The organism is Achromobacter sp. GQ309 (genome assembly GCF_059759315.1).
Map to the genome: position 1 here is coordinate 54666 of NZ_JCAXDP010000011.1, position 55523 is coordinate 110188.

General features: G+C 65.3%; 54 protein-coding genes and 1 pseudogene (2 of these 55 cut by a window edge). 16 read left to right on the forward strand and 39 right to left on the reverse strand.

Annotation, left to right across the window (positions count from 1 at the left end):
- The 5 genes from AC6CIE_RS26445 to AC6CIE_RS26465 form a co-directional block, all read left to right on the forward strand.
- Positions 1-706: the 3' portion of a BMP family protein gene (locus AC6CIE_RS26445; RefSeq protein ID WP_175125838.1), read on the forward strand. The gene continues 326 nt to the left of window position 1, outside the view; the window shows 706 of its 1032 coding nt (coding positions 327-1032); the start codon falls outside the window, past its left edge; the stop codon is at positions 704-706.
- On the forward strand, positions 703-2232 hold the full coding sequence (locus tag AC6CIE_RS26450) for an ABC transporter ATP-binding protein (protein WP_175185493.1): 1530 nt from the start codon (positions 703-705) through the stop codon (positions 2230-2232). The genes AC6CIE_RS26445 and AC6CIE_RS26450 overlap by 4 nt, the downstream gene beginning before the upstream one ends.
- A 45-nt stretch (positions 2233-2277) precedes the next feature.
- Positions 2278-3351 (forward strand): ABC transporter permease, encoded by a 1074-nt coding sequence (locus tag AC6CIE_RS26455; protein ID WP_063953565.1) that lies wholly within the window; start codon positions 2278-2280, stop codon positions 3349-3351.
- Between the two features lie 10 nt (positions 3352-3361).
- Complete coding sequence (locus AC6CIE_RS26460) at positions 3362-4312, forward strand: ABC transporter permease (RefSeq protein WP_056565907.1); 951 nt, start codon at positions 3362-3364, stop codon at positions 4310-4312.
- A 61-nt stretch (positions 4313-4373) separates the two neighbouring features.
- Positions 4374-5654 (forward strand): amidohydrolase family protein, encoded by a 1281-nt coding sequence (locus AC6CIE_RS26465; RefSeq protein WP_481146055.1) that lies wholly within the window; start codon positions 4374-4376, stop codon positions 5652-5654.
- On the opposite strand, the gene AC6CIE_RS26470 is transcribed toward AC6CIE_RS26465, so the two are convergent.
- From AC6CIE_RS26470 to AC6CIE_RS26510, 9 genes are read right to left on the reverse strand one after another with little or no spacing between them, the layout of a single operon-like run.
- A complete protein-coding gene (locus AC6CIE_RS26470) occupies positions 5629-6015 on the reverse strand; it encodes a RidA family protein (RefSeq protein WP_175136975.1) in 387 nt (128 codons plus the stop codon). The genes AC6CIE_RS26465 and AC6CIE_RS26470 overlap by 26 nt on opposite strands.
- Positions 6012-7175, reverse strand: coding sequence for an NAD(P)/FAD-dependent oxidoreductase (locus AC6CIE_RS26475; protein ID WP_498094725.1), 1164 nt, complete (start codon positions 7173-7175; stop codon positions 6012-6014). The genes AC6CIE_RS26470 and AC6CIE_RS26475 overlap by 4 nt, the downstream gene beginning before the upstream one ends.
- A gap of 12 nt (positions 7176-7187) precedes the next feature.
- The gene (locus AC6CIE_RS26480) at positions 7188-8630 is read right to left on the reverse strand and encodes an FAD/NAD(P)-dependent oxidoreductase (protein WP_239216337.1); all 1443 of its coding nucleotides are present in this window, start codon (positions 8628-8630) and stop codon (positions 7188-7190) included.
- Complete coding sequence (locus AC6CIE_RS26485) at positions 8627-8935, reverse strand: (2Fe-2S)-binding protein (RefSeq protein WP_239216339.1); 309 nt, start codon at positions 8933-8935, stop codon at positions 8627-8629. Before AC6CIE_RS26485 ends, AC6CIE_RS26480 begins: the two co-directional genes overlap by 4 nt.
- On the reverse strand, positions 8919-10076 hold the full coding sequence (locus AC6CIE_RS26490; protein ID WP_498094727.1) for an NAD(P)/FAD-dependent oxidoreductase: 1158 nt from the start codon (positions 10074-10076) through the stop codon (positions 8919-8921). The genes AC6CIE_RS26485 and AC6CIE_RS26490 overlap by 17 nt, the downstream gene beginning before the upstream one ends.
- Positions 10076-10876 (reverse strand): ABC transporter permease, encoded by an 801-nt coding sequence (locus AC6CIE_RS26495; RefSeq protein ID WP_105236818.1) that lies wholly within the window; start codon positions 10874-10876, stop codon positions 10076-10078. Before AC6CIE_RS26495 ends, AC6CIE_RS26490 begins: the two co-directional genes overlap by 1 nt.
- A 1-nt stretch (position 10877) precedes the next feature.
- A complete protein-coding gene (locus AC6CIE_RS26500) occupies positions 10878-11744 on the reverse strand; it encodes an ABC transporter permease (protein ID WP_218342447.1) in 867 nt (288 codons plus the stop codon).
- Entirely contained in the window at positions 11741-12808 is a 1068-nt protein-coding gene (locus AC6CIE_RS26505) for an ABC transporter ATP-binding protein (RefSeq protein WP_191578371.1), read from the reverse strand. Before AC6CIE_RS26505 ends, AC6CIE_RS26500 begins: the two co-directional genes overlap by 4 nt.
- 47 nt (positions 12809-12855) lie before the next feature.
- Positions 12856-13887 (reverse strand): ABC transporter substrate-binding protein, encoded by a 1032-nt coding sequence (locus AC6CIE_RS26510; RefSeq protein ID WP_056565933.1) that lies wholly within the window; start codon positions 13885-13887, stop codon positions 12856-12858.
- Positions 13888-14072: 185 nt separating this feature from the next.
- Here AC6CIE_RS26510 and AC6CIE_RS26515 point away from each other — a divergent pair, with 185 nt between their 5' ends.
- Complete coding sequence (locus tag AC6CIE_RS26515; protein WP_218342449.1) at positions 14073-14876, forward strand: GntR family transcriptional regulator; 804 nt, start codon at positions 14073-14075, stop codon at positions 14874-14876.
- A 13-nt stretch (positions 14877-14889) separates the two neighbouring features.
- Here AC6CIE_RS26515 and AC6CIE_RS26520 read toward each other — a convergent pair whose 3' ends face one another.
- Genes AC6CIE_RS26520 through AC6CIE_RS26530 form a run of 3 tightly spaced genes read right to left on the reverse strand, consistent with a single transcriptional unit; the run spans position 14890 to position 19668 of the window.
- The gene (locus AC6CIE_RS26520) at positions 14890-16614 is read right to left on the reverse strand and encodes a hydantoinase B/oxoprolinase family protein (protein ID WP_218342450.1); all 1725 of its coding nucleotides are present in this window, start codon (positions 16612-16614) and stop codon (positions 14890-14892) included.
- Complete coding sequence (locus AC6CIE_RS26525; protein WP_218342451.1) at positions 16601-18664, reverse strand: hydantoinase/oxoprolinase family protein; 2064 nt, start codon at positions 18662-18664, stop codon at positions 16601-16603. Before AC6CIE_RS26525 ends, AC6CIE_RS26520 begins: the two co-directional genes overlap by 14 nt.
- Positions 18665-18687: 23 nt before the next feature.
- The gene (locus tag AC6CIE_RS26530) at positions 18688-19668 is read right to left on the reverse strand and encodes a Bug family tripartite tricarboxylate transporter substrate binding protein (protein WP_367351181.1); all 981 of its coding nucleotides are present in this window, start codon (positions 19666-19668) and stop codon (positions 18688-18690) included.
- Positions 19669-19770: 102 nt separating this feature from the next.
- Here AC6CIE_RS26530 and AC6CIE_RS26535 point away from each other — a divergent pair, with 102 nt between their 5' ends.
- Positions 19771-20724, forward strand: a complete 954-nt coding sequence (locus tag AC6CIE_RS26535; protein WP_255810720.1) for a LysR family transcriptional regulator — start codon at positions 19771-19773, stop codon at positions 20722-20724.
- 494 nt (positions 20725-21218) lie between these two features.
- Here AC6CIE_RS26535 and AC6CIE_RS26540 read toward each other — a convergent pair whose 3' ends face one another.
- The 8 genes from AC6CIE_RS26540 to AC6CIE_RS26575 form a co-directional block, all read right to left on the reverse strand.
- Positions 21219-22154 (reverse strand): 2-hydroxyacid dehydrogenase, encoded by a 936-nt coding sequence (locus AC6CIE_RS26540; RefSeq protein WP_498094731.1) that lies wholly within the window; start codon positions 22152-22154, stop codon positions 21219-21221.
- A gap of 173 nt (positions 22155-22327) precedes the next feature.
- Positions 22328-23398, reverse strand: coding sequence for an ABC transporter substrate-binding protein (locus AC6CIE_RS26545; RefSeq protein WP_498094733.1), 1071 nt, complete (start codon positions 23396-23398; stop codon positions 22328-22330).
- The gene (locus AC6CIE_RS26550; protein ID WP_498094735.1) at positions 23395-24567 is read right to left on the reverse strand and encodes an NAD(P)/FAD-dependent oxidoreductase; all 1173 of its coding nucleotides are present in this window, start codon (positions 24565-24567) and stop codon (positions 23395-23397) included. The genes AC6CIE_RS26545 and AC6CIE_RS26550 overlap by 4 nt, the downstream gene beginning before the upstream one ends.
- A complete protein-coding gene (locus AC6CIE_RS26555) occupies positions 24564-25949 on the reverse strand; it encodes an FAD/NAD(P)-dependent oxidoreductase (RefSeq protein ID WP_498094737.1) in 1386 nt (461 codons plus the stop codon). Before AC6CIE_RS26555 ends, AC6CIE_RS26550 begins: the two co-directional genes overlap by 4 nt.
- Positions 25946-26314 (reverse strand): (2Fe-2S)-binding protein, encoded by a 369-nt coding sequence (locus tag AC6CIE_RS26560; RefSeq protein ID WP_175124852.1) that lies wholly within the window; start codon positions 26312-26314, stop codon positions 25946-25948. Before AC6CIE_RS26560 ends, AC6CIE_RS26555 begins: the two co-directional genes overlap by 4 nt.
- A gap of 37 nt (positions 26315-26351) precedes the next feature.
- Complete coding sequence (locus tag AC6CIE_RS26565; protein WP_062839314.1) at positions 26352-27146, reverse strand: ABC transporter permease; 795 nt, start codon at positions 27144-27146, stop codon at positions 26352-26354.
- 19 nt (positions 27147-27165) lie between these two features.
- A complete protein-coding gene (locus tag AC6CIE_RS26570) occupies positions 27166-28056 on the reverse strand; it encodes an ABC transporter permease (RefSeq protein ID WP_498094739.1) in 891 nt (296 codons plus the stop codon).
- Position 28057: 1 nt separating this feature from the next.
- Positions 28058-29128 carry an ABC transporter ATP-binding protein gene (locus AC6CIE_RS26575; protein WP_498094741.1) on the reverse strand — a complete coding sequence of 357 codons (1071 nt, stop codon included), beginning with the start codon at positions 29126-29128 and terminating at the stop codon, positions 28058-28060.
- A 210-nt stretch (positions 29129-29338) separates the two neighbouring features.
- On the opposite strand from AC6CIE_RS26575, the gene AC6CIE_RS26580 reads away from it, so the two are divergent.
- Positions 29339-30181, forward strand: coding sequence for an IclR family transcriptional regulator (locus AC6CIE_RS26580; protein WP_175136963.1), 843 nt, complete (start codon positions 29339-29341; stop codon positions 30179-30181).
- An 80-nt stretch (positions 30182-30261) separates the two neighbouring features.
- Here AC6CIE_RS26580 and AC6CIE_RS26585 read toward each other — a convergent pair whose 3' ends face one another.
- The gene (locus AC6CIE_RS26585) at positions 30262-31425 is read right to left on the reverse strand and encodes an alpha-hydroxy acid oxidase (RefSeq protein ID WP_105236807.1); all 1164 of its coding nucleotides are present in this window, start codon (positions 31423-31425) and stop codon (positions 30262-30264) included.
- A 208-nt stretch (positions 31426-31633) separates the two neighbouring features.
- The gene (locus AC6CIE_RS26590) at positions 31634-32530 is read right to left on the reverse strand and encodes a phytanoyl-CoA dioxygenase family protein (RefSeq protein WP_175124848.1); all 897 of its coding nucleotides are present in this window, start codon (positions 32528-32530) and stop codon (positions 31634-31636) included.
- Between the two features lie 164 nt (positions 32531-32694).
- Here AC6CIE_RS26590 and AC6CIE_RS26595 point away from each other — a divergent pair, with 164 nt between their 5' ends.
- A complete protein-coding gene (locus AC6CIE_RS26595; RefSeq protein WP_056565981.1) occupies positions 32695-32991 on the forward strand; it encodes an acylphosphatase in 297 nt (98 codons plus the stop codon).
- 72 nt (positions 32992-33063) lie between these two features.
- On the opposite strand, the gene AC6CIE_RS26600 is transcribed toward AC6CIE_RS26595, so the two are convergent.
- The 6 genes from AC6CIE_RS26600 to AC6CIE_RS26625 form a co-directional block, all read right to left on the reverse strand.
- Positions 33064-33972 carry an EamA family transporter gene (locus AC6CIE_RS26600; protein WP_498094744.1) on the reverse strand — a complete coding sequence of 303 codons (909 nt, stop codon included), beginning with the start codon at positions 33970-33972 and terminating at the stop codon, positions 33064-33066.
- 40 nt (positions 33973-34012) lie between these two features.
- Positions 34013-35071, reverse strand: coding sequence for a threonine aldolase family protein (locus AC6CIE_RS26605; protein ID WP_218342460.1), 1059 nt, complete (start codon positions 35069-35071; stop codon positions 34013-34015).
- A 5-nt stretch (positions 35072-35076) separates the two neighbouring features.
- A complete protein-coding gene (locus AC6CIE_RS26610; RefSeq protein WP_056565987.1) occupies positions 35077-35811 on the reverse strand; it encodes an amino acid ABC transporter ATP-binding protein in 735 nt (244 codons plus the stop codon).
- A 64-nt stretch (positions 35812-35875) separates the two neighbouring features.
- The gene (locus tag AC6CIE_RS26615; protein WP_056565990.1) at positions 35876-36565 is read right to left on the reverse strand and encodes an amino acid ABC transporter permease; all 690 of its coding nucleotides are present in this window, start codon (positions 36563-36565) and stop codon (positions 35876-35878) included.
- A 1-nt stretch (position 36566) separates the two neighbouring features.
- Positions 36567-37331, reverse strand: a complete 765-nt coding sequence (locus AC6CIE_RS26620; RefSeq protein ID WP_498094746.1) for an amino acid ABC transporter permease — start codon at positions 37329-37331, stop codon at positions 36567-36569.
- Positions 37332-37418: 87 nt separating this feature from the next.
- Complete coding sequence (locus AC6CIE_RS26625) at positions 37419-38330, reverse strand: amino acid ABC transporter substrate-binding protein (protein ID WP_175124844.1); 912 nt, start codon at positions 38328-38330, stop codon at positions 37419-37421.
- Between the two features lie 171 nt (positions 38331-38501).
- Between AC6CIE_RS26625 and AC6CIE_RS26630 the strand changes: the two genes are divergently transcribed.
- Complete coding sequence (locus AC6CIE_RS26630) at positions 38502-39434, forward strand: LysR substrate-binding domain-containing protein (RefSeq protein WP_175136960.1); 933 nt, start codon at positions 38502-38504, stop codon at positions 39432-39434.
- A gap of 109 nt (positions 39435-39543) precedes the next feature.
- Here AC6CIE_RS26630 and AC6CIE_RS26635 read toward each other — a convergent pair whose 3' ends face one another.
- From AC6CIE_RS26635 to AC6CIE_RS26665, 7 genes are all read right to left on the reverse strand, one after another.
- Complete coding sequence (locus AC6CIE_RS26635; protein ID WP_498094748.1) at positions 39544-41502, reverse strand: WG repeat-containing protein; 1959 nt, start codon at positions 41500-41502, stop codon at positions 39544-39546.
- 198 nt (positions 41503-41700) lie between these two features.
- Complete coding sequence (locus AC6CIE_RS26640) at positions 41701-42090, reverse strand: hypothetical protein (RefSeq protein ID WP_498094750.1); 390 nt, start codon at positions 42088-42090, stop codon at positions 41701-41703.
- Positions 42091-42295: 205 nt separating this feature from the next.
- Positions 42296-42715 carry a putative quinol monooxygenase gene (locus AC6CIE_RS26645; protein WP_343737551.1) on the reverse strand — a complete coding sequence of 140 codons (420 nt, stop codon included), beginning with the start codon at positions 42713-42715 and terminating at the stop codon, positions 42296-42298.
- Between the two features lie 30 nt (positions 42716-42745).
- Positions 42746-43333 carry a VOC family protein gene (locus AC6CIE_RS26650; RefSeq protein ID WP_498094752.1) on the reverse strand — a complete coding sequence of 196 codons (588 nt, stop codon included), beginning with the start codon at positions 43331-43333 and terminating at the stop codon, positions 42746-42748.
- A 14-nt stretch (positions 43334-43347) separates the two neighbouring features.
- A complete protein-coding gene (locus tag AC6CIE_RS26655) occupies positions 43348-43803 on the reverse strand; it encodes a nuclear transport factor 2-like protein (RefSeq protein ID WP_498094754.1) in 456 nt (151 codons plus the stop codon).
- A gap of 32 nt (positions 43804-43835) precedes the next feature.
- Positions 43836-44585 (reverse strand): SDR family NAD(P)-dependent oxidoreductase, encoded by a 750-nt coding sequence (locus tag AC6CIE_RS26660; protein ID WP_498094756.1) that lies wholly within the window; start codon positions 44583-44585, stop codon positions 43836-43838.
- A 458-nt stretch (positions 44586-45043) separates the two neighbouring features.
- Positions 45044-45922 (reverse strand): DUF6216 family protein, encoded by an 879-nt coding sequence (locus tag AC6CIE_RS26665; protein WP_498094758.1) that lies wholly within the window; start codon positions 45920-45922, stop codon positions 45044-45046.
- Positions 45923-46010: 88 nt separating this feature from the next.
- On the opposite strand from AC6CIE_RS26665, the pseudogene AC6CIE_RS26670 reads away from it, so the two are divergent.
- Positions 46011-46106: pseudogene (locus AC6CIE_RS26670) on the forward strand (AbrB/MazE/SpoVT family DNA-binding domain-containing protein); the annotation flags it as partial.
- Positions 46107-46333: 227 nt separating this feature from the next.
- Here AC6CIE_RS26670 and gyrB read toward each other — a convergent pair.
- From gyrB to AC6CIE_RS26690, 4 genes are all read right to left on the reverse strand, one after another.
- The gene (gene gyrB / locus AC6CIE_RS26675) at positions 46334-48781 is read right to left on the reverse strand and encodes a DNA topoisomerase (ATP-hydrolyzing) subunit B (protein WP_218342471.1); all 2448 of its coding nucleotides are present in this window, start codon (positions 48779-48781) and stop codon (positions 46334-46336) included.
- A 96-nt stretch (positions 48782-48877) separates the two neighbouring features.
- Positions 48878-49987 carry a DNA polymerase III subunit beta gene (gene dnaN, locus AC6CIE_RS26680; RefSeq protein ID WP_498094760.1) on the reverse strand — a complete coding sequence of 370 codons (1110 nt, stop codon included), beginning with the start codon at positions 49985-49987 and terminating at the stop codon, positions 48878-48880.
- Positions 49988-49989: 2 nt separating this feature from the next.
- Entirely contained in the window at positions 49990-51450 is a 1461-nt protein-coding gene (dnaA, locus tag AC6CIE_RS26685; protein ID WP_175136956.1) for a chromosomal replication initiator protein DnaA, read from the reverse strand.
- A gap of 44 nt (positions 51451-51494) precedes the next feature.
- Positions 51495-51887 (reverse strand): hypothetical protein, encoded by a 393-nt coding sequence (locus AC6CIE_RS26690; RefSeq protein WP_498094762.1) that lies wholly within the window; start codon positions 51885-51887, stop codon positions 51495-51497.
- Between AC6CIE_RS26690 and rpmH the strand changes: the two genes are divergently transcribed.
- The 5 genes from rpmH to AC6CIE_RS26715 form a co-directional block, all read left to right on the forward strand.
- Entirely contained in the window at positions 51886-52020 is a 135-nt protein-coding gene (rpmH, locus tag AC6CIE_RS26695; RefSeq protein WP_006228069.1) for a 50S ribosomal protein L34, read from the forward strand. The two genes, AC6CIE_RS26690 and rpmH, sit on opposite strands and share 2 nt — an antisense overlap.
- A 107-nt stretch (positions 52021-52127) precedes the next feature.
- On the forward strand, positions 52128-52499 hold the full coding sequence (locus AC6CIE_RS26700) for a ribonuclease P protein component (protein WP_175124833.1): 372 nt from the start codon (positions 52128-52130) through the stop codon (positions 52497-52499).
- Positions 52496-52768 carry a membrane protein insertion efficiency factor YidD gene (gene yidD, locus AC6CIE_RS26705; protein WP_175124832.1) on the forward strand — a complete coding sequence of 91 codons (273 nt, stop codon included), beginning with the start codon at positions 52496-52498 and terminating at the stop codon, positions 52766-52768. The genes AC6CIE_RS26700 and yidD overlap by 4 nt, the downstream gene beginning before the upstream one ends.
- A gap of 48 nt (positions 52769-52816) precedes the next feature.
- Positions 52817-54493, forward strand: coding sequence for a membrane protein insertase YidC (gene yidC / locus AC6CIE_RS26710; RefSeq protein WP_495602505.1), 1677 nt, complete (start codon positions 52817-52819; stop codon positions 54491-54493).
- A 283-nt stretch (positions 54494-54776) separates the two neighbouring features.
- Positions 54777-55523: the 5' portion of a catalase gene (locus tag AC6CIE_RS26715; protein ID WP_175124830.1), read on the forward strand. 699 nt of this gene lie beyond the right edge of the window; 747 of the gene's 1446 nt are visible here — the first part of the coding sequence; it begins with the start codon at positions 54777-54779; its stop codon lies beyond the right edge, outside the window.

The window sequence follows — 55523 nt, forward strand, 5'->3', positions numbered from 1 at the left end:
AGCCGCGGCCCGCAAGGTCGCCAAGGACTATCCCCAGACCGCCTTCCTGATGGGTTCGTCGGGCAAGCCGCAGCAGCCCAACTTCTCGGTGTTCGACAACTACATCCAGGAACCGGCCTACCTGACCGGCATGATCGCCGGCGGCATGAGCAAGACCGGCAAGATCGGCCTGGTGGGCGGCTACCCCATCCCCGAAGTGAACCGCCTGATGAACGCGTTCATGGAAGGCGTCAAGGAAGTGAACCCGAAGGCCGAATTCACGGTGACCTTCATCGGCTCGTGGTTCGATCCCCCGAAGGCCAAGGAAGCCGCCTTCGCGATGATCGACAAGGGCGCGGACGTGCTGTACGCCGAGCGCTTTGGCGTGTCGGACGCCGCCAAGGAACGCGGCAAGCTGGCCATCGGCAACGTGATCGACACGCAGCCGCAGTACCCCGAGACGGTGGTGGCCTCGGCGCTGTGGAGCATGATCCCGACCATCGAAGAAGCCCTCAAGCAGGTGAAGGCCGGTGCGTTCAAGGCCGATGACTTCGGCCAGTATTCGCTGATGAAGCATAAGGGCTCGTCGCTCGCGCCGCTGGGCACCTTCGAGCAGAAGATCCCCGCCGACCTGATCGCCAAGGTCCAGGCCAAGGAAAAAGCCATCCTGGACGGCAGCTTCACCGTGAAGGTCAACGACAAAGAACCCAAGTCCTCGGCACGATGAACCAAGCGCCTCTCGCCCTGCAACTGACGGGGATCACCAAACGCTTCGGCAGCCTCACGGCCAACGACGATGTCTCGCTGACGCTCCGCCAGGGCGAAGTGTTGGCCTTGCTGGGCGAGAACGGCGCCGGCAAATCGACCCTGGTGTCGATCCTGTTCGGCCACTATGTGGCCGACGCCGGCAGTATCGAAGTCTTCGGCAAACCCTTGCCCGCCGGCCGGCCCGACGCCGCGCTGGCGGCCGGCGTCGGCATGGTGCATCAGCACTTCACGCTGGCCGACAACCTCACCGTGCTGGACAACATCATGGTGGGCACCGAATCGCTCTGGAAGCTGGCCTCGGGCCGCGGCCAGGCCCGCAAGCGCCTCGTGGAACTCGGCCAGCGCTTCGGCCTGGGCGTGGACCCGGACGCGCGCGTGGGCACGCTGTCGGTCGGTGAAAAGCAGCGCGTCGAGATCCTGAAGGCGCTGTACCGCGGCGCTCGCGTGCTGATCCTGGACGAACCCACCGCGGTCCTCACGCCGCAGGAAGTGCAGGACCTGTTCGCCACGCTGCGCGGCTTCGTCGACGAAGGCCTGGCGGTCATCTTCATTTCGCACAAGCTGGACGAAGTGATGGCCGTGTCGCGCCGCGTGGCGGTGCTGCGGCAAGGCAAGCTGGTCGCGGAACGCGACACCGCGGGCACCAACCCCGCGGAGCTGGCCGAACTGATGGTGGGCCGCAAGGTGGTCATGCCGCGCGCCGAGGCCGCGACTGCCGCCGAGCAGGCTGCGCCCGTGGTCACCTTGTCCCAGGTCACCGTGCGCGACAGCCGCGACGGCGCGCCGCGCCTGGACAGCCTGGACCTCGTGGTCCACACGCATGAAATCGTGGCCATCGCCGGTGTGGCCGGCAACGGCCAGCAGGCGCTGGTGTCGGTGCTGACCGGCCTGCGCCAGCCCTCGGACGGCACGATCCGGCTGGGTCCGGAACACGCCGCCGCGCCCACGACACCCGCCGGCTGGACGGCCGCGCGCGTGGGCCGCATTCCGGAAGACCGCCACGGCGAAGGCATGATCGGCGACAGCCCCTTGTGGGAAAACGCCATCGTCGAAGATCTGAAGGACAAGCGCTTTGCGCGTCACGGCCTGATCCGCGCCCGCGCCGGCAAGGCCTACGCGGCCTCGCTGGCCAAGCAGTTCGACGTGCGCGCCGCCTCGCTGGACGTGCGCACGCGCAGCCTGTCGGGCGGCAACATGCAGAAGCTGATCCTGGGCCGCACGCTGGCGCGCGAGCCGCGCTTCATCGTGGCCGACCAGCCGACGTGGGGCCTGGACATCGGCGCCGTGGCCTACGTGCGCGAGCAGCTGCTGGCCGCCCGCGCGCGCGGCGCCGGCGTGCTGCTGGTGTCCGAAGACCTGGAAGAGATCTTCGCGCTGGCCGACCGCATCGCCGTGCTGTGCGGCGGCAAGCTGGTCGCGATCAAGCCGGTGGCCGAGTGGACGCCCGCCACCGTCGGCCTGGCCATGACGGGAACCCGGGCATGACGGTCTGCATCGTCACGCCTGGCTTTCTTCACTATTGAGCATCACATGAAACTGATCCTGGAACGCCGCCCCGAGCCCAGCCGCCTTGCGCTGGCGCTGGCGCCGATTGCGGCCATCCTCTTCACGCTGGCGGTCTGCACGCTGCTGGTGGCCTGGGCCGGCGCCCCCGTCGGCCGCACCTACGCGCTGCTGTTCGAAGGCGCATTCGGCACGCGCTTCGCGCTGTCCGAAACCCTGACGCGCGCCACGCCGCTGATGCTGACCGGCCTGGCCTGTGCCGTGGCGTTCCGCGCGCGCTTCTACAACATCGGCGCCGAAGGGCAGCTCTATCTGGGCGCGCTGGCGGCGGTGGCCGTGGGCGGCCTGCATGACGGCACGGGCTTTGACCTGCCGGTGCCGGTGCTGTTCGGCGGCATGATGCTTGCGGCCGCGCTGGCCGGCGCCTTGCTGCTGCTGATTCCGGCCATCATGAAAACCCGCCTTGGTGTCGACGAGGTCGTGACCACGCTGCTCGGCAACTTCATCGTGCTGCTGTTCGTGTCAATGATGCTGGACGGCCCGATGAAGGACCCGATGGCGATGGGCTGGCCGCAGTCGGTGGCGCTGAATGGCGACCTGGAACTGGGCAAGCTCATTGAGCGCACGCGCGCGCACACGGGCCTCTTGTGGGCCGCAGGCCTGGCGCTGGGGCTGTGGCTGCTGAACCGCTACACCGTCTTCGGTTTCCAGATGCGGGCGGTGGGCGCCAACGCCCATGCGTCGCGCTTTCTGGGCCTGCCGGTGAACCGCGTGATGCTCGGCACCGCCATGCTGTCCGGCGCGCTGGCGGGTCTGGCCGGCGCTATCGAAGTGGCGGGCCGCACCAGCTACGTCACGCTGGACATGTCGCCGGGCTACGGCTACACGGGTGTCGTCGTCGCCATGCTGGCCGGCCTGCATCCGCTGGGCGTGATCCTGGCAAGCATCTTCGTGGCCGGCATGCTGGTGGGCGCCGACAGCATGAGCCGCGCCATCGCCGTGCCCAACTACATCGCCGACGTCATCGTCGCCACCTCGTTGCTCGCCATGCTGGTCGCGACGCTATTCGCGCAGTACCGCCTGCGCCGCAACAAGGCTTGAGGAGCACGCCATGGAATGGATGGATCTGATGAGTTCCTCGGCCTTCTGGGTGGCCGTGCTGCGCCTGGCCACGCCGCTGATACTGGGCACGCTGGGCGTGCTGCTGTGCGAGCGCGCCGGGGTGCTGAACCTGGGCATCGAAGGCATCATGGTGGCCGGCGCCTTCACGGGCTGGCTGGTCGTCTACCTGGGCGCGCCGCTGTACGTGGGCGTGCTGGCCGCCGCGCTGGCGGGTGCCGTGTTCGGCCTGCTGCACGCGGTGCTGACAGTGCCGCTCGGCCTGTCGCAGCACGTGTCGGGCCTGGGCGTGACGCTGCTTGCGACCAGCGTGAGTTACTTCGCCTACCGGGTCACGTTCCCCAGCGTGTCCACGCCGCCGACCATCACGCCGTTTGCCGAGATGAAGTTCCTGGACGGGATTCCGCTGATCGGCCCCGTGCTGGCCGGGCAGACGCCGATGACGCTGATCGCGCTGGCCGCGGTGCCGATTCTTGCGTGGGTGCTGAATCGCACGCCGGTAGGCCTGGCCGTGCGCATGGTGGGCGAGAACCCCGCCGCCGCCGAAGGCCAGGGTCTGTCCGTGACGCGCCTGCGTATCGGCGCTATCGTGGCCGGATCGGCGCTGATGGGCGTGGCCGGCAGCTTCCTGACGCTGGCCGCGTTCAACGCGTTCTTCTTCAACATGGTCAACGGCCGCGGCTGGGTCTGCGTGGCGCTGGTGGTGTTTGCGTCGTGGCGGCCGGGCAAGGCGCTGCTGGGCGCGCTGATCTTCGCCTTTTTCGATGCGCTGCAGTTGCGTCTGCAGCAGGGCGGCGCGGCGCTGCCGGGCCTGCCCGAACTGCCGTATCAGGTGTACCTGATGCTGCCCTATATCCTGTCCATCCTGGCCCTGGTGTTCATGGCGCGCCGCGCCGCCTACCCGCAGGCCTTGATGAAGCCCTACCGCAAGGGCGAACGGTGATCGCCCCCGAGGCGCTGCGCGACAGGGATGCAGCAACTGAATGTTTTCGCAAGGAATTCGCATGCTCGATCTGATCATCAAGAACTGCACGCTGCCCGACGGCCGCACGAACATCGACATCGGCGTGGCCGACGGCCGCATCACCGCGCTGGAACCGGCGCTGAAGGCCGAAGCCGCGCAGACCGTGGACGCCGCCGGCCAGCTGGTGACGTCGCCCTTTGTCGACGCGCACTTCCACATGGATTCCACGCTGTCCTTCGGCCTGCCGCGCGTGAACCAGTCGGGCACGCTGCTTGAAGGCATCGCGCTGTGGGGCGAGCTCAAACCCCTGCTGACGCAGGAAGCGCTGGTGGAACGCGCACTGGCCTATTGCGACTGGGCCGTGGCGCGCGGGCTGCTGGCGATCCGCTCGCACGTTGATGTCTGTGATCCGCGTCTGCTGGCGACCGAAGCGCTGTTGCACGTGCGCGAGAAGGTCAAACCCTACCTTGACCTGCAGCTCGTTGCCTTCCCGCAGGACGGCGTACTGCGCGCGCCCGGCGCGCTGGACAACCTGAAGCGCGCGCTGGACATGGGCGTGGACGTGGTGGGCGGCATTCCGCACTTCGAACGCACCATGCAGGACGGCGCCGAATCCGTGCGCATCCTGTGTGAACTGGCGGCCGAACGCGGCCTGCGCGTGGACATGCACTGCGACGAAAGCGATGACCCGCTGTCACGCCACATCGAGACGCTGGCGTACCACACGCAGCGCCTGGGCCTGCACGGCCGCGTGACGGGTTCGCACCTGACGTCCATGCACTCGATGGACAACTACTACGTGTCCAAGCTGATCCCGCTGATCCGCGAGGCAGGCGTCTCCGCGATTGCCAATCCGCTCATCAACATCACGCTGCAGGGCCGCCACGACACGTACCCCAAGCGCCGCGGCATGACGCGCGTGCCGGAACTGATGGCGGCGGGCGTGCCGGTCGCCTTCGGCCACGACTGCGTGATGGACCCGTGGTACAGCCTGGGTTCCGGCGACATGCTGGAAGTTGCGCACATGGGCCTGCACGTCGGCCAGATGACGGGCCAGGACGCCATGCGCGCCTGTTTCGAAGCGGTCACCACCACGCCTGCCAGGATTCTTGGCCTGGACGAGACGGGCCTGGAAGTCGGCAAGCGCGCCGACCTGGTGCTGCTGCAGGCGCGCGACGCCGTGGAGGCCTTGCGCCTGCGCGCCACGCGCCTGATGGTGCTGCGCGCCGGCAAGGTGGTGGCGACCACGCCGCCGGCCACCGCCACGCTGAACCTGCCGGGCCGTCCCGGCGAAGTCAGCTTTCAGACGTCGGCCCGCTGACGTACGCCGGCCGCGCAGCGGCCGTCACGATGATCTCCACCAGCAGATCAGGCGAGGCCAGCTTGGCCTCGCACGTGGCGCGGGTGGGCATTGCCTTCGGCAGCGCCCATTCCGCCCACACCGCATTCATGCCGGCAAAGTCGCGCTCGATGTCCTTGAGCCAGATCTGCACCGTCAACAGGCGCGACTTGTCCGTGCCCGCCTGCTTCAGATAGCCGTCGATCTTGGCCAGCACGTCGCGGGTCTGCGCGGCGATGCCGCCTTCCGCATTCGAGGTCACGCCCGCCACATACACGGTGTCGCCGTGAATCACGATGCGGGACAGGCGCTCGTTCGTTTCCTTGCGCACGATATCGTTCATTGGTGTTGCTCCTTGGTGGATGAACCGGATGCCGGGCCGGCATCCGAGAAACGTTCGATCCGGAATGGGGCGATCGGCAGGTCCGTCGCGCCGGTCGTGATCAGGTCGGCCATGATGCGGCCGACGATGGGCCCGAGCTCAAAGCCGTGCGCTGAAAACCCGAACGCGTGAAAGGCCGTCTCGTGCCGGCTGCTGCGGCCGATCACGGGAATCTCGTCGGGCATGGCCGCTTCGATTCCCGCCCAGCCCCGGTTCACGATCGCATCGCGCATGTGCGGAAACAGGTCGACCACCGTGCGCGCGCCTTCGGCCAGCGAGCGGAAATCCAGCTCGGTCCATTCGGCATCACGGTCCACCCACGCGCGCCGGCCGCCTCCAATCAGCACCGTGCCGTTGGTGCGCTGCTTGAACGACAGCGCGCGGCCTGTGCCCAGCACCACGGGATCCAGAAAGTGGTCCATGCGCAGCGTGACGAGCATCATGGGACTGATGGGCAATAGCGGCACCGGCTCGCCCCATTGCGCGGCGATCCGGTCGGCCCACGCGCCCGCACAGTTCAGCACCTGCGGCGCGGTGTACACGCCGGCGTCCGTCTCCACACGCCATTGGCCGTCGTGCCGCGCCACGCTGTGCACGCGCACGCCTTCGAGAAACTGCGCGCCAAGACTAGCGGCCTTCATGCGAAAGGCAAGGGTGGTGCGGTAGGGATCGGCCGCCGCGTCCTCGCGCGCGATCAGGCCGCCTTGCACCGTCGGCGCAATCGCAGGAATCAGGTCCAGCAGGTCCTCGCGCGTTATCCACTGTTCGTGGGTGTAGCCGTGGTCCGTCATGGTCTTGAGCCGCGCGCGCAGCGTCTCGGCATCCGCCTCGTTCTCGGCCACACGCACCTGCCCGTGCTGCTCGAAGCCGCAGTCGTCGTCCACCAGCTCGCCGATGCGATACCAAAGCTCGCGCGAGGCCAGCGCCAGCGGCACCTCGGCCAGATGGCGCGACAGCGTGCGCACACCGCCCGCGTTGACGCCGGAGGCATGGCGCCCCACATAGTTCTTCTCGATGACCAGCGCGCGCACGCCGGCGCGCGCCAGATGCAGCGCGGCCGAGCTGCCGTGCAGCCCGCCGCCGATGATGATGACTTCAGCCGCCCGCGTTTGAACGGTCATGGCGTCCACCCGTCATTTCTTCAGGCGGACGACGGCCTGACGCGAATCGTCGGTCTGCGGCAAGGAGGCCAGTTCGCCCAGCGTGAGCGGCTTGGTCGGGAAACGCAGCCGGTAGTAGCCCACTTCCTCGGTCGGCACGCCGCGTTCCTCGGCAATGATCTCGGCCACCGTCAGGCCGCAAAAGCGGCCCTGGCACGGCCCCATGCCACAGCGCAGGAAGGCCTTCATCTGGTTCGGCCCGCTGCAGCCGAGCTTGACGGTCTCGCGCACCTGCGCGGCGGTGACTTCCTCGCAGCGGCACACGATGGTGTCGCCGGTGGGGCGCCGGAACGCTTCAGGGGCCTTGTAGAGCGTGTCGAAGAACTCGCGGCCCCGCACGGCCCGCGCCAGCGCCTCGCGCGGCACGGCGGCCTCGCTGTCGCGCTTGCGCGCGTCGATGCGGCCCAGCAGATGCGCGGCCTGCAACGCGGCCAGCCGGCCACGGTGCTCGGCCGCCACCGCGCCCGCGATGCCCGCGCCGTCGCCAGCCATGCCGATGCCGTCCACCGCCGTTGTGCCCCACTCGTCGACCTCCGGCTCCCAACAGTCCAGCGCGTCGTTCCAGCGATGCGCCACGCCCACGGCGCGCGACAGGTTCACGTTGGGCACCACGCCCTGATGCAGCATCAGTTGATCGGCGGGCAGCGTCTTGGTGACGCCGCCGGCCGTGTAGCGCACGCTTTGCAGCTTGCCGTCGCCCAGCGCTTCCAGCGCGGTCACGCCCTTGACGATGGGCACGGCGGCCTTGACCGCGCGCAGCAGCTTCAGCCCCTTGCCCAGGTACGGCGAGCGCAGAAATCCCCAGACTTTGGGCAGCGCCTGGCCCAGGCGGCCGGGCGGCGTGGTTTCCAGCAGCGCGTCCACCTTCACGCCTGCATTCAGGTATTGCCAGGCCACCAGGTACAGCAGCGGTCCGCAACCGGCCAGCACAGTGCGATCGGACGGCACCACCCCAGAAGACTTCAAGAGGATCTGCGCGGCGCCCGCCGTGATGACGCCCGGCAGCGTCCAGCCCGGAATCGGAAACGGCCGCTCCTGCGCGCCGGTGGCCAGCAGCAGGCGGCGCGCGTGCACGATGCGCGCTTCGCCCGCGACCGAATACGCCACCTCGAAGCCTTCCGCTGATTCGGGCGCGGTGCGCTGGGCCACGGCCCACACCGTCGCGCCCGGCACGTAGCGCGCGCCGGACTGCTGAAACGGCGGCACCAGCGTGGCGCCGTGCCAGTAGTCTTCGCCCAGGATGCCGCGATCGGTGACCGGCGTGGTGGTGATGGCGCGGTAGATCTGGCCGCCCGGCGCGGGCTGCTCGTCCAGCAGCACGGTGTTCACGCCCAGGTTCGCGGCCAGCGTTGCGGCGGCGAGACCTGCCGGGCCTGCGCCCACCACCAGCAAATCGCATTGCGTCGTGTCGATCATGCCTGCACCTTGCGCGCACCCAACTGGCGCTCGATCTTCATTCCATCCCGCACGGGCGTCATGCAGCCCTGCTGGTTCGCTTGCCCATCGATGGTGACCAGGCAGTCGTAGCAGACGCCCATCATGCAGTACGGCCCGCGCGGCACCTCGTTGACCGCCGTATCGCGACAGGCCTGCACGCCACCCGCAAACAAGGCGGCAGCGACGCTGTCGCCCTGACGGCAAAGCATCTCGGCCCCATTCACCGTTACCCGCACCGGCGCGCCCTGCGCCTGCCGCTGCGCCTCGTCAAGCCGCTTGAACATGAAACCTCCGGGTCGAGAAGGGCGCCATGTCGTCGGCCAGGCTACCGGCGGCGATCATGGGCGCCAGATTGAGCGCGTGTGCGGCGGCAAGCGTCACGCCGCTGTGACAGGTGGCGACGAACGCCCCCGGACACGTTTCGGATTGCTGATAAATGGGAAAGCCGTCCTTGGACATGACGCGCAGCGCCGCCCAGCTGCGCACCACGCGCACGTCGCGCAGCGCGGGCAGTGTGCGGACCGCGCGGTCGGCCAGCGTGCCGAGGATCGGCAGGCCCACCAGGTTGTCCACATAGCCGGCCTCTTCCTGCGAGTCGCCGATCAGCCAGGTGCCTTCGTCGGTCTGGCGCAGCGTGGACAAGGGGGTTTCCAGCATGCGGCGCGTGCGCTCCAGCACGACGATCTGGCCGCGTTGCGGGCGCACCGGCACGTCCAGTCCCACCTGTTCGCCCAGCTGCTTGTTGGACAGCCCCGAGGCCAGCACCACCTTGTGCGCGCGCACCGTGCCGCTGGGCGTGGCGATATCAAACACGCCGTCACGCAGCCGGATGCTCTGCGCCGGACGCTGCGGAAGGTAATCCACAAACCGCTGTGCAAAACTCATGTGCAGCGCGCGCAGGAGCTTGAGCGGATTCGCAATGCCGTCCACCGGCGTCCACGTCGCGCCGCGCACTTCCGGGCCGATGCCCGGCACCAGATCCGCGACTTCGGCGCGATCCAGCATCTTCCAGTCGTACTGCGCCATGCCCGGCTGCGCGAGCAGCGTGGTCATGAAGCGCGTGCGCGCCTCGACCTCTTCATCGCTTAGCAGCGCGTGCAGGCCGCCACGCTGCTCCAGGTGCACGTCGACCCCGGTCTCTTCCTGCAGCAGGGCAGCAAGTTGCGGCCAACCCTTGGCCGAGGTCATGGTCCACACGCCGTAGCGCGGCAGCCCCATCCCCTTGCTCTGCACCCACACCAGCCCGAAGTTCCCGCGCGAGGCCCGGTAGGCCACGTCACCCTCGTCCAGCACGGCCACGTGGTCCAGCTCGCGCCGCAGCCCGTAGGCCACGGCCGACCCGACCAACCCGCCCCCGATCACCACCGCATCGTAGATGCCGCGGTGCACGGGCGCGCGCGGCGCCAGTTCTTTCTCGTCCGTCATCAGCGTCCCTTTCCTACAAACAGCTTCTCCAGGCCGACGGCGCGGTCCAGGATGAATATGGCAATGATGGTCACGTAGATCAGCACCGCCGACACGGCTGTCACCAGCGGGTCGATGGTGTCTTCGATATGCAGGAAGATGCGCACCGGCAAGGTTGTCGTGGACGGCGAGGCGATGAAGATCGACATCGTCAGCTCATCGAAGCTGGTGATGAACGCGATCACCCAGCCGCTCACCACGCCCGGCAACAGCAGCGGCAGCACCACGCGGCGGAAGGCCGTCCAGTTGGACGCGCCCAGCGATTGCGCCGCCCGCTCCAGCGCCGGGTCGATGCCCGCCGCAGACGCCAGCACCAGCCGCAGCGCGTACGGCATGACCAGGATCACGTGCGCCACCACCAGGCCGAAATACGTGCCGGCCAGGTCCACGGTCGTGAAGAACTTCAGGAACGCCAGGCCCAGCACGACGTGCGGAATCATCAGCGGCGACAGAAAGAACGCCACCAGCGCCTCGCGACCGGGAAAGCGATTGCGCGCGATGGCCAGCGCGCTGGGCACGGCCAGTGCAATGGCAAGCGTGGCCGACAGCGTGCCCAGGCCCAGGCTGAACCAGAACGCATCGACAAAGCGCGGGTTGTCCAGGATGGCGCGGAACCAGCGCAGCGACAGCCCGCCGGACGGCAGCGAGATGAAGCCCTCGGACGTGAACGCCACCGCGCACACCATGACGATGGGCGCCAGGATGAAAAGGATGAACAGCGTGTGGAAGACGAGGCCGATGGGGCCGTTGCGAAATTGCATGTCAGCCTCCGGCCTGGTTGAACACCGCGCCGTAGCGGCGCTCGATGATGCGGTTGGCGGACAGCAGCACCACCACAGTCGCCACCAGCAGCACCACGGCCAGTGCGGCGCCCAGCGGCCAATTCAGCGTGTTCAGGAATTCGTCGTACGCGGCGGTGGCCACGTTCTTCAAGCGGCGTCCGCCGATGATCGCGGGCGTGGCAAAGGAGCTGGCTGCCATCGCGAACACCATGATCGCGCCGGACAGAATGCCGGGCATCACCTGCGGCACGATCACGCGCCGGATCACGGTGAATTGGCTGGCGCCCAATGACAGCGCGGCGGCCTCGGTGGCCGGGTTGATCCGCTGCAGCGATGCCCACACCGCGATCACCATGAACGGCACCAGTACGTGCGTCAGCGCAATGCCCACGCCCAGATTGCTGTACATGAGGTCGATGGGCGTTGAGATCAGCCCGATGCCCATCAACGCCTTGTTGATCAGACCCGTCGAGCCGAACAGCAGCGCCCAACCCAGCGTGCGGACCACCACCGAAATCAGCAGCGGCCCCAGCACCACCATCAGGAACAGGCCCTTCCACGGATTGGCCATGCGCGAGAGCACGTAGGCTTCGGCCGTGCCCAGCACCAGGCACGCGACCGTCACGGCCGCGGCAACGCCGAACGTGCGCGCGTAGATCTCGTAGTAGTAGCCGTCCGAGAAGATCTCGATGTAGTTCTTCCAGGTAAAGGTGGCCTGCATGCCGCCATAAAACTGGAAGTCGAAGAAGCTGATCAGGAACACCAGCGCCATCGGCACCACGAGGAACGTGGCGTACACCACCAGCGCCGGCGCGCTGAGCACCCAGGGATTGGTGCGCGCGGTCATGACGCTTTACCTTGCGGCGCAGCGGCCGGATCGACGGTGCACATGTCCTGCGCGCGCCAGCGCAGATGCACGGGCTCGCCTTCGGCCGGCACCGGCACCCCGTCGTTCTGACGGATCACCATGACTTCGCCAACCGACGTTTCCACCTGGCACAGCCAGTGATTGCCCTGGAACACGCGCGTCTTCATGCGGCCGGGCAACGCACAGGCCGCGGGTTCGGAAAACAGGATCTTTTCGGGGCGCACGATCACGGCGCCTTGCGGCACGGGCGCGCCTTCCAGGCCGATGTGCGCCTCGCCGATGCGGGCGCGCATCTCGCCTTCGTACTGCTCGGCCTGCGGGGTGAAGACGTTGGCCTTGCCCAGAAAGCCGCCGACGAAATGGCTGGCGGGGCCTTCGTACGCGGCGAACGGTTCGGCCACCTGTTCGACGCGGCCCTGGTTCATCACAACGATGCGGTCCGACAGCGCCAGCGCCTCGGACTGGTCGTGCGTGACGAGGATGGTGGTGGTGCCGACGGTGCGCTGGATGCTGCGCAGTTCAAGCTGCATTTCTTCGCGCAGCTTGGCGTCCAGGTTGGAGAGCGGTTCGTCCAGCAGCAGCACGCTGGGACGGATGACCAGCGCGCGTGCCAGCGCGACGCGCTGCTGCTGGCCGCCCGACATCTGCGCCGGATGCCGGTCGGCCAGATGCGACAGGCCCACGAGCTTGAGCGCATCCGCCACGCGAGCCAGCCGCTCGTCCTTCTTGACCCGTTGCATCTCCAGGCCGAACGACACGTTCTCGGCCGCGGTCATGTGCGGAAAGAGCGCGTAGTTCTGGAACACCATGCCCAGCCCGCGCTTGTTGGCCGGGACCTTGCTGACGTCCTTGCCGTTCAGCACGATGCTGCCGCCGGACGGCTCGACAAAGCCCGCGATCATCTGCAGCGTGGTGGTCTTGCCGCAGCCGGAAGGCCCCAGCAACGAGATGAACTCGCCTTGCTTCACGGACAGGCTCAGGTTTTCAACGGCAGTGGTGTCGCCGTAGCGTTTGCTCAGGCGGTCCAGCACGAGATAGGTCATGAAAGCTCCCGGTGGGCGGCGCCAGCGCCGCCCTTAAGCACACGCAGTCAGCGCTCGATTTCCCGCGTCCAGCGCTTGTTCCAGTCGTCCCGGTTCTGGTTGACGGTGTCCCAGTCGATCACGATGAGGTCGGCGGCGCGCTTGCCGATGGGCAGGGGCACGCGAGGATCGTCAGCCACCTTGGCTTTCTTGTTGACCGGGCCGTAGCCGTAAGCCGAGGCGAGCTTCTCCTGAACCTCAGGCGACACCAGGTATTCCACGAACGCCTGCGCCTTCGGATTGGCGTTGGACTTGGCGATCGGACACACGGACGAGAGCAGTGCGTAAGCGCCTTCCTGCGGGTAGACGAAGCCGACGGGGAAGCCGGTGTCGGCAAACGCCTTGACGCGGCCGCTGCCCCAGACCGCGATGGTGGCCTGGCCGCTGGAGAAGAGTTCGGTCATCTTGCCGGGCGAGGGCTCATAGACCAGCACGTTGGGACCGACTTCGTTCTTGAACGTGGTGAAACCTGGGTCGATCTTCTTTTCGCCGCCGCCGCCTTCGCGCGCATATTCCACCAGCGTGTGCAGGCCGTAGGTGTTGTTGAGCGGCGGGATGACGAGTTGCTTCTTGTACTTGGGATCCTTCAGGTCCTTCCACGACGTGGGCGGCGCCCATTTCTTCTCGTCGAAGACCTTCTTGTTGTACATGATGCCGGTGGCCACGATGCCGATGGCAACCGCCTTATCGTCCTTGTAGCGCGCCGTGGTGTAGATGTCGTCGGCGGGCAGGTTCTTGATGGGTTCGCAAAAGCCCAGCGCAATGGCCTGGTACATGGGACCGTCGTCGATGATGGCGACGTCGATCTGCTGGTTGCTCTTTTGCGCCTGCAGGCGCGCAACGGTGTTGGTGGAGTTGCCGGCAACGTAATCCAGCTCGACACCGTGCTGTTTGGCGAAGGGCGGAAAGATGTCCTTGCGCATGATGTCTTCGAACGAGCCGCCGTAGCCGGCGACCACCAGTTTCTGCTGCGCCTGTGCGTTTGCGCCCAGCCCGGCTGCTACCGCCGCGGCCGCGAGCACTGCAAGTACCTTGCTCATGAGAACCCCCGAATTTTGGAAGAGAACTGCAAGAACCGACTGATTTGTTGCCCGGCGACTTCATGTCCGCCGTACAATTTGTCCGTACATGAATGTCCGGACAAATAATGGATCCGGCAAGACTGCCTTGTCAATCGGTTATTGTCCGGACAAACCCTATAAAACCAATCAAGGAGGCTTCCCTCATGACCCGATCTTCCGAGCGCGCTGCCAGTTCCGGCGGGGAGCGGGAAGCGCGCGGCCGGCCTGGCGCGGCGCTCCCGGCCGACGTGGCGGGCGGACCGCGCTACAAGAGCATTTATCAATCGCTGTCGCAGGACATCAGCTCGGGGCGCTACCCCGTGATGACGCTGCTGCCGACGGAACACGAGCTGTGCGAACAGTTCGGCGCCAGCCGTCACACGATCCGCGAAGCCATCCGCATGCTGACCGTTGCCGGCGTGGTGTCGCGCCGTCCGGGCGTCGGCACGCGCGTGGAAACGGCGCGCGCCACCACGCGCTTCACGCAGCGCATCTCGCAGTTCCCCGACCTGCTGCAGTACGCCCGCAACGCGGCGCTGCTGGTGCAGGACGTGCGCACCGTCAAGCTCACCAAGCGCCTGGCTGAAACGCTGGGCTGCGAGCCCGGCCAGCAGTGGCTGCACATCAACTCCATCAAGACACTGGACGATCCCGACGTCGCCGCCGCCTGCACGCTCATTTACGCGGACCCGGCGCATTCCGACGTGCGAGTGGACGTGAAGTCGCGGATCTCGCTGCTGCGCCTGATCGAGGACCACTTTGGCGACCGCATCACCGAGGTCAACCAGGAGTTCTCCGCCACGCCCATCGGCGCGGCGATCGCAAAGCAACTCCAGGTCGACACGGGCACACCGGGCTTCGTCATCACGCGCCGCTACTACGGCGATGGCGGCGTGCTGCTGCTTGCCACCATCACCACGTTTCCGCACGACAAGATGAAGTACTCGATGACGCTCAACGTCAGTTGATGCGCAGCGCGGCTCACGCGGACAAGCCATAGTCCGCGCGCGCCGCGTCGGCGCTGATCTTGCCGTCCGCCAGATCCTGCGCCACGCGCGCCCGCGGCCGCGCCGAGGCCGCGCCGTAGCCACCGCCGCCAGGCGTTTCGATGCGCACGCTCTCACCGGCTTCGAGCGCAATGTTCGCGGTCTTGGAGAACAGCTCCTCTTGTTGCGGCGTGCCGAAATTGCGGATCAGCCGCGCGCGTCGTCCGTCACGTCCGCCGTCCACGCCCGCCGCCACGCCGACGGTGTGGCTGTCCGAGCGGGCCGAGAACACGATGCCCGGTCCCACGGCGCGGATCTGCTTGGCGATGGCCATGCCGCCGCGCGTGCGGCCCGCACCGCCCGAGTCCTGGATCATCGCGTACTCGTCCATCAGCAGCGGATACTCGTTCTCCAGCGCTTCGACGGGTAGATTCGACGTGTTGGTCATGTGCACGTGCACCGCGTCCATGCCGTCCGCATCGAAGCGCGCGCCCGCGCCGCCGCCCAGCGTTTCCAGATACACGAAATGGCCCGCGCGCTCGCGCCAGCGGCCCGAGAACACGATGGCGGGGCAGCAGTCGTTACTGGACGCCATGGTTTTTTCGGGCGGCAGCAGGCCGCGGAACGCGCCGAAGATGGCGCCGGCCACCTTCTGTGCGGTGATGGACCGCGCACCCACCGCGGCCGGGTGTTCGGGATTGGTAATGGTGCCCACCGGCGCCGACAACGTGATGGGGTCGAACAACCCCGCATTGGGTGCGAGGTCCGGATCCAGCAGCGCTTTGACCGCGTAGTACACGCAGGCGCGCAACGCGTTGAAGGGCAGGTTCATGGCGCCGCGCGCCTGTTTGCCCGACCCTTCGAAGTCGAAGTGCAGGTTGTCCGCGCTGACGGTCAGCGTCACCTGAATGGGGACCGGGTCGCCCCCCATGCCGTCGTCGTCCAGATCGCTGCGGAACGTATAGCTGCCGGCGCGCAATTCCGCGATGCGGTTCAAGAGGCGTTTGCGCGTGTAGGCGATCACGTCGTCCACCGACCGCAGCACCGCCTCCAGTCCCATCTGGCGGATCAGGCCCTGCACGGCGGCCGCGCCTCGGCGGTTGGTGGCCATCTGCACGCGCAGGTCGAGCACGCGCTCTTCCGGGTCGCGAGTGTTGGCGCAGATGAGGCGCAGCAGGTCTTCGTCGGTCTCGCCCGCGCGGGCGATGCGGCAGGCGGGGATGCGGATGCCTTCCTCGAAGATCGATTTCAGGCCACCGGCGATCGAACCGGGCACCGCACCGCCCACGTCGGAATGGTGCGCGATGTTGGCCGCGAAGAAGCGCAGCACGCCGTCCCAGAACACCGGCGTGATGATGTTGATGTCGGGCAGGTGGCTGCCGTCCGCCAGGTACGGGTCATTGCAGATATACACGTCGCCGTCGCGGATCTGGTCAGCCGGGAACGTGCGCAGAATGGCGCGCATGGCGCCGTCCAGCGAGCCCAGGTGCAGCGGAATCTGCGTGCCCTGCGCGACCAGCCGTCCGGCAGCGTCGAACAGCGCCACCGAGCAATCCTTACGCTCTTTGATGTTGGTCGAGAACGATGCGCGCACCAGCGTGTTGTTCATGTCCTCGGTGATGGACAGCAGGCGGTTGCAGAAGACCTCCATGCCGATGGGATCCGCCAGCGTGGGCGTGGCGTCCGCGGCGCGGGATTGAACGGAATCAGGCTTGGTCATGCGAGCCTCCTTGCAGGCGGATGATCAGGTTGCCGTACTCATCGACGCTGGCCTCGTGGCCCACGCCCACCACCGTGGTCGAGCTCATTTCTTCGAGCAGCGCGGGTCCCGTGAAGCGCGCGCCGGTCGGCACGCGGTCACGGTCATAGACGGGCGTTTCACGCCAGCCATGCGCCGGGCCGAAGTACGCCTTGCGCTGGCCCCGCGCCGCGTCCTGCAACGTGCCGCCCACGTGTCTTGGCGCAAGGGGCGCCTTCACCACCTGTCCCACGGCCTGCATGCGGCAGTTGATGATCTGCACCTTGCGGTCGTCGACGGTGTAGCCGTATTCCCGCTCATGCGCCTCGGCGAAGCGGCGCGCGAATTCCGCGTAGCCGCCCGCACCGGTGTCGTCCAGGCTGACCTGCACTTCAAAGTTCTGGCCCTCGTAACGCGCGTCGATGGCGCTGTGGCACACGCGCAGCGACGGATCGACGCGTTCGGATGCCAGCCAGTCCTGGGCCTGCGTGCGCAGACCGTCGAAGATCGTGGAGATCGCGGGCCAGCTGTCCGCATCGGCCAGCGAGATCTCGCTTTGCACGAAGTCGAAAGAGATATCCGTGAGCAGGATGCCGCGGGCGCACATCGTGCCCGGCTCCTGCGGCACGATGACGACGGGGATGCCGCATTCCTCGGCCACTTCCACCGCATGCAGCGGACCGGCGCCGCCGTACGCATACAACGCGAAGCGCGAGAGGTCGTAGCCGCGTTCGGTGGACACCGCACGGATCGCACGGCTCATGTTGGCCGCCGCAATGCGCAGGATGCCTTCGGCGGCCGCCTCCATGTCCAGCCCCAGCGGTTCGGCGACGCGGCTGCGGATGACCTCGCGCGCGGCGTCTGCGTACACCGGCATGCGGCCGTTGAGCAGGGCCACGGGATTGAGCCGTTGCAGCGCGATTTCTGCGTCCGTGATGGTCGGCTCCTGGCCGCCGCGGCCGTAGCCCACGGGACCGGGCACCGCGCCCGCGCTATGCGGCCCGACCTTCAGCGCGCCAGCGTCGTCCAGCCAGGCGATGCTGCCGCCACCCGCGCCGATGACGTGGATGTCGACCATGGGTGTCTTGACCGGATACCCGGCAACGTGGCGGTGCGACGTGAACAGCGGACGGCCCTCGCATACCAGCGAGACGTCCGTGCTGGTGCCGCCCACGTCGAACGTCACCAGGTTCAGGCTGCCGATGGCGCGTCCCACGGCGGCTGCGCCGACGACGCCCGCCGCCGGACCCGACAGGCAGGTGCGTACCGGATATTGGCGCACGGTGGCGATCGACATCAGGCCGCCGTTGGAATGGATGGTGTGCGGCTCATGGCCGATATCCAGTTCCCGCACGCGGTTCAGGAAGCGTTCCAGATAGCGCGCCATCTTGGGCCCGACCGCGGCGTTGAGCACGGTGGTGGACAGGCGCTCGTATTCGCGGAACTCGGGCAGCACGTCAGACGACTGGCTGATGTAGGCGTCGGGCATCTCCTCCGCGACAATCTGCGCCGCGCGGCGCTCATGCGCGGGGTTGCGGTAGGCGTGCAGGAAGCAGATCGTGACGGCCTCGATGCCGGCCTTGGCAAAACGGCGCGCGGCATCGCGCACTTGCGCTTCGTCCAGCGCCGTCAACACGTCGCCTGCTGCGTTCACCCGCTCGTCGACTTCGGCGCGGAACTCACGCGGCACCGCCACGGGCGGTTTGCCGACGCTGTAGTCGTACAGGTGCGGACGCGTCTGGCGGCCGATCTCCAGCACATCGCGAAAGCCGCGCGTGGTGATGAGCCCGACGCGCGCGCCCTTGCGTTCGATGATGAGGTTGGTGGCCACCGTGGTGCCGTGGCCCACGTGCGAGACCTGCGATGGCGCGACACCGTGATCCGCGAGCATCTGGCCGATGCCCGTGGCGATGGCCTCGGAGGGATCGTGCGGCGTGGAAGGCACTTTGTGAAAGTGCACCACGCCGGCGTCCTCGTCGATCATCGTGAAATCGGTAAACGTGCCTCCGACGTCTATCCCTATGCGATACATATCGATTGTTCCAATAAAGAAGGTCAGTCCAGACGAATGCCGGCCTTCTTCACGACCTGGCACCACTTGTTGATTTCGTCCTTGATCATTGCGCCGAACGCCGGTCCTGCGACGTCCGACACCTGCGCGCCCTGTTGCTCGAGATAGGTCTTCATTGCGGGCGCGTGCAGGGTCTGCACAAGGCCGTCGGTGAGCTTGGTGCGCAGCGGTTCGGGCATGTTGGCGGGCGCGAGCATGCCGAACCACACCATGGCCTCGTAGCCGGGGTAGCCGGATTCGGCGACGGTGGGCACGTCGGGCAACATGGGCGAGCGCTGCGGCGATGTGACGGCCAGGGCCTTGATCTTGCCGTCCTTGATGTAGGGGTACGAGGTCATGACGACGTCCATCATCATGTTGACCTGTCCACCGACCAGATCGATGAGCGCGGGGCCGGAGCCGCGATAGGGCACGTGCACCATCGATACGCCGGCGGTGGACTTGAAGAGTTCGGCGGCCAGGTGGTTGGAGGTGCCTTGGCCGTTGGAGGCGAAGGAGTACTTTTCGGGCTCTTTCTTCAGGAGGGCAACGAACTCCTGCAGATTGGCGGCGGGCACCGACTGATTGACCGACATGACGTTGGGGATGGTGGCGACGACCGTCAGGGGGGTGAAGTCTTTGATGGCGTCGTAGGGCAGCTTGGAGTAGACGCAGGGCGCGCTGCCGTGCGTGCTGACCGATCCCATGAGGATGGTGTAGCCATCGGCGGGTTGGCGCGCGACGAATTCGGTGCCGACGGTGCCGCCGGCGCCGGGGCGGTTTTCAACGATGACGTTGGCGTTCAGGCGCTGGCCAAGACCTTCGGCGATCTTGCGCGCGACCAGATCGGTGGATCCGCCGGCCGCGAACGGCACGACGATGCGGATGACCTTGTCCGGCCAGGCGGCGCTGGCGGACCCGGCGGCCGCAAAGAGCGCGATACCGGCGGCAATGCGACAGCAACTGCGTAGTAGCCCTGTTTTCATGGCTTGGTTTCCCCTTGTTGATAGAACTTCGTGATGGCCGGATCATGCGTGTCCGACCTTGGTTCGCTGCAACAACGAGGTCATGCTAGGCCTGGCGTGGAAATGACAGCAGTCCTACAGGTTTATATTTGTATAGATGCCATTTATGGACGCGCGGCGATGAAGAACCCGGACCTGAATCTGCTTGTGCATTTCGATGCGCTGATGGCGTGCCGCAATGTGTCGCGCGCGGCGGAGGCGATGAACATCAGCCAGCCGGCGATGAGCGCGGCGATGAACCGGCTTCGTCAGTTGTTCGGCGATCCGCTGCTGGTGCGCGAGGGCGGGGCGTGGCAGCCGACGTTGCGGGCGCTGGAGCTGCACCAGAATTTCAAGCCGCTGCTGGAGGGCTGGCATCGGGCGACGCGCACGCGGGAGGCGTTCGATCCGGCGCATTCGTCGCGCACGTTGTCGCTGTATGCGACGGACTATGTGCAGTACACGTTGCTGCCGAAGCTGATTCCACGGTTGGCGGTGGATGCGCCGCATTTCCAGTTGCAGATCGTGCCTGCGCGGCCGCAGCATGGACTGAGCATGCTGGATACGAATCATGTGGAGCTGATCGCGGGGTATTTCCCTGATCCTGCGCCGGATCTGCGTACGCGTTTTCTGTATCAGGAGCCGGCGGTTTGCATCGTGCGTGAGGGACATCCTTGTTTGCGTAAGCGGTGGAATCTGGATGCCTACCTGAGCTATGGGCATCTGGATCTGGCGGCGCATACGCGGTATTTCAGTACTGCAATCGATCGCATCTTGATGGGGCAGAACCGGAGCCGCAAGATTGTGGCTACGTTGTCCAGTTATCTGGTTTGTCCGTTCATCGTTGAAGCGTCGGATTTGATTGCGACGATGCCGGTGAGCGTTGCGAAGGCGATGGCGGGGAGTGCGCGGATTGTGTCGCAGAAGGTGCCGTTGACGTTGCCGCCGATTGCTGTGTCGTTGTATTGGCATGAGAGGTATCAGGATGATCCTGCGCATGCTTGGTTGAGGCAGTATTTGGCGGGGGTGGTGGGGTAGGGGGTTCTTTGGGGCTGCTTGTTTGGGGCTGCTTGGTTAGGGCTGCTTGGTTGGGTCCTTAAGGCGCACGGCGCGGCGGCGGGCTTGGGGCGCGGGGCTACGATTGCGGTCCGGAGCCTTCGCTCCGGACTGCCCCTTCGTCATCTTCGTCCGCCTTCGGCTCCCTTCAGATTCCCTCGGGCGCATCTACACGCCCCGCACCCCAAGCCCGCCGCCACACCGTGCTCTAGTGGTTCGGGTTCGCGCAGTGCTGGGACGGGGTGTGTGCTTGGCGTTCTGGCAGGCAGCGGTGTGTGAGAGGAAGATCTTGCGGGGCCCGCTCCACGGCGGCCGCGCGGGCGGCCTGGTGGAGCTTACGCAGTGTCTTGCGTCATGCGTTTGGCGCTGCGCGCTTCGCTGGGGGGCGAGACGTCTTGCCGCTTTTTCTGACGATGCGTGTGAACGCGCCGCGCGTTGGCGATCTTGGGCGTCGCGCGCGCCACAGCGGTTGAATGTCAGTAGCCGCGCTGAGGGTCGTAGATGTTGGGAAGCGCTTCGCCCCGCTCGTTTGCCGCGATCAACAAGGCGGTGTGACGGGCGCGCTCCTTGCGGTCTGGGATCGCCGCGCAGTGGGGAGTGATCGTGATTCTTGGGTGAGTCCACAGTGGGGAGTCTTCTGGCAGGGGTTCCTGCTCGAAGACATCCAGAATTGCCTGATCCAGATGCCCGCTGTCCAGCGCATCCAGAATGTCCTGCGTGACCATGTGGGTGCCGCGGCCGGCGTTGATGAGGCTGGCGCCTTTGGGTAGTTGCGACAGCGTGTCGCGGTTGAGGATGCCACGAGTGGCGTCGGTGGCGGGGAGCAGGCAGACCAGGAGGTCAGTGTTTGCCAGGAATTGTGTGAACTGTTGCTGCCCTGCGTAGGACGGCAGGCCGGGCAGTGTGGTCGCGCCGCGGGACCAGCCGCTGACGGGAAAGCCTGCGCGGGACAGGAGTTGGGCTGAGGCGATGCCCAGGTGGCCCAAACCCATGATGCCGACGCGTACATCCGCCGCTACGCGCAGGGAGTCGAAGATTTCCCAGTGGCGGCGGGATTGGTTGTCGGTGATGCGTTTGACGTTGCGCGTGATCATCAGGGCGCTGGTGAGCACGTACTCGGCCATCTCGGTCTGCGTGCGGGTGGTTACCATGCGCGCGATGGGCAGGTGGCGCGGCAGGGTGGGGTCGGCGAGGATGTGGTCAACGCCTGCGCCGGCGCTGATGATGAGTTTGAGGTTGGGGAAGGTGGCTAGGCGGCCGGCGTCGGGGGCCCAGACGAGGGCGTATTCGATGGTGGCGGGATCGGGGTCTTCATGCCAGCCGACGACTTGCAGGTCTGGCGCGAAGGTGCGGAATTGCGTGCGCCACTCTTCTATTGCCTGGGGGCCGCCGGAATTGATGATGAGGCGCATGGTTGTCCTTGCGGGTGATGAGGGCGTGTCGGCCAGGCGCATGTTTCAGGTGCGTGTTTCAAGCGCGGGGTTTAGGCCCGGGTTTCAGCGCCGGGTTTCAGCCCCATACTTCCGGCGTCTTGCCCGGCGCGGCGCGCCTGCGGGTTGTCCACAGGGTGCGCCGCGCGTTGTCGTCAACGTTCGACCGTGCGGTTCCAGCGGGCGTTGAAGGCGGGCCGGGCCGCGTTGATCTGGTCCCAGTCCAGGATCTTAGCGTTGGCCATGTAGCCTTGGAAGCGCTTGAGGGACTCGGCGTTGTCGGCGGGGGCCTGGACGTTTTTGTTGGACGGGAAGTGGCCGCCCATTTCCAGGGCCTTGGCCTGGGCCTTGGCGGACAGGAGGTACAGGGCGAGCTTTTGCGCGAGTTCGGGTTCGCTGTTCTTGGCGATGACGCATTCGCCGACCATGAGGATGACGGAGCCTTCCTTGGGTTGGGCGTATTCCACCGGGATGTCGCGCTTCTTCAAGCGGGCGATGGCGGTGGGGGTGAGGGGGAAGATGGCGGCTTCGTCGGACTGGATCATCTCGGCGAGCTTGGCGGAGTTGGGGATGTACTCGAGGACGTTGGGGCCGATGGTGGAGGGCCACTTCTTGAAGCCGGGCTCGTAGTTCTGGTCGTTGCCGCCTTCGATGCGATTGAACATCAGGAAGCCGTGCAGGCCGAAGGTGCTGCCGGAGGCGGACTGGAAGACGACCTTGCCTTTGTACTTGGGGTCGGCCAGGTCGAGCCACGAGGTGGGCGGGGTCCAGCCGTTTTTCTGGAAGAGGCGGGTGTTGTAGCCGAGGCCGGTCATGCCGATGTCGATGCCGGCGGCCATGCGGTCTTTCATCAGGGCGGTGGGATACAGCTCTTTGAGGACGGGGTCGTCGTTGAGCGGTTCGCACAGGCCCATGGAAATGGCGCGGGCCATGATGCCGTCGTCGAGGAACATGACGTGCATCTGAGGGTTGTCTTTGTAGGCTTGCGCCTTGGCGAGGACGTCGGTCGAGGTGCCGGGCACGACGACGATCTTGACGTTGTTGGCCTTCTCAAAGTCGGGAAAGACGTGCTGGGTGAAGGCGCGTTCCATGTCGCCGCCGTTCATGCCGACGTACAACGTTTTCTGCTGCGCCATGGCACCGGCGGACAGCAATGCCAGCATCGCCGCGCCCAGCAACCGTTTCCCCTTGGTCAGGCGCTGCGCGCCCTGTTTCTTTTGCATCATGGTGACTCCAGCGTTTGCTCACGAAGACGATCAGGCCGGGCCGCGGCGCCGTGAGCGGCGGGCGCGTACCGTTCAATGCGGAAGGCATCGATAGGGATGGAGGAGCGGCCGTGCACGACCAGGTCGGCCAGGACTTCGCCGACGGCGGGGCCGATCTGAAAGCCCGCGCCGGACAGGCCGAAGGCGTGAAAGAGGCCGGGCACGGTGGCGCTGGGGCCGAGCACGGGATTGTGGTCGGGCATGTTGCCTTCGACGCCGGTCCAGAAGCGGATGACCTGGGCGCCGCGCAGCACGGGCAGGAGCTTGACGGCGTTGGCCATGAGCGCGCCGAGGTTGGCGCGGCCGGGGCGTGCGTAGTCGGGGTCGGCGGAGACGCCGCGTCCGCCGCCGATGACGCAGTTGCCGCGCGCGACCTGCCGTGCGTAGATGCCGCCGCCCTGCATGCCGAGGCTGACGTTCATGAACAGCGGCAGGGGCTCGGTCACCATCATCAGGGGGTGGATGGACGTTTCGGGAACCGGCTCGCCGAAGCCTTCGGCAAAGCGTCCGGCCCAGGCGCCTGCGCAGTTCAACAGGTAGCGCGATCGCACTTCAAGCGTGTCGCCGGCGCGCACGATGAAGCGCGTGCCGTCGTGCGTGGCGGAGGTGACGCGCACGCCTTCGCGCACGTCTGCGCCCAGCGCGGCGGCGGCACGTCCGAAGGCGGGGGACACGAGCCGCGGATTGGCGTGACCGTCCTGCGGGCAGAACGAGCCGCCGATCACGCTTTCCCCCAGCCAGCCGAAGCGTTGGGCGAGCGCGCGGCGGTCCAGGATTTCAAGGTCCATGCCGAAGCCGCGTGTGTTGGCGCGGTAGGTTTCGAGCAGCGCCAGATCGGCGTCGGAGGTGGCCAGCTTGAGGTGGCCGGAGCGCACGTATTCGCCGTCGATGCCGATCAGCGCGGGCAGTTGGCCCCACAGTTCGTGCGCGCGCCGCGCGAGCGGCAGCTGTTCGATGCCGCGTCCCTGCCGGCGCACGCCGCCGTAGTTGACGCCGCTGGCCTTGGCGCCGCACAGCGCGGCTTCCAGCAGCACGACGGGCACGCCTAGCCGGCGCAGGAAGAGCGCGGCGCTGCCGCCGACGATGCCACCGCCGATGATCGCAACTTCGGTGTCGAAGCGTTCCATCATGCGGCCTTTTTCGCGGGACGTTCCAGGCAGACGACGCTGACCGGAATGGGCTTGACCGGCGGCTGGTTGCGTAGCCGTCCGACCGCCTGCGGCGCGCAGCCGACGGCATGCGCCAGGACCTCTGCGCCAGCCACGCCGCACATGCGGCCCTGGCAGCGTCCCATGCCGACGCGGGTCAGCGCCTTCAGGCGATTCATCTCTTGCACGCCGTTGTCGCGCGCGGCCTGGCGGATGGTGCCGGCGGTGACTTCCTCGCAGCGGCAGACGACGGTGTCGTCGGCGATGCTGGCGGCCCAGTCCTCGGGAAACGGAAACGCGCGTTCCAGCGCGTCGCGCACGCGGCTATTTGCCGCGAGTTGCGATTCCAGTATCCGCGCGCGGCGTGCGTCGTGCGGATGTCCTGTGTCTTCAAGCAGCGCCAGCGCGGCGCGTTCGCCGGCGAGTTCCGCTGCATCGGCCCCGGCAATGCCCGCGCCGTCGCCCGCGACGTAAACGCCCGCCACGCTGCTGCGTCCGGCGGCGTCGCGCCGTGGGATCCAGTTGCGGTCGCGTTCGTTGAATTCGAAGTCGCAGCCGACCAGGCTGGCGAGCTGGGTTTCGGAACGCAGCGACAGGCCGAAGCCGACAGCGTCGCAGTCCAGCGTATGCGTCCGTCCGTTCCGGGTGTACGACAGGCCCGTGACCCGATCGCCGCCCTGCACGGCGACGGGGCGTACGCCACTGCGCAGCGGCACGCCATGCGCGCGCAGCCACGCCATGTAATAGAGGCCCTTGGCCAGCAGCGCGGGCGCGCGCAACATGCCGGGTAGCGCCGCGACGCGGTCCGCAAATCGCGACGTGTCCAGCACGGCGGCAACCTGTGCGCCGGCCTTGGCGTATTGGTATGCCACCAGATACAGCAATGGGCCCGTGCCAAGGAACGCCACGCGCGATCCGATGGCGCAGCCCTGGTGCTTCAACGCGACCTGCGATCCGCCCAGCGTGTAGACACCGGGCGTCAGCCAGCCGGGAAACGGCAGCACGCGGTCGGTCGCCCCGGTCGCAAGAATCAGATGCGTGTAGGGCACCGCCGTGCTGACGCCGTCGCGCAGCACGTCCAGCGTCTTGCCCTCGGCGTTCCAGACCAGGCACCCGGGACGGTATTCGACGTTGCCCTGCAATTCCTGCATGGTGCGGTGTACGGCGTCAGCCTTGCGATGTTCAAAGCCATACAGCGCGGATTTGGGACGCGAGAAACCGGGCGGCGGCTGGCGGTAGATCTGGCCGCCGGGGCGCAGCCCTTCGTCCAGGATCACGGGCCGCAAACCTTGCGCGGCCATCGTCTGGGCCGCGCGGATACCGGCAGGGCCGGCGCCCACGATCACGGGCATGACGATGCTCATGACGCGTCATCCTCGGGCCAGGCAGCGGCCGTCAGCGTCCCTGGGGCAGAGGCGGCGGCCAGCGTGCCGGGCGCGGCAGCGGGCGCCAGCGCGGCGCTCTGCAGCCGCATGCCGGGCTCGATGTACGTGGAACAGGCGCGCACGCGCTCGCCGTTTTCAAGCTGCACCCAGCAGTCCTGGCACGCGCCCATCATGCAGAAGCCGGCGCGCGGACCACCGCCGAATTCCGAGGTGCGCAGGCGTTCGGCCTGCGTCAGCACGGCGGTCAGGACCGTGTCGCCGGCCAGTGCCGTGCACGTCTGTCCGTCGAAGGTGAAGGTCAACGCGGGCCGGCCGGTTTCGGCCAGGCGTTTCAGGATTGCCATGGCGCGCGCGGCTCCTTTGCGGCTGTCGGCAGTGAATTCATTTCTGGCCCACCAGGACGCGGTCCAGGCCATACACGCGGTCCAGCAGCAGCATCGTCACGGCCGTCAGCGCGATCACCAGCGCGGACACGGCGGCCATCATCGGGTCGATGGATTCCGTGGCGTACATGTACATGCGCACCGGCAGCGTGATGGTCGACGGCGCGGTGATGAACACCGACATCGTCAGTTCGTCGAAGCTGTTGATGAACGCCAGCAGCCAGCCGCCGGACACGCCGGGAATGATGAGCGGCAAGGTGACCGTGAAGAACACCGTCGCACGGCTGGCGCCGAGCGACAGCGCCGCGTGTTCGATGGACCGGTCAAAACCCACCAGCGCGCCGATCACCAGGCGCATCACATAGGGCGTGATGACGACGACGTGGCTGGCCACCAGCCACGGAAAGCTGCCGGCCATGCCCATCAGCGCAAAGAAGCGCAAGAGCGCCACGCCCAGCACCAGATGCGGAATCATCAACGGCGAAAGGAACAGGCCGTTGAGCACGTCGCGCCCCGGAAAGCGGTAGCGCGTGATGGCGATGGCGGCGGGCACCGCCAGGCACACGGCGATGCTGGCCGACAGGAACGCCAACCACAGGCTGTTCTTGAACGCCTGCATGAAGTTGGGATGGTCGAAGACCGCATAAAACCACCGCAGCGAGAAGCTGGTCGTGGGCACGGTCAGCGTCGAATCGGGCGTGAACGCCACCAGGCACACGATGACCAGCGGCGCCAGCACGAACGCCACCACCAGGAAATTGAACGCCAGCGCGAAAGGACCGTTCTTCTGCATGTTCGATTCCTTGCGCGGGTCAGCCCAGGCTGCGGCGGTAAGAGCGTTCGACGACGCGGTTGTACGCCATCATGACGATCACGTTCACGATCAGCAGCACGATGGCAATCGCCGCGCCCAGCGGCCAGTTCAGCTCGGTCAGGAACTCGTCGTACACGACGGTGGCCACCATCTTCAGCCGCCGTCCGCCCAGCAGCGCGGGAATGGCAAACGAGCTGGCCGACAGGCCGAACACGATAAGACTGCCGGACAGGACGCCCGGCATGGCCTGCGGCAGCACGATGCGCGTGAGCGTCTGAAAGCGCGAGGCGTTCAGAGACAACGCGGCGTGCTCGACCGTGGGGTCCAGCTTCTGCAGCGACGTCCAGACCGGAATCACCATGAAGGGCAGCATGACGTGCACGAGGCCGATGATGACGGCCGTGGGCGTGTACAGCAACGATCCCAGCCCCAGTGCCGCGGCCGCCTTGCCTAGCGGCCCGCTTGGACCCAGCAGCATGCTCCAGCCGAACGCGCGCACCACCAGCGAGATCAGCAGCGGCGACAGCACCACCAGCAGGAAGATCGAGCGCCAGGGCTTGCGCATGCGCGACAGGATGTAGGCCTCGGGCGCGCCGATCAGCACGCAGATCAGCGTGGTGACGCCGGCGATCCAGAAGGTGCGCCAGAAGATCTCGATGAAATAGCCGTCTGTCACCACGGCCAGGTAGTGTTCGAACGTGTGGCCGGGCTGAATGCCGGTGGCGTAGTCGAACGGCCGGAACGACAGGGCGAAGGTCAGCGCCAGCGGCGTGAGCACCAGCGTCAGAAACACGAGGGCCAGCGGAATCGAGCCCAGGATGGCCAGCATCCCGTCGTTGCGCGGCTTGGGCGGGTTGGCGGCAGCGCCGCGTTGCGTCAGCGTCGCCATGTCAGTCCGCCGCCGCGGCAGCAGGTGCGCGCAACACGCGCAGCACGCCGTCCGCCCAGTCCAGCCCGATCTGTTCGCCGTCGTCATGCGGGCGGCGACCGTCGTTGGGCGTCAGGATGGTCAGCGCCCCCACGGGCGAATCCAGGTCGTACATCCACTGGCTGCCCAGGAAGTAGCGCGTGTTCACGACACAGGCAAGCTTGCCTTGGCCGGAAGGCACCGGCACCAGCTTTTCCGGCCGCAACGACAGCTGCACGTTGTCGCCATGGCGCAGGCCTTCGCCGTCGACGACAAGGCTCAGCGCGCCGGTCTGCACTTCAGCCTGCGCGCCGCAGCGCGTCACGCGGCCGGGCAGCAGATTGGTCTTGCCGACAAAGCGCGAGATGAACTCGGTCTGCGGGTGTTCATACATGCGGTAGGGCGCGTCCACTTGCGTGGCCCGGCCGTCCTGCATGACGACGACGCGATCGCTGATGGACAGGGCCTCGGCCTGATCGTGCGTGACCATGACGGTGGTGGTGCCGATCTTGCGCTGGATGCTGCGCAGCTCGAACTGCATGTCCTCGCGCAGCTTGGCGTCCAGGTTGGACAGCGGTTCGTCCAGCAGCAGCACCGGCGGCCGGATCACCAGCGCACGGGCCAGCGCCACGCGTTGCCGCTGGCCGCCCGACAGTTCGCGCGGGAAGCGGTCGGCATGCTTGTCCAGCTTGACCAGGGCCAACGCCTCGCGCACACGCTCCTGCCGTTCGGCGCGTTCGACCTTGCGCATCTTCAGGCCGAAGGCGACGTTGTCGGCCACGGTCAGGTGCGGGAACAGCGCATAGCTCTGGAACACGATGCCCAGGCCGCGCGTGTTGGGCTTGGCGTGCGTGATGTCGCGGCCGTCCAGCGTGATGGTGCCGCAGGTCACGTCGGCAAAGCCGGCAATCATCTGCAGCGTGGTGGTCTTGCCGCAGCCGGAGGGCCCGAGCAGCGAGACGAACTCGCCCTTGTCGACCGATAGGCAGAAGTCCGAGACGACACGCAGATCGCCGTAGTTCTTGGAGACGTTGTCCAGCCGCAGAAATGCCATGTTCCAAACCCCGTGGCCCGTCCGGGCCCTGCGCCGCCGGGTGGAAAAAGTGCCGCCCAGGCTGCCTAAGTGATGGCGCAGTCTAGGAGCCGCCAAAACAGAGGGTCAATTAGGGTTTTCCGAAGAATCGAATTTTTTATTCGTTATTTCCGGTAGACTGAATTTTTTTATAAAAACACGGCAGACTATTTTGATTATCGGAAGCCAAGAATGAAGAAATCAGAAACGCCGGACGATTCCGCAGGCCAGGGCGTGTTGCAGCGGGCCTTTGCCGTGCTGCGCGTGCTGGCCGACGCCAAGGGAGACAAGCTGCGCCTGACCGATATCGCCGCCCGCACGGGCCAGGCGCAGGCCACGGTGCACCGGGTGCTGCAAGGCCTGATGCAGGAAGGCGTGGTGGAGCAGCCGGCCCAAAGCAAGGGCTATCAGCTCAGCGTCGCCTTCTTTTCGCTGGCGGCCGCGGCGGGCAACCATCAGTCCAGCCTGCGCACCCTCTACCGGCCCGCCATGCTGCGTCTGTCCGGCATGCTCAACGACACCATTTTTCTGCTGGTGCGCAGCGGCTTTGATGCGGTCTGCGTCGACCGCGTGGACGGCGCCTTTCCGGTGCGCTCGCACACCGGCGACATCGGCGGCCGCGTGCCGCTGGGCATGGGACAAGGTGGCCTGGTGCTGCTGGCCAGCCTGCCGGAAGCCGAGCGCGAAGAGGTCATGCGCTTCAACATTCCGCGCCTGCATCACCTGGGCTTCGTGGACGAGATCTCGATGCGCGTGCGCATCAAGGAATGCCTGGAACTGCGCTACGCGCGCAGCCAGGGGCAGGGCGTGTTCCCCAACATCGCGGGGCTGGCGGTGCCGGTCTACGATCCCAACGGCGTCACGGTGGCGGCGCTGAGCGTGGCGGCGCCCATCGAACGCATCAGCGATGAACGCCTGCCGCTGATCGTGGAAATGCTGCGCCGCGAGGCCGACGCGGTGGGCGCGCAGATCAATCCTTTCGACCCGGCGCTGCGCAGGCCCAGCCAGTTCTTGGGCACGGGCAACGGCGCATAGCCCACGCACGGTGCGCGGCGTCCGCGCACAAAAAAACCCGGACACATATGGGTCCGGGCTTTTTCAACAAGCATCAGCGATCAGGTCGGATACGTGCCCGGCAGCAGGATGCTGCGGTCGCCCGGCTCGATCGTGCGGCGGCCGCACAGCGCCATCGTCGTGTCCATTTCCTTGTACAGGATCTCCAGCGTGCGGGTGACGCCGGCCTGGCCATACGCGCCCAGCCCGTACAGGAAGGCGCGGCCGATCATCGTGCCGCGCGCGCCCAGCGCCACGGCCTTCAGGATGTCCTGGCCGGAGCGGATGCCGCCGTCCATCCATACCTCGATCTTCGAACCCACGGCATCGGCAATTCCCGGCAGGGCCGCGATGGACGACATGGCGCCGTCAAGCTGGCGGCCGCCGTGGTTGCTGACGATGAGCGCGTCGGCGCCGCTGTTGGCGGCGAGCTGCGCGTCCTCGACATCCAGAATGCCCTTGATGATGAGCTTGCCGCCCCAGCGCTGCTTGATCCATTCCACGTCGTCCCAGCTCAGGCGGGGATCGAACTGCTCGGCCGTCCACGACGACAGCGACGACAGGTCGCTCACGCCCTTGGCGTGGCCGACGATGTTGCCGAAGGTGCGGCGCTTGGTGCCCAGCATGCCCATGCACCAGCGGGGCTTGGTCGCCAGGTTGATGAGGTTGCGCAGCGTGGGCTTGGGCGGCGTCGACAGGCCGTTCTTGATGTCCTTGTGGCGCTGGCCCAGGATCTGCAGGTCCAGCGTCAGCACCAGCGCCGAGCAGCCGGCGGCCTTGGCGCGGTCGATCAGGTTGCCCACGAACTCGCGGTCGCGCATGACGTAGAGCTGGAACCAGAAGGGCTTGCCGGTGGCCTGCGCCACGTCTTCCAGCGAGCAGATGCTCATCGTGGACAGCGTGAACGGCACGCCGAAATCGGCGGCAGCCTTGGCGGCCAGGATCTCGCCGTCGGCATGCTGCATGCCGGTCAGGCCCGTGGGCGAAATCGCCAGCGGCATGACCACGTCCTGGCCCACCATGGTGGTGCGCAGCGACCGGCCTTCCATGTTGACCGCCACGCGCTGGCGCAGCTTGATCCGATGAAAGTCGCTTTCATTCGCGCGATAGGTGCCTTCGGTCCAGGCGCCGGAATCGGCGTAGTCGTAGAACATGCGCGGCACGCGCTTCTGCGCGACAACGCGCAAATCTTCGATGCAGGTGATCGTAGAAAGGTTAGCGGTCATGGAGTGTCTGTGGAGTGATAGGGGTGCGCCAGCTGCGACTCATTTTCTTGTGCTTTCGGGCCGCCAGCCGTGGGGCAGCCTTGCCGCCGCGCCAGGCTTGATGACCCGCGCGGCGCCGCCCAGTATACGCGCCGAGGCCGGCAAGCGTCGCTTGCCGGCCCCGTTCGCCCCCCTGCGCAAAGGCTCTATGGCCCCTGCACGCCCAGCCCTAGCGCGGCCACACCTTGCTGACCGCGCGTATCGTTGCCCACGCCACCCAGCGCGGGCTGGTCAGCCGCGCGCCCGGCAGCCGGCGCATCACGTCCACCGCCAGCCCGCCGCGCTTGTGCCATTGCTTCTTGCGGGTCTGGCTGTCGGTCCAGCGGCCTTCCAGCCACGGGAATTCCCGGCGGCCCGGCTTGTACACCGGCGGCGTGTTGTAGATCAGGATGTACGCCAGCCGCGGCGTCTGCGACGTGTTCGGTCCCGTGAAGTGCAGCGTGCGCGCATCGTGGACGGTGATGCCGCCCGGATCAAGGGGCTCGGCCACCGCCTGTTCGCGCGGGAAATCACCGCAGCATTCCAGCGGATGCAGCGTCTTGTCGCCGCCCGGGGAACGGTGCTCCAGCACGTCCCACTTGTTCGACCCCGGCAGGAACTGCATGCAGCCGTTCTCGACGGTGGCCGGCTGCAGCGCCAGCCAGATGCTCAGTTCGTTGTAGACAAAGTCCGGCGACCGGAAAGCTTCGTCCTGGTGCCACGGCGTTTCCGGACCGTGCGGGCCGGGCTTGAGCAACGCGTGTTCGCCATACAGCGCGGCCTGCGGGCCCAGCAGCTGCCGCGCCAGTTCCAGCGTGCGTTCGTGGTACACCGTCTTCAGCAGGCCCGGGGCATAATGTCGCGGATCGTGCAGACTCGGAAACTTCGCGGGCTTGCTCGGGTCGTCGCGGCTGACAAAGTCGTATTGCGCGCCCTCGTTGTAACCCGTCTTATTCGAGAACAAGTCCAGCAGCGTCCTACGGATGTAGCCGACCTCGTCCTGAGGGCACATGTCCTTCAAGGCCAGGTAACCCTGATCCCTGTAGCGCGCTGTCTCGGCTTCCGACAACAAACTGGTCTCTTCCATAATGGCTTCTCCAAGCTCTGGTAATGGGTATTTCTAAGCTGGCACGTTTTGACATGGGCTCTAACGTATCGCTTCGAAGCCTGCCGGGCCTATAGACCATCCGCTGTAGCCGGTTCCGCCTACGCCAGTCGCGCGTGGCGGCGCATCATCCGAAGGAAAAACCCATGCAAGACCCTAAGGCCGATACCCAGATCGAAACCGTCCACGTCACCGTCAGCGGCACGGTGCAAGGCGTGGGCTACCGGCACGCCACGGTGCGGCGCGCTCACATGCTTGGCGCGAAGGGCTGGGTGCAGAACATGCTGGACGGCACGGTCGAAGCGCTGGTGCAGGGCACGCCCGACCAGGTCGATCACATGCTGGAATGGCTGCGCCGCGGACCGCCGGGCGCGTCGGTGCAGGAAATCATCACGCGCCGGGAGTACACCGATAAGCGTTACATCCGCTTCGAGCAACTTTGAGGACCGCGGGCCCTCGCCGGCACGCTGTAGGCCGGGCGGATGAGGGCCCGGTAGCGTAAAGGCTGACCGGCGCTAGCGCGTGCGCAACCAGCGCGCGCCGACCTGGTTGATGACCAGCCCGGCCAGCACGCATCCGGCGCCCACCCATTGCAGCGGCTGCAGCCGCTCGCCGAACGCCATCGACGCCGCCCACAGCCCCACCACCGGCACCAGCAGCGAGAACGGCGCGACCTTGGCCGCGGGATGGCGCGACAGCAGCTGCGTCCAGAGCGTGTAGGCAACCAGGGTCGCCAGCACCGCCAGATACAGCACCGACAATGCCTCGCCCCAGCCCATGCCGATGATCATGCCCACGACCGGTTCCCAGCCATCGATCAACACGGCCAGCGCCAGGAAGGGCAGCACCGGGGCGGCGCTGCTCCAGGCAATGAACGCGAAGGGGTCGTAGCCGGGCGCCTTGCGGCTGGCCAGCCGCACGATCATGTTGGACACCGCCCACATGAATGCCGCCCCCAGCGTCAGGACAAAGCCCAGCATCGTCATCTGCCCCGGCCCGTCGCCACGCGCCCCCGCGATGACCGCAAGGCCCATCGCGGCGACGCCCAGTCCGATCCAGTGATGCCGCCGCGCGCGCTCATGCAGCACCGGCGCGGCGAGCAGCAGCGTAAAGAAGGCCTGGGTCTGGATGACAAGCGATGCCATGCCGGCCGGCATGCCGAACTTGAGCGCCGTGAACAGCAGGCCGAACTGGCCCAGCCCCTGAACCAGCCCGTAGGCCGCGACCCAGTGCCACGGCAGCCGCGGCATGCGCACGAAGAGGATGAGCGGGAAGGCCGCCAGCGCGAATCGCAACGCGCCGAGCATCATCGGAGACAAGCCCCGCATGCCGACCTTCATGACGACAAAATTCAGGCCCCAGATGACCACCACCGCGAGGGCGCAGAAATAGTCTTTCCGGGAAAGATGAGTGGGGGTGGACATGGCGGGCATTATCGCATCGCCCACCCCAAAATCGGCTGAATCAGCGCGCGTTCAGCACCGCGGAAAACGCCTTGACGGCCATATCGACATCGTCGTCGCTGATGTGCCGGTGCGTGACACAACGCAGCCGCGTACGGCCCCACGGACGCGTCAGCACGCCTTGCACCTGCAGGGCCGCGACCCATTCGGCATTGGTCATGCCGGTGTCGGCGGTCTCAACCTGCACGATGTTGGTTTGCGGCACGGTCGCGGTCAGCGTGGGCGCCAGCGTGTTGATGCCGTCGCTCAACCGGCGCGCCCGCACGTGGTCCTCGCCCAGCCGCGCGCTCATGTGCTGCACGCCTTCCAGGCCCGCGGCGGCCATGATGCCGGATTGGCGCTGCGTGCCGCCCAGCATGCGGCGAAGCGTCCGCGACTTGGCGATCACGGCCTGGCTGCCCGCCAGCACCGCGCCCACCGGCGCGCTCAAGCCCTTGGACAGGCACAGCGACACCGTATCCGTGTATTGCGTGATGTCCATGGCCGGCACGCCCAGCGCGACCGCAGCGTTGAACAGCCGGGCACCATCCAGGTGCACCGGCACGCCGGCTGCGCGCGCCATGCCGTGCACGGCCTGCATGTGGTCCAGCGGCAGCACTGCGCCGCCCGCGTTGTTGTGCGACGTCTCCATCGCCACCAACGCAGTCTTGAGGCGGTGTCCGCCCGCCATCAGCGCGTCTTCGAGCCGGTTCAGGTCCATCGCGCCTTCGGCGCCGGGCAGGCCTTGGTAGAACAGGCCCGTGAACGTCGCCGCGCCCCGTTCCGACGTGTACATGTGGGCAGTCGCTTCCAGCGCCACCTGTTCGCTGCGCTGCGTTTGCGCCAGCACGGCCAGCAGGTTGGCCATCGTGCAGCTCGGCACGAATAGGCCCGCCTCCTTGCCCAGGCTGGAAGCGACGGTCGCTTCCAGCTCGCGCACGGTGGGATCGCCGTCCAGGCCGTCATCGCCGATCGGCGCGGTGCGCATGCGCTCGTACATGGCCGCGGTCGGGTGCGTGACCGTATCGCTGCGCAGGTCGACGCGGAGTGGGGGAGGTTCGGCGGGGGTCCGCTGGGTCATGGCTTTCAGTGCTGCAAAATTTTGGAAAGAAACTGGCGCGTGCGCGGGGCACGCTCCTCGACATTGCCGAAGAACTGCTCCTTCTGGCAGTCCTCGACAATCTTGCCGCCGTCCATGAAGATCACACGGTCGGCGACGCGGCGCGCAAATCCCATCTCGTGGGTCACCACCATCATGGTCATGCCTTCGCCCGCCAGGTCGGTCATCACGTCCAGCACCTCGTTGACCATCTCGGGGTCCAGCGCCGACGTGGGCTCATCGAACAGCATCACGACGGGGTCCATCGACAGCGCCCGGGCGATCGCCACGCGCTGCTGCTGGCCGCCCGACAGTTCGCCGGGATGCTTGTCCTTGTGCGCCGACAGGCCCACGCGCTCAAGCAGCGCAAGCGCGCGCTGCCGCGCTTCGTCCTTGCCGCGCTTGAGCACCTTGATCTGCCCCAGGCACAGGTTCTCGGTCACGGACAAGTGCGGGAACAGCTCGAAGTGCTGGAACACCATGCCGGCCACCGCGCGCAGCTTGGGCAGGTTGGTGCGCGGATCGCCCACCGACACGCCGTTGACCACGATCTCGCCTTTTTGAAAGGGCTCGAGCGCATTGACGGTCTTGATCAGCGTGGACTTGCCCGAGCCGGACGGGCCGCACACCACCACGACTTCGCCGCGGCGCACGGTGGTGGAGCAGTCGTCCAGCACCTGGAAGTCGCCGTACCATTTGCTGACCTGCCGGATCTCGATCATCGGGGGATTGGAAGAGGATTGCATCGTTGAACCTGTGGATAACGTGATTGCTGCGGCAAGCGGCTCAGCGCAGCACCCGCGTACGCTTTTCAAGCTGCTTGACCAGACGCGATGCCGTGAAGCAAATCACGAAATACACCACCGCCACGAAGAGATAGAGTTCGACCAGCCGGCCGTCGCGCTGGCCAATCTTGGACGCGGCGCCCAGGAAGTCGGTGAGCGACAGCACGTACACCAGCGACGTGTCCTGGAACAGGATGATGACGCGCGTCAGCAGCGCCGGCACCATGTTGCGCAGCGCCTGCGGCAGCACGACGTACCGCATGCCTTGCCAGTGATTCAGGCCCAGCGCCATGCTGGCCGATACCTGGCCGCGCGCGATGGACTGGATGCCGGCACGCATGATTTCGCAGAAGTACGCGGCCTCGAACAGCGTGAACGTGATCACCGCCGAGTTGAACGCCCCCACGCGCAGCGGCGTGGGCGATCCCACCACCCACGCGGCGATGTACGGCATCAGAAAGTAGAACCAGAAGATCACCAGCAGCAGCGGGATCGAACGCATGACGTTCACGTAGATGCCCGCCGGCACCGACAGGATCTTGTAGCGCGACAACCGCATCATCGCCAGGATCGTGCCCAACGCCAGGCCCATCACCGCCGCCAGCACCGTCAGCGTCAGCGTGAAGGTCATGCCGGTCTGGAACAGGTACGGCAGCGAGCCCCAGATCACATCGAAATCGAATTTGCCCATGTCAGCGCCCCAATCCCGCAGGCGACTTCGCGGCCGTGCCGATCAGGCCGGGCACCGCGACTCGGCGCTCAAGTGTGCGCATCCCCAGCACGACGATGCCGTTCAGAATCAGGTAGATCACCGTCGCGGCCGAAAACGCCTCGAAGATGTGAAAGCTGAACTCCGCCATGGATCGCGCCTGGCCCGTCAATTCCAACAGGCCGATGGTCAGCGCCACCGACGAATACTTGATCGTGCCCATGAACTCCGAGGTCAGCGGCGGCAGCACGATGCGACAGGCCTCGGGCAGGATGATGTAGCGGTAGACCTGGCCCTCGGTCAGTCCCAGCGCGGTGCCCGCCTGAAACTGCCCGCGCGGCAGCGACTGGATGCCGGCGCGCAATTGCTCGGCCACACGCGCCGATCCGTAAAAGCCCAGGCACAGCACCGCGGGCAAAAACTGCCCCCACGGCTGCGGCATCTGCTTCATCGCCAGGCCCCAGGCATGGGGCAGCAATTCGGGCAGCACGAAATACCACAGGAACATCTGCACCAGCAGCGGGATGTTGCGGAACAGCTCTACATAGGTCGCGCCGATGGCGTTCATCAGGCGCGACTGCACCGTGCGCATCACGCCCAGCCAGGATCCCAGCAGCAACGAGAAAACCCAGGCCGTCAATGCCAGCGCGAGCGTCCAGCCCACGCCGATCAGGATCGTTTCCAGGAAGGTGTGCACGCCGTCCGGCGACATCTCCAGGAAGACGCTCCAACTCCAGTTGTAATTCATGCCCTCGCCCTTGATTGCAACGCCGGCCCCGGCCGGCGTCCTTGCTTCATGCGCCGCGGGGACGCGTTGCGCCCCGCGGCATGCGGCTTACTCGTAGGCCTTGGGATCGCCCGAGTCGGTGGGGTTGGCCAGGGCGCGCTTCAGGGCGTCGCTCATGGGGTACTTCAGGTTGATCTGCTTGGGCGGGATCGGCGAGTTGAAATACTTGTCGTACAGCGCCGCAACCTTGCCGGTCTTCATCAGATCCAGCACCGCGTCATCGACCACCTTCTTGAACTTGGGATCGTCCTTGGGCTGCATGATGCCGTAGGGCGCCATTTCCAGGCCCTTCTTGCCGATCACGAAGGCGTCCGGGTTCTTGGACGAAGCCACGGCGCCGTAGGCGATGCCGTCGTCGTTGGCCGAACCCGCGGCGCGGCCCGATTCCACCATCAGGATGGTCTCGGCGGTGTCCTTGGTGGGCGCCATCGAGATGCCCAGGTTGCCCTGCGCATTCAGTTGCGAGATCAGCTTGAACGTCTGGCCGCCGGCCTGCGCCGCGATGGTCTTGCCGCGGAACGAGGACAGGTCATTGGGGTCCACGCCGCCGTCCTTGCGCGCCACCAGCACCACCTGCGCCACGAAGGTCGTGGGCGCGAAGGACACCAGCTTGTGGCGGGCCTCGTTATTGGTGGTGTTGCCGCACTCCAGGTCGATCGTGCCGTTGGCCAGCAGCGGAATGCGCGTGGCCGACGTCGTCGGGTTGTAGCGGACTTCCAGCTTGGGCAGCTTCAGCGCTTCCTGCACGTACTTGGCGACTTCCTGGCAGATCTCGACCGTGTAGCCGATCGGCTTCTGATTGCCGTCCAGATACGCAAACGGCACCGAGGTCTCGGGGTGGCCGATCGTGATGACGCCGGTTTCCCGGATCTTGTCCAGGCGGCTGGGACCTTCGGCATGAGCCGTCGCGGTGGTGCCCAGCAGGGCGGCGGCGACGGAGATCGCGGCAAGTGCTTTCATCTGATTCCCTTGGCGCCGTACGTGCGGCGCGTGTTTATGTTCACGATCGGCGGTTCCAGTCTGGCTGGCGACCGCCGCGTCCCGCGATGAGCCCCGCGGCTGGCAAAAAGTATCAACTAGCAGTATGGTTTTATCCAGTTCCAATCAGGTATTCCTCTATACGGATTTGACATGGCCATTACTCGCATGGGCTTGCGGCACATTGAGGCGTTCCGCGCCGTCATGATGACCGGATCCATGACCGCCGCGGCGCGCCGCGTGCATACCTCGCAGCCGCACGTTAGCCGCTTAATTGCGCAATTGGAAGCCATCACCCAGTTTCCATTGTTCGACCGCAATGGCAGCCGGCTGAGCCCGACCCAGGACGGGTCGCGCTTTTTTCAGGAGGTCGAAAAGACCTTCATCGGCCTCGCCGGCCTGGAGTCGGCGGCGGCCAGCATCCGCTCGTTCAGCGCCAGCCGACTGAGTGTGGCGGCCATGCCACGCCTGGCGGGCGGGCTCCTGGCCCGCATCGTCGCAGCCTTCAAGACCGAGTACCCCGACGTCATGGTGTCCATCCACTCGGGCAACGCCAGCGCGGTCCACAACTGGATCAGTTCGGGGTTCTGCGACACGGGGCTGGCGATGCTGTCCGGCGAGGCGCCCGGCATCCAGGTCGAGCCGGTGCTTACGATGAGCTGCGTGGCGGTGCTGCCGCGCGGACACCGCCTGACCAAACTGAAGAAGCTCAAGCCTGCCGATTTTGCGGGTGAGCCCTTCATCGCATTTCCCAGCGGCACTCCGCTGCGCGAGAAGATCGACGCCGTGTTCAAGTCCGCCAAGGTCGAGCGTCATACGGTGGCCGAAGCGGGATTGGGGTCGTCGGTGTGCGCGCTGGTGGGCGCGGGGCTGGGCGTGGCGCTGATCAACCCGCTGGCCGCGCGCGAGGAGTACGAAGCGAACGGCGTGGAAGTCCGTCCGTTCAGCCCGGCGGTGCCGGTCACCGTCGCGCTGCTGTACCCGCCGTATCACACGCGCACGCGCCTGGTCACGGTGTTCTCGCGCTATGCGCATCAGCTGATGCAGGAAGAGATGGGGGATCTGAAAGCGCGGCCGCCGCGGTAGCCGATCGCGGCGGCGATGAACGTGGAGACGTTGTCTGACACCCTATGAGACACCGCCTCAAACTGGCGACCATCTCCCCAGGGTGTCAGACACCGTTGCCGAAATTGGCCTAGGCCGGCGTCTCCCGCCCGTCACGGTGCAGCATCACCAGCACACCCGTATCGCCCCGCATGGCCCGCACCGGCTCGCCCTCGTTCCACTGCGAGACAATCGCCGGCGGGCCGTTGTAAACGCCCGCCGCAGTCTGCAAGGATTCCGGCGAACCGATCCAGGCGTACACAGGTTCATGCAGCCAGTCGCCACCAGCGCGCGCCACGCCCACGTAAAGCCCGTCCACGTTGTGAGGGCAGGGCGCCTGGCCCGCTTGCATCACCAGCCAGCCATACGCGCCGTTCCACGCCAACCCGAACGTCAGCACGTGCTGGCAAGCAAGCACTTCACGCCCCTCGGCCATGTCATAGACGCCCTCGGCCCACGTCTCGTCGCCGTCGTCATCGCGACCCACATTCGCCAGGATCCGCGCATACCGCCCCGCCTGGCCTTCAGGCGCGGGCTCCGGGATGCCAGGCCGTTCCGACGGCAGCCAGCTCACCTCGCCGAGATCGCTGTAAACGATCGGCACCCGCGCGGCGCCTTGACCATCCACCACCCCGCGCCGCGCATCTTGCGTCAGGACGCTGATCCGCATCAGACCGCTTTTCCACAGCTCGGCTGAGTCGGCCGCAGTATCCAGCGGCGCCAGCGCAGCAAAGCACGCATCCAGCACCGGCCGCCCCGACGCGTCGATCAGCCCCTGCATCCCTTCGCGCTCGGTGATGAACGCGTGCAGGTCCTCGTCCCAATAAACGTCGTCCCACTCGGGCGCCGCTACCCAATCGCCACGCCGGTCGACCAGACCCCACGCCTGCGCCTCGAACGCGGGCGCCAAGCCTCCGGGGCAGAACGACCCCGCGTCCTCGAAGCGCGGCGTGATCGCCCAGCCACCCGACTTGTCCACAAAGCCCAGCTGATCTCCGACGCGCGCAACCACCAGGCCTTGCGCGCAGTTCCAGGCCTCGTCCAGCGACGGCGGCAGGATTTCACGGCCATCCGCGGCGATCAGCCCCACCTTGTCGCCCACCTGGACACTTGCCACGTCTTCTTCAAAATCCCACACCGCGTCAAAGCATGGCGCCACCAGCACGCTAGCAACGTTCTCCGTCACGCGCAGCAGCCCGGTGCGTCCTTCGCTGCTTATCCACAGCACGCCCTCATCGGACGCGCCGCTGCGCCAGATCGCATCCCACTGCGGCGCCATCACGGGCAGCCAGCAATCGCTGTCGTCGTCGCCGTCGTTGTCGTCGTCGGACTCGGCCTCCGGATCGACCGCCCGCAGCCCCCACAACTTGTCCACACGGTAGCGGTACAGCGCGCTGCCAAGCCACGCGTCTTCATCGTCGCCCCCCTCGGCAACGTAGTCTTCGAAGCTGACCGTGCGGGCCGGATCCTGTTCGTGGAAATAGGAATGCGACAGCCCGCCAAAACCAAAGCGCCAAGCCCAGCCGGAGGCGTCACCGGCATCTTGCACGTCCAGCAATCGGCACACAGCGGCCAGGTCACCGGCCTGCATGCCCTGCCGCACGGCTAGCCAGCGTTCTTCGCATAACGTGCGCGTCTGGTGAACATAAGCCGCCGCGCCGTCCGCGTGCAGCCACGACAACTCATTGAGATTCGCGCTTATCCACAAGTCGCCGTCGTCGTCGTGTTCATCGATCAGCTCGCCCAGATACTGCACGGCGGCATCGAACTGCAGCACGGGCAGCGCATCGTCGCGATCCGAGTGCGCCCCCATGAATGCCGCCAGTTCGCCCAGCCGCTGATGGGCAACGCGCGCATCGGCGGCCATGCCCGCACCATTGCCATCGCCATCACCAAGGAGGTTCTGGTCATCGGGCGCCGCACGGGACTCGCCCTCCGCCAGCAGCACCTGCCACAACGTCGGCAGGTTGCCATTCGCGCTGGCGATCTCCGCGGGCGGCGCGCCATCATCCTCGTCCGAGCACAGATACAGCCAGGCCCGATTTCCCATCTCCACTTCCTTTGATTGCAGACGCGCACGCGGCGCTTGATTGATGACATCCGATAGCCGGTCCGGAAAGCCGAAGGCCAGCCCGCATCGGGCTGGCCTTCAATGTGCAATCACTTTCAATCCGCACGGCCTTTCGTCAGGTCTTCCTGACCGAAGTGTATTCGCGAATCCCCCGCGGGCCGATCCGCTGGCGTCCTTTCATCCCGCATTGCTGCCACCGCTTTGAGACGCCGCCAACGCAACTGCACTCTCAAAATTCTTGCCGTTCTCATTGGCAATGGCCTCTGCCAGCTTCATCATCATGGACATCAAGGACGAGTTCAACACCGCCACTTTCACCTGCAGAGCGGCCGTCAACGCAGCCTTCTGCTTTTCACCCATGGTGGCCGACTGAACATCGCGCAACTCCTCCAGCGCTTGCGCAAGCTGCTTCTCCAATTGCGCGATCTGCTCCCTGAGCGACTCTAGCGATTCGCCTCCATTCTTGGCGGGATCTGATTCCTTGCTCTGCTGCGCCGCCGACGCGTCGGCCGACGACGCGTCAGCATTTGTCTGCGACTCCGGCTCCGTGGCGCTGACTTCATTCACTTGAGAAGCGGGAGGGGAGGAGGGAGGTTCGTACCGCGAAACGACTGGCGTCGAACTGGCACTGCCGATTTCTACTATCATTTTTGGTGTCTCTGAAAAGGCGGCTCGGAAAGCGGTTGGGCCGAACGCGCGCGAATGCCGTCCTGCAAACATCGGCACGCAAATCGCACTGGCGATCCCGCGCATCGCGTGCCCGCTGGGCGCCTTAAGCCGGCGCCACTTTGCTCCTGGGGTCATCAATGATCTGCCGCGCGACCTCATACCGGATCCCCTGCCGATCCAGAATTCGCACATGCTTGACGACATGCGCCAGCGCCGCAAGAAACGAAGGCGCTTGTTCGTGACGCTCGTAAGCCGCCTCATCTGCCCAGCCCTCCACCAGATGAAACAGATTGGCGTCTGTCAGATCCGCGGCAAAGGCGTAGTAGATGCAGCCAGGCATCTTTCGCGCGGCCAGCATGTCGGGGATGACGGCATCGACAAACGACTGCCGGTCTTCAGGATGCACGCGGTAATAGGCCGCAACCACAACCGCTGTCGGCAGGTCTTTGTCATGGTCGGCGGCAGACCGGCCGTGGTCGGGGAATTGGGCGCCGTAGGCGCCGGGTTGATGAGGAAGGTTCATATCAATCCTGTCGATGGTTCGTTTGATGGTTCACTGACCGGGGTGCTTGGGATTCCACAGCCTGAGGCTGGTGCGGTGTTCATATCCCTTGCCATTCGGGTAGCTGACGAGTTCCATGTCTGACCCCCAAGGCGAGCGAAAATGCACCCACGTCTCGCCTTCGGTATCGCCCGAGGTCATCGTCACGGGTTTGCCCAGCACGGTGATGCCCTGGGACTTCAGATAAGACACCGCTCCCTCGATATCGTCGGTATAGAACGCGATGTGCGAAGCGCCGATATCCTCGGCGCGAGGCATGACCTTGCTGCCACGCGAATTCACATACTCGAACAACTCGATGTTCGAGCCCTCTCCGCAACGCAGCATGGCAATCGTGACGCTATCGGCGCGCGGCGCGAAACCCGCAGCATCGGGCGACGCCGTTGGGTCCAGCTGAAATGGCCCGATTCGTGTCACGGGTTCGCATCCGAAGGCACTCTTGAAGAATGCCTCCGCCTGCTTCAGATCGGGCACGTTGATACCCACGTGATCCACACCCGCGACATGGATGCCCGCCGCCTGCGATGCGCCACCTGCCAGAACGCCAATCGCCATGAAGCAAGAAGCCAGTCGTTTCATGATGCGCATCCCCATTACTGACGATCGAGAAAGACGTGGGCGCTCGCAAGCTTGCCGTCTTTGATGGTGAAGATATCTTCGCCGTGCACCTGATCTGGATTGCCGCGGGGACCATAGCTCCAGACCACGCGGCCGAGACCATGATTCCAGGTGATTGGCGCTGGCATGAAACGGAATCCCGCATGGGTGCCTTGCAACTGCTCGATCAGGCGGTTTACCTGCGCGTAACCGGTAGCGACGCCGCCTTGATCGGCCACGAAGAAATCGGGCGTGTACACCTGGTCAAACTTCGACTCGCGGGATTGCGCGTCGGCGTCGTTCCATATCGAAAAATGGATGTCGATCAGGCGTTGCGCCACATCGGCGGGGTCTTGCGTGGCGGGTTTCATTTGTGATGGTTCCTGTGCGTGCGCATAAGGCGCGCTGCACATCGCAGCCAGCGCCAGTACGCAATGAGTCAAGAATTTCATGTTGAGAAATCGCGATCGGAAGCGCAATGCGCTCAGACCTGCGCCATCCCGCCGTCGACGAACAGCTCGATGCCATTGACGAAGCTCGCCGCATCGGAAGCCAGAAACGCCACGGCCTTGCCGATCTCTTGCGGCTCGCCCAGGCGGCCCAGCGGCACCTGCGCGGCCAGATGATCGAACAGCCCCTGGCGGGCTTCGTCGGGGACCAGACCGCCCAGGCCGGGCGTGCGGATCGGACCGGGGCTCACGACGTTCACGCGGATGCCGCGCGGCTTCAGATCCAGCGCCCACGAGCGCGCGAAGTTGCGCACCGCCGCCTTGCTAGCGCTATACACGCTGAAATTTTCCGTGCCCTGGATCGATACGGTCGACGCCGTCAGGATCACCGAGGCGCCATCGACCAGCAACGGCAAGGCCTTTTGCACGGTGAACAGGGTGCCGCGCACGTTGGTGCCGAAGATGCGATCGAAGTGTTCTTCCGTGATCGCGCCCAGCGGCATCATGTCGCCGCCGCCCGCGTTGGCGAACAGGATGTCGAGCTTGCCGGCGCTCTTGGCGATCTGGGCGTAGACGTTGTCCAAGTCGCTCAGCACCGACGCGTCGGCACGGATGCCGGTTGCCGCGACGCCGATGCTGGCCACGGCGGCGTCCAGTTCGGCCAAGCGGCGGCCGGTGATGAAGACGCGCGCACCCTGCGCGGCCAGTTCCTGGGCGGTCGCCAGGCCGATACCCGTGGTGCCGCCGGTGACGAGTGCGATCTTGCCGTTGAGTTGCTGATTCATGATGAGCTCCATGTATTCGATGAGGAAGTTGTCAGTCAGCGGGCTGGGGAGGAAGTCTCCTGAAACGCCGTGTTGACTGGGCATGGAGGTACTGTAGGCGCGCGGGGATAATGGATAAACCCTGCAAGATTGAAATAACTATCCATCTTTATGGATAATCAGCACGCATGACCGGCATACGCTGCGCATTGACGCGGTGTCAGCGCTGGTGCGAGACCCCGGGCATCAAAGAAAAAGGGGCTGCAAAAGCAGCCCCTTTTACGAACGCTGGATATCCCGGGAAGAATTCAGGTATTCGCGGGATCCAACCCGATAGTAGGATCCCATCAGCATTTAGATGTCACGTGCCGTCGCCCTAAAGCCATTTAACATCTGGTAGGTCGTACCAGATCGAGCCGTACCATTTCGTTAGATTTTCCTATGCCTGTTCTCCGCACTCCTTACGGCTACACGGGCCCCTAGGAGCGGACATTTTGAGGCGTGCCTCCGCAGTTGACAGCCGGGGTCCCCCTCGGCTCAATCGCCTTGGGTGCGGCAGGCTCGCAATACAACTGCTTCCAGAGCTTTTCTGCCTCGTTCGCGCCTGAAGATGCGCGAATGACAATAGCAAGCCCGACAAGAGTGGGGAGAAGCAAGAGCAAAGCTAGCAACCTCTGCTGCTTCACGAGCGAGTACACCTGATCTTTCATGCTGCCACTTGCTAACACCCTGCATAGGTCGAACAGCTCCGACTTCCGAAAGCCTGTTTTCTCCATAAGTTCCGGACTGTCCGCAGCGCATTCCGTGGCAGCGAAAACCCAGTCTTCGCCCCATACGGTCATGTTTCTCACCGTCTTCGCGTCCGTCTTGAACCAGACATTCGACTCTTTCATGTGAAAGTACCCGTAGGGCGAAGCGAGCAAGGAACCAGCGATCATAAAAAAGGTCCCCAACACGACGAATAGGCAAAATAGAGCCAGTTTCCACATCTTTCGCGGCCTGCGCACGACCGCCGAATTGCGCACATCAACCCAGCGCCACAGAGTTCTCAGCTTCAAGATCCCGACGTTGTTGGCTTCTGCCCAGCTATCAAGCTTGTGCAGGTCCGCCAAGGATTGCAAGGGCATGCGATAGAAAAACCTGAAGGTCTCCAGGTCGCGACTTTCCTGTTGGATTTTTTTCAGCACTGAATCCTGGGCTTCGCGCCGACCTGCTGCGATTCGCCAAAGTCTGTCCAAAAGAAAGTGCGCGGATCCCGCGCGCGCCCGGATCCAAAGGCATAGCAGTAAAAAAAGTCCTGCCCAAAGAACAGGCGCGATCCAGGGAGCCTGGACAAGAGGGGTAAACAGTTCAAGCATCTATCTTCCTTGTTCTGAGGGACAAGAGCCCAGATGCTAACCACCTTCGCAATAATCCATTCTGTCGAAAAACAAGCAACTGTCCGCGATTTCGAGCGGGCAGCTAACTATCCCTCATGAGATCCGCAAACGCCTTATGCTCAAGCCTGGAGATACGCGCGACTTCGTCCTCCAGAAGGGCGGAGCGCTTACATTGCGCTTTGATAAGCCTTCAAACAGTAGCGATGATTCGCAGTCAAGCTTCGCCCCCCTTCGCGCATACCAGACGAGGAATCAAGCTTGGATAGCACCACTTCCAAACCGTTTAAGCCCGACACTTCGAGCATCCGCAAAAAAGGCTGCAAAAGCAGCCTTTTTCACGAACTCTAAATTTCCCAAGAAAAATCTAGATCTTTACCGCATTCAACCCAATCAAGCGTCGATGTTGCCCGCCGACAGCGCGTGCGTTTCGATGAAGTTGCGGCGCGGTTCGACGTCGTCGCCCATCAGCGTGGTGAAGACCTCGTCCGCCGCGATGGCGTCCTCGATCTGCACGCGCAACAGGCGGCGCACCTTCGGGTCCATCGTGGTTTCCCACAGCTGTTCGGGGTTCATTTCGCCCAGACCCTTGTAGCGCTGCTTGGAGATGCTGCGATCGGCTTCGCTGCGCAGCCACTGCATGGCTTCGCGGAAGTCGGACACGGGCTGCTCCTTGCGCTTGTCGCCTTCGCCGCGGGCGGCCATCGAACGCGCGCCGACCTTGCCTAGGAAGCTCTTGGCGGCCTTGGACAGAATGGCGTAATCCGAGCCATTGATGAAGTCGGCGTCGATGATGCTGACGCGCACGTTGCCGTGGTGCATGCGCTGCACGGACAGGCGATGGCGTTCGGTGGCTTCGTCGAATTGCGGAACGACCTCGACGCCGTTGCCGTTGATGGGATCGCGCATGGCATCGGCCAGCCGCTTGGCGGAGTCCGCGGTGGACTCGGCCGTGTCCAGGTTGATTTCCACGCCTTCGGCCATGGCCGACAGCGCACCCACGTCGAACACGCGCGACAGGCGGGCGATGACGCCGTCGGCTGCCACGTATTGGCGGGCCAGGTCGTTCAGTTCTTCGCCGCGGATGATGTTGCCGCCCGAGATGATCTCGGCGTCCTTCAGGGCGAGCGTCAGCATGAACTGCGCTTCTTCCTGGTCATCCTTCAGATAGCGCTCTTCGCGGCCAACCTTGACCTTGTAGAGCGGCGGCTGCGCAATGTACACGTAGCCGCGCTGCACCAGCTCGGGCATCTGACGGTACAGCAGCGTGAGCAGCAGGGTGCGGATGTGTGCGCCGTCGACGTCCGCGTCGGTCATGATGATGAGGCGGTGGTAGCGCAGCTTGTCCACATTGAAATCGGGACCGATGCTGGTGCCGAGCGCCGTGATCAGCGTGGCGATCTGTTCGCTGGCGATCAGGCGGTCAAAGCGCGCCTTCTCGACGTTCAGCACCTTGCCGCGCAGCGGCAGGATGGCCTGGAACTTGCGGTCGCGGCCCTGTTTGGCCGAGCCGCCTGCGGAGTCACCCTCGACGATGTACAGCTCGCACAGCGCGGGGTCCTTTTCCTGGCAGTCAGCCAGCTTGCCGGGCAGGCCTGCGCCTTCCAGCACGCTCTTGCGGCGCGTCATTTCGCGTGCCTTGCGCGCGGCTTCGCGTGCACGGGCGGCTTCGACGATCTTGTTGCACAGGGCCTTGGCGTCGTTCGGGTGTTCGAGCAGCCAGGTTTCAAGCGTGCGTGCCACGGCTTCTTCAACGGCCGGACGCACTTCGCTGGAGACCAGCTTGTCCTTGGTCTGGCTGCTGAACTTGGGCTCGGGCACCTTCACCGACAGCACGCAGGCCAGGCCTTCGCGCATGTCGTCGCCGGACGTCTCGACCTTGGCCTTCTTGGCCAGTTCGTTGTCGGTGATGTACTTGTTGATGATGCGCGTCATCGCGGCGCGCAGGCCGGTCAGGTGCGAACCGCCGTCGCGCTGCGGGATGTTGTTGGTGAAGCACAGCACGCTTTCGCTGTAGCTGTCGTTCCACTGCATCGCCACTTCCACGCCGACCGGCACGCCGCCGGCCGACGATTCCGTGGTGACCGAAAACACATTCGGATGCAGCACGGTCTTGGCGCGGTTGATGTATTCAACGAAACCCTTCACTCCGCCCGAGAACGCGAAGTTCTCTTCCTTGCCCTGGCGCTGGTCGATCAGGCGGATCTTGACGCCGTTGTTCAGGAACGAGAGCTCGCGCAAGCGCTTGGAGAGGATCTCGTAGTGGTACTCGATGTTGTTGAAGATGATCGGGTCGGCCAGGAAGCGCACTTCGGTGCCGCGCTTGTCGGTCGTGCCGGTCACGGCCAGGGGCGCAACGCGCTCGCCCTGGCGGAATTCCATCTGGTGCACCTGGCCGTTGCGACGGATGGTGAGACGCAGCCATTCGGACAGCGCGTTCACGCAAGACACGCCCACGCCGTGCAGGCCGCCGGACACCTTGTACGAGTTCTGGTCGAACTTGCCGCCGGCGTGCAGTTCGGTCATGACGATTTCCGCCGCGCTGCGGTGGAATTCGTCGTCCTTGTGGATGTCGGTCGGGATGCCGCGGCCGTTGTCCGTGACCGAGATGGAATTGTCGGTGTGGATCGTGACGACGATGTCGTCGCAATAGCCGGCCAGGGCTTCGTCGATGGCGTTATCGACGACCTCAAACACCATGTGGTGCAGGCCGGTGCCGTCGGACGTGTCGCCGATGTACATGCCGGGGCGCTTGCGCACGGCCTCCAGCCCCTTGAGCATCTTGATCGAGTCAGCGCCGTAGCCGCTGGTCTCGGGAGTGGTGTTCTGCTGATCTGACATGTCTGTATCGATAACGCTTTAAAGAACGGCCTGGCGGCCGGACCGCCCGCGGACCATCGGTCCGCAAGCGGCACAAACCCACGGGGGGAATGCGGATCAGATCCGCATGGGCATGACGACGTACTTGAACTGGTCGTCTTCGGGCAGGGTGATGAGCGCCGACGCGTTGGCATCGGGCATGACCGACCACTGGATGTTGTCGACCTTCACGTTGGACAGCACGTCGAGCAGATAGCCCACGTTAAAGCCCACGTCCAGCGCTTCATGGCTGTAGTCGATGTCGATTTCTTCCTGGGCCTCTTCCTGCTCGGCGTTCGAGGACGAGATCTTCATCTGGTTCTGCGCCAATTGCAGGCGCACGCCCTTGAACTTGTCCGTGGTCAGGATGGCGGCGCGCTGCAGGCTGCCCTGGAGCGCTTCGCGGCCGACCAGGAAGTGGCGCGAGTAGTTCGTGGGAATCACGCGCGTGAAATCGGGGAACTTGCCTTCGACCAGCTTGGAGACCAGCTCGACGTCGCCAAAACGGAAACGGATCTGGCCCGGCGCCACGTCGATGGAGACGGTCTCGTCGGAGTCTTCCAGCAGGCGCTGCATTTCCAGCACGGTCTTGCGCGGCACGATGACTTCGTGGCGCTCGGCGATGCCGTCGGCTTCGGTCGAGCTGTGCGCCAGGCGGTGGCCGTCGGTGGCAACCGCGCGCACACGGCCCGGTTCAAACACCAGCAGCATGCCGTTCAGGTAGTAGCGGATGTCCTGCTGGGCCATGGCGAAATGCACCATGTTGAACAGGTGGCGCAAGGTGCGCTGCGGCATGGTCAGCGACACGTCCCACTGCTCGGGCTGAGCCACGGTGGGGAATTCGCTGGCGGCCAGCGTCTGCAGCGCAAAGCGGCTCTTGGCGGACTGCACCGACAGCTTGTTGCTGGCCAGGGCCAGGCGCACATCGCCGGTATCGGGCAGGGCTTTCAGGATGTCCAGCAGCTTGCGCGCGGCCACCGTGGTGGACTCGTTGTCCTGGCCGACACCAAAGTCGGCGTGCGTCGTGATCTGCACTTCCAGGTCGGTGGCAATGAAGGCAACCTTGTTGCCTTCCTTGCGCATCAGGATGTTCGCAAGAATGGGCAGGGTATGGCGTCTTTCGACGATGCCCGCCACAGTCGACAGCGGTTTCAGCAATGCATCGCGTGTGGTTTGTACGAGTTGCATGTTCATCCTTTTAGAGTTTGTTCCAACACGTGCAGGGTATGGTTGAGCTCCGCTTGCTTGGCGCGGGCATCGGAAATCTTGCGAACGGCGTGCAGCACCGTGGTGTGATCACGGCCGCCGAATAAATCGCCGATTTCCGGCAGGCTTTTCTGGGTCAGCTCCTTGGCCAGGTACATCGCAACCTGGCGCGGCAACGCGATATTGGCCGGCCGGCGTTTCGAGTACATGTCGGCGACCTTGATCTTGTAGAAGTCCGCCACCGTCTTCTGGATGTTTTCCACGGTGATCTGGCCGTTGGACACCGACAGCAGGTCCTTGAGCGCTTCCTTGCAGACATCCACCGTCAGCACGTCGCGGCCGTGGAAGCGCGCGTAGGCCAGGACCTTGCGCAGCGCGCCTTCCAGTTCGCGCACGTTGCTGCGCAGGTGCTTGGCGATGAAGAAGGCCACTTCCTCGGGCATGGGCACGCCTTCGGACTCGGCCTTGCGCAGCAGAATCGCCACGCGCATCTCAAGTTCCGGCGGCTCGATGGCGACCGTGAGGCCCGAGTCAAAACGCGAGATCAGGCGGCTGTCGATGCCCGACAGTTCCTTGGGGTACGTATCGCTGGTGATGATGATCTGCTTGCGCTGCGCGACCATCGCCTCGAACGCGTAGAAGAATTCTTCCTGCGTACGGTTCTTGCCGGAGAAGAACTGGATGTCGTCGATCAGCAGAAGATCGAGCGAATGGTAGTAACGCTTGAAATCGTCGAACGCCTTGCGCTGGTACGCCTTGACCACGTCGGACACGTATTGGTCGGCATGCACGTAGCGCACGCGCACCCCGGTGCCCGCCGCAACCATGGCGTTGCCGATGGCGTGGATCAGGTGGGTCTTGCCCAGGCCGACGCCGCCATACAGGAACAACGGGTTGTACGAGGTGCCGGGATTTTCCGCGACCTGCAACGCCGCCGCGCGCGCGAGCTGGTTGGCCTTACCGGTCACGAAGTTCTCGAACGTGAGGTCGGTGTTCAGGCGCGATCGCTCGTACACGATGTTGGCGGCGTCCGCGTTCACGGCCTGCGCAGCGGCGGTCGTGGCGGGCGGGGGCGGGGCGGTCGTCACGGTAACCGTCACGGGCGGCGCGGCGCCGGAAGGGGGCGCAGCGGACGGGTGCGGTTGCTGGACTGGCTGCTGCGCACGCACGGGCGCGACCGGCATACGCGGCGCGGTCCCTTGCGAAGGCAGCTCGAACAGCACCTGCACCGGTCGCTTGAACCACTCCGCGGCCAACGCTTCGATCTGGTGGGAAAAGTTTTTGCGCACCCAATCCAGCTTGAAGCGGTTGGGCGCGGCAACGCGCAGCACCGCCTGCGTTTCGTCGTACGCAAGCGGGACCAGCGGTCGTATCCACGCGCTGATTTGTTGGGGGGGGAGTTCCTGCTCAAGACGACTGACGCAGGTCTGCCAGAATTCTTTCATGTCGCTCTTATTCAAACCTCGATTCTACCTTGCCCGGGCGGGGGTTATCCACAGGGAGGGGCATAAGCGTCTATATGGCGCCCCCTTAACTGTTTGACAAGACAGGGAAAACTTGCTGAAATGGTGGGCTTTTCCGAATTCTGTCTGTCAGAAGGTTTCGCAGAAAGCTTGGCCGGACACGCTCCCGCAAGGGTAATTGCCAAAAGCGCAATTGCCCCTACAAGAGCAATTTGTCCGGTTTTTAGCTTTGCTGAATAGGTCGCCCGAGATGAAATTCTCGGTACAGAGCCCCGTCTAAGAGTTGTTTTTTGCACTGGATGCAAAACCCATGCAAAACCCGTTGCAAAAACGCTCTCTGGATACCCGCTTCTGCTTGGCGCGACGTGGAACCCTCCGGGCAGTCCCTTCTGACTTTGTTCTTTTTGTGGATCGTCCATGAAACGCACCTACCAACCTTCCGTTACCCGTCGCAAGCGCACCCATGGCTTTCGCGTGCGCATGAAAACCCGCGCTGGCCGCGCCATCCTGAGCGCCCGCCGCGCCAAGGGCCGCAAGCGTCTGGCCGTCTAAGGCCAGTTTTCCGGTTTTCCGGAAACTGACTTTCGCACGGACCGACCATATTGCAAGATCTCTCGCAATCCTGTTCCGGTTCCGCGCAACCGCCTGATCCGCAGTCCATGCCGCGCTCCACGCTTCCCCCGGAGGCGCGGCTGCATCGCCCCTCCGAGTTTGCCGCCGCCCTTAAAGGCCGGCGTCTTGCCCGAGGGGCATTCTTCATTGTGAGCGCCGCTCCCAATGATCTGCCTCCCGGCCAGGACGCCTGTGCTCGTTTGGGGCTCATCATCGCCAAGCGGTTTGCCGCCCACGCCTCCACGCGCAACGCCTTGAAGCGGGTCATCCGCGAAGCGTTCCGCCATCGGCGCCTGGCGCTGCCGGCAAAAGATTACGTCGTGCGCCTGCATAGCAAGGTTGCGCCCGCCACGCTCACTGCGCTGAAACGCGCCGCCCGAGCCGAAGTGGACGCTCACTTTGAGCGGATCGCACGATGATCAAGGCACTACTCATTGCCCCGATCCGGTTCTACAGGTTCTTCCTGAGTCCCTGGATCGGCCGGCAGTGCCGTTTTACTCCGACCTGCTCGGCGTACGCGATCGAAGCGATCGAGCGCCACGGTGCATGGCGCGGCTTCTGGCTGGGCGTCCGGCGCATCGGCCGTTGCCATCCCTGGTCGCCCGGGGGCCTGGATCCGGTTCCGCCGGCCAAGGGAACCAACGACGCCCGTTGCTGCTCCCACAGCCACCGCATCGAGCACGATTGACGCTAAACTGGCGGGCTTTGCTGGCCCGTATTCACTTCAGTAGGCACCATGGATATCCGACGAACCGTCCTCTGGATGATTTTTTCCTTTTCGCTGTTGCTCCTTTGGAACAACTGGCAAATCCATAACGGCAAGCCGTCGCTGTTCGGGGCCCCGCCCGCGGCCAGCACGAGCGAAGCGCCGGCTGCGGCCAACAACGCGACGCCGTCCGTGCCCAGCGCCCCGGCTGCCACCGCGGCCCCGGCCTCCACGGTGCCTGGCGCCGCCACGCCCGTTCCCACGCGCTCCGAAGAAGTCGTCATCACCACCGACGTGCTGCGCCTGACCTTCGACACGATGGGCGCCCAGCTTGTGCGCGCCGAACTGCTGAAGTACCCGGCCACCGGCCAGGCCGACAAGCCCACGGTTCTGCTGGACCGCTCGGCGGGCCTGAACTACGTGGTGCAGACCGGCGTGGTCGGCGCCCCCAGCGGCCAAAGCTTCCCCACGCATCAGACGCCTTTCCGCCTGGTCTCCCAGGAACGCGAACTGACCGGCGACAACCTGGTCGTCACGTTCGAAGGCGAATCCGGCGGCGTGAAGGTCACCAAGACGTTCACCCTGCACCGTGGCCGCTACGACATCGACGTGCGCCATGACCTGGCCAACGTCGGCACCGCCCCCGTCACGCCCTCGCTGTACCTGCAGATCGAGCGCGACGGCAACGACCCGGCCGACACGTCCAGCTTCTATCACACGTTCACGGGCTTTGCCGTCTACTCGGACCAGGACAAGTTCCAGAAGAGCACGTTCAGCGACATCCAGAAGAAGAAGGCCAGCTACATCAAGCAGGCGGACAACGGCTGGATCGCCGTCGTCCAGCACTACTTCGCCACGGCCTGGGTGCCCCCGCAAGGCAAGCCGCGCACCAACGAACTGCTTGAAGTCCAGCCGAACCTGTACGCCGGCCGCAGCATCGAAGCCGTTGGCGACATCGCCCCCGGCGCCGCCGCCCGCGTCGATTCGCACCTGTGGGTCGGTCCGCAAGACCAGAAGGCCATGGCCGCGCTGGCGCCGGGCCTGGAACTGGTGGTCGACTACGGCTGGCTGACCATCATCGCCAAGCCGCTGTTCACCCTGATGACCTGGCTGCATTCCATCCTGGGTAACTGGGGCTGGACGATCGTGGCGCTGACCGTGCTGATCAAGGCCGTGTTCTACCCCCTGGCCGCCGCCAGCTACCGCTCCATGGCCCGCATGAAGCAGGTGGCTCCGCGCCTGCAGGCCCTGAAGGAAAAGTACGGCGACGACAAGCAGAAGCTCAATGCGGCCATGATGGAGATGTACCGCACCGAGAAGATCAACCCGCTGGGCGGCTGCCTGCCGATGCTGGTTCAGATTCCGGTGTTCATCTCGCTGTACTGGGTGCTGCTGGCCAGCGTGGAAATGCGCGGCGCGCCGTGGATCCTGTGGGTGCACGACCTGTCGGTCCGCGATCCGTTCTTCATTCTGCCCGCCATCATGATGGCCACCATGTTCCTGCAGATCAAACTGAACCCGACGCCCCCGGATCCCATCCAGGCCAAGGTCATGATGATCATGCCGCTGGTGTTCGGCGGAATGATGTTCTTCTTCCCGGCCGGCCTGGTGCTGTACTGGTGCGTCAACAACATCCTGTCGATCGCGCAGCAGTGGTCCATTACCCGCGCCATCCAGAAAAAGTCGGAAGTGGCAGCCAACCGCTGATCGCCTTCCCGACACAAGAAACCGGCCTCTCGAGGCCGGTTTTTTTACGCCCGTTGCCAATGAAACGCGAAGGGCACACTCAGCATTTTCTATGCCCATGAGGCCTATACATAGGTATTACTTATCGGAAAAGCAGGATCAATCAACTTCACACAGTCAACCATGACACCTATGATGGCTCTGAATTTGCCCTCCGGCGTCCCGCCCGCCGGAGTTTTTGCTGCAACGCGCGCGGCCCGCCAAGCGGATCCGCGTCATCCAGAAATGATCTAGGGAGTGTGCCATGACCGACAAGAAGCCTCTGACTACCGCCTCGGGCGCCCCAGTACCGGACAACAACAACACCCTGACCGCCGGCCCCCGCGGCCCGGCCCTGCTGGAAGATTTCTGGCTGATTGAAAAACTTGCCCACTTCGACCGCGAACGCATCCCCGAGCGCGTCGTCCACGCCAAGGGCTCCGGCGCCTACGGCAAGTTCACCGTCACCCACGACATCACCCGCTACACCCGCGCCAACATCTTTTCCAAAGTCGGCAAAGAGACGCCACTCTTCCTGCGCTTTTCGACCGTCGCCGGCGAACGCGGCGCGGCCGATGCCGAGCGCGACGTGCGCGGCTTTGCCATCAAGTTCTACACCGACGAAGGCAACTGGGATCTGGTCGGCAACAACACGCCCGTCTTCTTCATCCGCGACCCGCTGAAGTTCCCCGACTTTATCCACACCCAGAAGCGCGATCCCAAGACCAACCTGCGCAACGCCACCGCGGCGTGGGATTTCTGGTCGCTCAACCCCGAATCGCTGCACCAGGTCACCACGCTGATGAGCGATCGCGGCATCCCCGCCAACCTGCGCCAGCAGCACGGCTTTGGCTCGCACACGTTCAGCTTCATCAACGCCAACAACGAACGCTTCTATGTGAAGTTCCACTTCAAGTCGCAGCAGGGCATCGCCTGTCTGACCGATGAAGAGGCCGCGCAGGTCGTCGCCCACGACCGCGAAAGCTCGCAGCGTGACCTGTTCCAGAACATC

Bases quoted from the DNA above. Each gene is read 5' to 3' on its own strand.
- AC6CIE_RS26450 (WP_175185493.1), top strand. From the start codon at position 703: ATGAACCAAGCGCCTCTCGCCCTGCAACTGACGGGGATCACCAAACGC.
- AC6CIE_RS26455 (WP_063953565.1), top strand. From the start codon at position 2,278: ATGAAACTGATCCTGGAACGCCGCCCCGAGCCCAGCCGCCTTGCGCTG.
- AC6CIE_RS26460 (WP_056565907.1), top strand. From the start codon at position 3,362: ATGGAATGGATGGATCTGATGAGTTCCTCGGCCTTCTGGGTGGCCGTG.
- AC6CIE_RS26465 (WP_481146055.1), top strand. From the start codon at position 4,374: ATGCTCGATCTGATCATCAAGAACTGCACGCTGCCCGACGGCCGCACG.
- AC6CIE_RS26470 (WP_175136975.1), bottom strand. From the start codon at position 6,015: ATGAACGATATCGTGCGCAAGGAAACGAACGAGCGCCTGTCCCGCATC.
- AC6CIE_RS26475 (WP_498094725.1), bottom strand. From the start codon at position 7,175: ATGACCGTTCAAACGCGGGCGGCTGAAGTCATCATCATCGGCGGCGGG.
- AC6CIE_RS26480 (WP_239216337.1), bottom strand. From the start codon at position 8,630: ATGATCGACACGACGCAATGCGATTTGCTGGTGGTGGGCGCAGGCCCG.
- AC6CIE_RS26485 (WP_239216339.1), bottom strand. From the start codon at position 8,935: ATGTTCAAGCGGCTTGACGAGGCGCAGCGGCAGGCGCAGGGCGCGCCG.
- AC6CIE_RS26490 (WP_498094727.1), bottom strand. From the start codon at position 10,076: ATGACGGACGAGAAAGAACTGGCGCCGCGCGCGCCCGTGCACCGCGGC.
- AC6CIE_RS26495 (WP_105236818.1), bottom strand. From the start codon at position 10,876: ATGCAATTTCGCAACGGCCCCATCGGCCTCGTCTTCCACACGCTGTTC.
- AC6CIE_RS26500 (WP_218342447.1), bottom strand. From the start codon at position 11,744: ATGACCGCGCGCACCAATCCCTGGGTGCTCAGCGCGCCGGCGCTGGTG.
- AC6CIE_RS26505 (WP_191578371.1), bottom strand. From the start codon at position 12,808: ATGACCTATCTCGTGCTGGACCGCCTGAGCAAACGCTACGGCGACACC.
- AC6CIE_RS26510 (WP_056565933.1), bottom strand. From the start codon at position 13,887: ATGAGCAAGGTACTTGCAGTGCTCGCGGCCGCGGCGGTAGCAGCCGGG.
- AC6CIE_RS26515 (WP_218342449.1), top strand. From the start codon at position 14,073: ATGACCCGATCTTCCGAGCGCGCTGCCAGTTCCGGCGGGGAGCGGGAA.
- AC6CIE_RS26520 (WP_218342450.1), bottom strand. From the start codon at position 16,614: ATGACCAAGCCTGATTCCGTTCAATCCCGCGCCGCGGACGCCACGCCC.
- AC6CIE_RS26525 (WP_218342451.1), bottom strand. From the start codon at position 18,664: ATGTATCGCATAGGGATAGACGTCGGAGGCACGTTTACCGATTTCACG.
- AC6CIE_RS26530 (WP_367351181.1), bottom strand. From the start codon at position 19,668: ATGAAAACAGGGCTACTACGCAGTTGCTGTCGCATTGCCGCCGGTATC.
- AC6CIE_RS26535 (WP_255810720.1), top strand. From the start codon at position 19,771: ATGACAGCAGTCCTACAGGTTTATATTTGTATAGATGCCATTTATGGA.
- AC6CIE_RS26540 (WP_498094731.1), bottom strand. From the start codon at position 22,154: ATGCGCCTCATCATCAATTCCGGCGGCCCCCAGGCAATAGAAGAGTGG.
- AC6CIE_RS26545 (WP_498094733.1), bottom strand. From the start codon at position 23,398: ATGATGCAAAAGAAACAGGGCGCGCAGCGCCTGACCAAGGGGAAACGG.
- AC6CIE_RS26550 (WP_498094735.1), bottom strand. From the start codon at position 24,567: ATGATGGAACGCTTCGACACCGAAGTTGCGATCATCGGCGGTGGCATC.
- AC6CIE_RS26555 (WP_498094737.1), bottom strand. From the start codon at position 25,949: ATGAGCATCGTCATGCCCGTGATCGTGGGCGCCGGCCCTGCCGGTATC.
- AC6CIE_RS26560 (WP_175124852.1), bottom strand. From the start codon at position 26,314: ATGGCAATCCTGAAACGCCTGGCCGAAACCGGCCGGCCCGCGTTGACC.
- AC6CIE_RS26565 (WP_062839314.1), bottom strand. From the start codon at position 27,146: ATGCAGAAGAACGGTCCTTTCGCGCTGGCGTTCAATTTCCTGGTGGTG.
- AC6CIE_RS26570 (WP_498094739.1), bottom strand. From the start codon at position 28,056: ATGGCGACGCTGACGCAACGCGGCGCTGCCGCCAACCCGCCCAAGCCG.
- AC6CIE_RS26575 (WP_498094741.1), bottom strand. From the start codon at position 29,128: ATGGCATTTCTGCGGCTGGACAACGTCTCCAAGAACTACGGCGATCTG.
- AC6CIE_RS26580 (WP_175136963.1), top strand. From the start codon at position 29,339: ATGAAGAAATCAGAAACGCCGGACGATTCCGCAGGCCAGGGCGTGTTG.
- AC6CIE_RS26585 (WP_105236807.1), bottom strand. From the start codon at position 31,425: ATGACCGCTAACCTTTCTACGATCACCTGCATCGAAGATTTGCGCGTT.
- AC6CIE_RS26590 (WP_175124848.1), bottom strand. From the start codon at position 32,530: ATGGAAGAGACCAGTTTGTTGTCGGAAGCCGAGACAGCGCGCTACAGG.
- AC6CIE_RS26595 (WP_056565981.1), top strand. From the start codon at position 32,695: ATGCAAGACCCTAAGGCCGATACCCAGATCGAAACCGTCCACGTCACC.
- AC6CIE_RS26600 (WP_498094744.1), bottom strand. From the start codon at position 33,972: ATGTCCACCCCCACTCATCTTTCCCGGAAAGACTATTTCTGCGCCCTC.
- AC6CIE_RS26605 (WP_218342460.1), bottom strand. From the start codon at position 35,071: ATGACCCAGCGGACCCCCGCCGAACCTCCCCCACTCCGCGTCGACCTG.
- AC6CIE_RS26610 (WP_056565987.1), bottom strand. From the start codon at position 35,811: ATGATCGAGATCCGGCAGGTCAGCAAATGGTACGGCGACTTCCAGGTG.
- AC6CIE_RS26615 (WP_056565990.1), bottom strand. From the start codon at position 36,565: ATGGGCAAATTCGATTTCGATGTGATCTGGGGCTCGCTGCCGTACCTG.
- AC6CIE_RS26620 (WP_498094746.1), bottom strand. From the start codon at position 37,331: ATGAATTACAACTGGAGTTGGAGCGTCTTCCTGGAGATGTCGCCGGAC.
- AC6CIE_RS26625 (WP_175124844.1), bottom strand. From the start codon at position 38,330: ATGAAAGCACTTGCCGCGATCTCCGTCGCCGCCGCCCTGCTGGGCACC.
- AC6CIE_RS26630 (WP_175136960.1), top strand. From the start codon at position 38,502: ATGGCCATTACTCGCATGGGCTTGCGGCACATTGAGGCGTTCCGCGCC.
- AC6CIE_RS26635 (WP_498094748.1), bottom strand. From the start codon at position 41,502: ATGGGAAATCGGGCCTGGCTGTATCTGTGCTCGGACGAGGATGATGGC.
- AC6CIE_RS26645 (WP_343737551.1), bottom strand. From the start codon at position 42,715: ATGAACCTTCCTCATCAACCCGGCGCCTACGGCGCCCAATTCCCCGAC.
- AC6CIE_RS26650 (WP_498094752.1), bottom strand. From the start codon at position 43,333: ATGAAACGACTGGCTTCTTGCTTCATGGCGATTGGCGTTCTGGCAGGT.
- AC6CIE_RS26655 (WP_498094754.1), bottom strand. From the start codon at position 43,803: ATGAAATTCTTGACTCATTGCGTACTGGCGCTGGCTGCGATGTGCAGC.
- AC6CIE_RS26660 (WP_498094756.1), bottom strand. From the start codon at position 44,585: ATGAATCAGCAACTCAACGGCAAGATCGCACTCGTCACCGGCGGCACC.
- AC6CIE_RS26665 (WP_498094758.1), bottom strand. From the start codon at position 45,922: ATGCTTGAACTGTTTACCCCTCTTGTCCAGGCTCCCTGGATCGCGCCT.
- gyrB (WP_218342471.1), bottom strand. From the start codon at position 48,781: ATGTCAGATCAGCAGAACACCACTCCCGAGACCAGCGGCTACGGCGCT.
- dnaN (WP_498094760.1), bottom strand. From the start codon at position 49,987: ATGCAACTCGTACAAACCACACGCGATGCATTGCTGAAACCGCTGTCG.
- dnaA (WP_175136956.1), bottom strand. From the start codon at position 51,450: ATGAAAGAATTCTGGCAGACCTGCGTCAGTCGTCTTGAGCAGGAACTC.
- rpmH (WP_006228069.1), top strand. From the start codon at position 51,886: ATGAAACGCACCTACCAACCTTCCGTTACCCGTCGCAAGCGCACCCAT.
- AC6CIE_RS26690 (WP_498094762.1), bottom strand. From the start codon at position 51,887: ATGGACGATCCACAAAAAGAACAAAGTCAGAAGGGACTGCCCGGAGGG.
- AC6CIE_RS26700 (WP_175124833.1), top strand. From the start codon at position 52,128: ATGCCGCGCTCCACGCTTCCCCCGGAGGCGCGGCTGCATCGCCCCTCC.
- yidD (WP_175124832.1), top strand. From the start codon at position 52,496: ATGATCAAGGCACTACTCATTGCCCCGATCCGGTTCTACAGGTTCTTC.
- yidC (WP_495602505.1), top strand. From the start codon at position 52,817: ATGGATATCCGACGAACCGTCCTCTGGATGATTTTTTCCTTTTCGCTG.